51 protein-coding genes (1 of these 51 running past the window's edge) are annotated in these 57,671 nt (G+C 36.1%); 26 read left to right on the top strand and 25 right to left on the bottom strand.

Features of this window, described 5'->3' with window-relative positions; translation table 11 throughout:
- Positions 1 to 1,431: the 5' portion of a RelA/SpoT family protein gene (locus A8143_RS14255; RefSeq protein WP_066759513.1), read on the bottom strand. The gene continues 777 nt to the left of window position 1, outside the view; 1,431 of the gene's 2,208 nt are visible here — the first part of the coding sequence; the start codon lies at positions 1,429 to 1,431; its stop codon lies off the left edge, out of view.
- Between the two features lie 9 nt (positions 1,432 to 1,440).
- A complete protein-coding gene (locus A8143_RS14250) occupies positions 1,441 to 2,799 on the bottom strand; it encodes a toxin-antitoxin system YwqK family antitoxin (protein ID WP_083261404.1) in 1,359 nt (452 codons plus the stop codon).
- 100 nt (positions 2,800 to 2,899) lie between these two features.
- On the opposite strand from A8143_RS14250, the gene A8143_RS14245 reads away from it, so the two are divergent.
- Positions 2,900 to 3,472: a hypothetical protein gene (locus A8143_RS14245; protein ID WP_066759509.1), complete on the top strand. Its 573-nt coding sequence runs from the start codon at positions 2,900 to 2,902 to the stop codon at positions 3,470 to 3,472.
- Positions 3,469 to 4,383 (top strand): hypothetical protein, encoded by a 915-nt coding sequence (locus A8143_RS14240; RefSeq protein ID WP_066759507.1) that lies wholly within the window; start codon positions 3,469 to 3,471, stop codon positions 4,381 to 4,383. Before A8143_RS14245 ends, A8143_RS14240 begins: the two co-directional genes overlap by 4 nt.
- Here the strand turns inward: A8143_RS14240 and A8143_RS17145 are convergent.
- The 5 genes from A8143_RS17145 to A8143_RS14215 all read right to left on the bottom strand — a co-directional run bounded on the left by A8143_RS17145 (position 4,348) and on the right by A8143_RS14215 (position 13,281).
- The gene (locus A8143_RS17145; RefSeq protein WP_139134368.1) at positions 4,348 to 5,289 is read right to left on the bottom strand and encodes an FKBP-type peptidyl-prolyl cis-trans isomerase; all 942 of its coding nucleotides are present in this window, start codon (positions 5,287 to 5,289) and stop codon (positions 4,348 to 4,350) included. The two genes, A8143_RS14240 and A8143_RS17145, sit on opposite strands and share 36 nt — an antisense overlap.
- Before the next feature lie 3 nt (positions 5,290 to 5,292).
- Entirely contained in the window at positions 5,293 to 5,892 is a 600-nt protein-coding gene (locus A8143_RS14230) for an FKBP-type peptidyl-prolyl cis-trans isomerase (RefSeq protein WP_066759506.1), read from the bottom strand.
- 64 nt (positions 5,893 to 5,956) lie between these two features.
- The gene (locus tag A8143_RS14225) at positions 5,957 to 8,065 is read right to left on the bottom strand and encodes an OmpA family protein (RefSeq protein ID WP_066759505.1); all 2,109 of its coding nucleotides are present in this window, start codon (positions 8,063 to 8,065) and stop codon (positions 5,957 to 5,959) included.
- Positions 8,065 to 9,063, bottom strand: coding sequence for a PorP/SprF family type IX secretion system membrane protein (locus tag A8143_RS14220; protein WP_066759504.1), 999 nt, complete (start codon positions 9,061 to 9,063; stop codon positions 8,065 to 8,067). The genes A8143_RS14225 and A8143_RS14220 overlap by 1 nt, the downstream gene beginning before the upstream one ends.
- 9 nt (positions 9,064 to 9,072) lie before the next feature.
- Positions 9,073 to 13,281: a PKD domain-containing protein gene (locus A8143_RS14215; protein ID WP_066759503.1), complete on the bottom strand. Its 4,209-nt coding sequence runs from the start codon at positions 13,279 to 13,281 to the stop codon at positions 9,073 to 9,075.
- Between the two features lie 175 nt (positions 13,282 to 13,456).
- On the opposite strand from A8143_RS14215, the gene A8143_RS14210 reads away from it, so the two are divergent.
- From A8143_RS14210 to A8143_RS14175, 8 genes are all read left to right on the top strand, one after another.
- A complete protein-coding gene (locus tag A8143_RS14210) occupies positions 13,457 to 16,867 on the top strand; it encodes an outer membrane protein assembly factor BamB family protein (protein WP_066759501.1) in 3,411 nt (1,136 codons plus the stop codon).
- Between the two features lie 246 nt (positions 16,868 to 17,113).
- Positions 17,114 to 17,575, top strand: a complete 462-nt coding sequence (locus tag A8143_RS14205; protein ID WP_066759499.1) for a MarR family winged helix-turn-helix transcriptional regulator — start codon at positions 17,114 to 17,116, stop codon at positions 17,573 to 17,575.
- A 30-nt stretch (positions 17,576 to 17,605) separates the two neighbouring features.
- On the top strand, positions 17,606 to 20,008 hold the full coding sequence (locus A8143_RS14200; RefSeq protein ID WP_066759497.1) for a 3-hydroxyacyl-CoA dehydrogenase/enoyl-CoA hydratase family protein: 2,403 nt from the start codon (positions 17,606 to 17,608) through the stop codon (positions 20,006 to 20,008).
- A 76-nt stretch (positions 20,009 to 20,084) separates the two neighbouring features.
- Positions 20,085 to 21,263, top strand: coding sequence for a thiolase family protein (locus tag A8143_RS14195; protein ID WP_066759490.1), 1,179 nt, complete (start codon positions 20,085 to 20,087; stop codon positions 21,261 to 21,263).
- Between the two features lie 2 nt (positions 21,264 to 21,265).
- Positions 21,266 to 21,727, top strand: coding sequence for a GNAT family N-acetyltransferase (locus tag A8143_RS14190; protein ID WP_066759487.1), 462 nt, complete (start codon positions 21,266 to 21,268; stop codon positions 21,725 to 21,727).
- Entirely contained in the window at positions 21,727 to 23,529 is a 1,803-nt protein-coding gene (locus tag A8143_RS14185) for an acyl-CoA dehydrogenase family protein (RefSeq protein WP_066759478.1), read from the top strand. The genes A8143_RS14190 and A8143_RS14185 overlap by 1 nt, the downstream gene beginning before the upstream one ends.
- 179 nt (positions 23,530 to 23,708) lie before the next feature.
- Positions 23,709 to 24,263, top strand: a complete 555-nt coding sequence (locus tag A8143_RS14180; RefSeq protein ID WP_066759476.1) for a sigma-70 family RNA polymerase sigma factor — start codon at positions 23,709 to 23,711, stop codon at positions 24,261 to 24,263.
- A complete protein-coding gene (locus A8143_RS14175; RefSeq protein WP_066759474.1) occupies positions 24,263 to 24,499 on the top strand; it encodes a hypothetical protein in 237 nt (78 codons plus the stop codon). Before A8143_RS14180 ends, A8143_RS14175 begins: the two co-directional genes overlap by 1 nt.
- A 23-nt stretch (positions 24,500 to 24,522) precedes the next feature.
- Here A8143_RS14175 and purB read toward each other — a convergent pair whose 3' ends face one another.
- The 4 genes from purB to A8143_RS14160 all read right to left on the bottom strand — a co-directional run bounded on the left by purB (position 24,523) and on the right by A8143_RS14160 (position 27,945).
- Positions 24,523 to 25,872 carry an adenylosuccinate lyase gene (gene purB, locus A8143_RS14170; protein ID WP_066759472.1) on the bottom strand — a complete coding sequence of 450 codons (1,350 nt, stop codon included), beginning with the start codon at positions 25,870 to 25,872 and terminating at the stop codon, positions 24,523 to 24,525.
- A 189-nt stretch (positions 25,873 to 26,061) separates the two neighbouring features.
- Positions 26,062 to 26,190 carry a hypothetical protein gene (locus A8143_RS17335; RefSeq protein WP_262485624.1) on the bottom strand — a complete coding sequence of 43 codons (129 nt, stop codon included), beginning with the start codon at positions 26,188 to 26,190 and terminating at the stop codon, positions 26,062 to 26,064.
- A 122-nt stretch (positions 26,191 to 26,312) separates the two neighbouring features.
- Positions 26,313 to 27,278 carry an AAA family ATPase gene (locus tag A8143_RS14165; protein WP_066759470.1) on the bottom strand — a complete coding sequence of 322 codons (966 nt, stop codon included), beginning with the start codon at positions 27,276 to 27,278 and terminating at the stop codon, positions 26,313 to 26,315.
- Positions 27,279 to 27,354: 76 nt separating this feature from the next.
- Complete coding sequence (locus A8143_RS14160) at positions 27,355 to 27,945, bottom strand: rhomboid family intramembrane serine protease (RefSeq protein ID WP_066759468.1); 591 nt, start codon at positions 27,943 to 27,945, stop codon at positions 27,355 to 27,357.
- A 44-nt stretch (positions 27,946 to 27,989) separates the two neighbouring features.
- Here A8143_RS14160 and A8143_RS14155 point away from each other — a divergent pair, with 44 nt between their 5' ends.
- Positions 27,990 to 28,805 (top strand): porin family protein, encoded by an 816-nt coding sequence (locus tag A8143_RS14155; protein ID WP_066759466.1) that lies wholly within the window; start codon positions 27,990 to 27,992, stop codon positions 28,803 to 28,805.
- Here A8143_RS14155 and A8143_RS14150 read toward each other — a convergent pair.
- The 4 genes from A8143_RS14150 to A8143_RS14135 are packed head-to-tail and all read right to left on the bottom strand — an operon-like array spanning position 28,802 to position 31,786.
- Entirely contained in the window at positions 28,802 to 30,262 is a 1,461-nt protein-coding gene (locus tag A8143_RS14150) for an NAD(P)H-hydrate dehydratase (RefSeq protein WP_083261403.1), read from the bottom strand. The genes A8143_RS14155 and A8143_RS14150 overlap by 4 nt on opposite strands.
- Entirely contained in the window at positions 30,259 to 30,846 is a 588-nt protein-coding gene (gene coaE / locus A8143_RS14145; RefSeq protein ID WP_066759464.1) for a dephospho-CoA kinase, read from the bottom strand. Before coaE ends, A8143_RS14150 begins: the two co-directional genes overlap by 4 nt.
- Positions 30,847 to 30,849: 3 nt before the next feature.
- Positions 30,850 to 31,233 (bottom strand): DUF1987 domain-containing protein, encoded by a 384-nt coding sequence (locus A8143_RS14140; protein WP_066759462.1) that lies wholly within the window; start codon positions 31,231 to 31,233, stop codon positions 30,850 to 30,852.
- A 4-nt stretch (positions 31,234 to 31,237) separates the two neighbouring features.
- Complete coding sequence (locus tag A8143_RS14135) at positions 31,238 to 31,786, bottom strand: SiaB family protein kinase (protein WP_066759460.1); 549 nt, start codon at positions 31,784 to 31,786, stop codon at positions 31,238 to 31,240.
- Positions 31,787 to 31,992: 206 nt separating this feature from the next.
- On the opposite strand from A8143_RS14135, the gene A8143_RS14130 reads away from it, so the two are divergent.
- The 3 genes from A8143_RS14130 to A8143_RS14120 all read left to right on the top strand — a co-directional run bounded on the left by A8143_RS14130 (position 31,993) and on the right by A8143_RS14120 (position 34,249).
- The gene (locus A8143_RS14130) at positions 31,993 to 32,718 is read left to right on the top strand and encodes a class I SAM-dependent DNA methyltransferase (RefSeq protein ID WP_066759458.1); all 726 of its coding nucleotides are present in this window, start codon (positions 31,993 to 31,995) and stop codon (positions 32,716 to 32,718) included.
- A gap of 1 nt (position 32,719) precedes the next feature.
- Positions 32,720 to 33,415, top strand: coding sequence for a ZIP family metal transporter (locus A8143_RS14125; RefSeq protein ID WP_083261401.1), 696 nt, complete (start codon positions 32,720 to 32,722; stop codon positions 33,413 to 33,415).
- Between the two features lie 75 nt (positions 33,416 to 33,490).
- Positions 33,491 to 34,249, top strand: coding sequence for a hypothetical protein (locus A8143_RS14120; protein ID WP_066759457.1), 759 nt, complete (start codon positions 33,491 to 33,493; stop codon positions 34,247 to 34,249).
- Positions 34,250 to 34,269: 20 nt separating this feature from the next.
- Here A8143_RS14120 and A8143_RS14115 read toward each other — a convergent pair whose 3' ends face one another.
- The gene (locus A8143_RS14115) at positions 34,270 to 35,016 is read right to left on the bottom strand and encodes a hypothetical protein (RefSeq protein WP_066759455.1); all 747 of its coding nucleotides are present in this window, start codon (positions 35,014 to 35,016) and stop codon (positions 34,270 to 34,272) included.
- Positions 35,017 to 35,153: 137 nt separating this feature from the next.
- Between A8143_RS14115 and A8143_RS14110 the strand changes: the two genes are divergently transcribed.
- The 3 genes from A8143_RS14110 to A8143_RS14100 all read left to right on the top strand — a co-directional run bounded on the left by A8143_RS14110 (position 35,154) and on the right by A8143_RS14100 (position 40,618).
- The gene (locus A8143_RS14110) at positions 35,154 to 35,804 is read left to right on the top strand and encodes a hypothetical protein (RefSeq protein ID WP_066759453.1); all 651 of its coding nucleotides are present in this window, start codon (positions 35,154 to 35,156) and stop codon (positions 35,802 to 35,804) included.
- A 101-nt stretch (positions 35,805 to 35,905) separates the two neighbouring features.
- A complete protein-coding gene (dnaE, locus tag A8143_RS14105) occupies positions 35,906 to 40,276 on the top strand; it encodes a DNA polymerase III subunit alpha (RefSeq protein ID WP_066759451.1) in 4,371 nt (1,456 codons plus the stop codon).
- Positions 40,277 to 40,426: 150 nt separating this feature from the next.
- Positions 40,427 to 40,618 carry a cold-shock protein gene (locus tag A8143_RS14100; protein WP_066759449.1) on the top strand — a complete coding sequence of 64 codons (192 nt, stop codon included), beginning with the start codon at positions 40,427 to 40,429 and terminating at the stop codon, positions 40,616 to 40,618.
- Positions 40,619 to 40,682: 64 nt separating this feature from the next.
- Here A8143_RS14100 and fabF read toward each other — a convergent pair whose 3' ends face one another.
- The 5 genes from fabF to A8143_RS14075 all read right to left on the bottom strand — a co-directional run bounded on the left by fabF (position 40,683) and on the right by A8143_RS14075 (position 45,302).
- On the bottom strand, positions 40,683 to 41,930 hold the full coding sequence (gene fabF / locus A8143_RS14095) for a beta-ketoacyl-ACP synthase II (protein ID WP_066759447.1): 1,248 nt from the start codon (positions 41,928 to 41,930) through the stop codon (positions 40,683 to 40,685).
- On the bottom strand, positions 41,920 to 42,492 hold the full coding sequence (locus A8143_RS14090; RefSeq protein WP_066759446.1) for a TetR/AcrR family transcriptional regulator: 573 nt from the start codon (positions 42,490 to 42,492) through the stop codon (positions 41,920 to 41,922). The genes fabF and A8143_RS14090 overlap by 11 nt, the downstream gene beginning before the upstream one ends.
- A gap of 96 nt (positions 42,493 to 42,588) precedes the next feature.
- A complete protein-coding gene (locus A8143_RS14085) occupies positions 42,589 to 43,155 on the bottom strand; it encodes a carbonic anhydrase (protein WP_066759445.1) in 567 nt (188 codons plus the stop codon).
- 123 nt (positions 43,156 to 43,278) lie between these two features.
- Entirely contained in the window at positions 43,279 to 44,418 is a 1,140-nt protein-coding gene (gene chrA, locus A8143_RS14080; protein ID WP_066759444.1) for a chromate efflux transporter, read from the bottom strand.
- A gap of 65 nt (positions 44,419 to 44,483) precedes the next feature.
- Positions 44,484 to 45,302, bottom strand: a complete 819-nt coding sequence (locus A8143_RS14075) for an AraC family transcriptional regulator (RefSeq protein WP_066759441.1) — start codon at positions 45,300 to 45,302, stop codon at positions 44,484 to 44,486.
- Between the two features lie 156 nt (positions 45,303 to 45,458).
- Here A8143_RS14075 and A8143_RS14070 point away from each other — a divergent pair, with 156 nt between their 5' ends.
- A complete protein-coding gene (locus A8143_RS14070) occupies positions 45,459 to 47,033 on the top strand; it encodes a SulP family inorganic anion transporter (protein WP_066759440.1) in 1,575 nt (524 codons plus the stop codon).
- 57 nt (positions 47,034 to 47,090) lie between these two features.
- Here the strand turns inward: A8143_RS14070 and A8143_RS14065 are convergent, their stop codons facing one another.
- Positions 47,091 to 48,194, bottom strand: coding sequence for a hypothetical protein (locus A8143_RS14065; RefSeq protein WP_066759439.1), 1,104 nt, complete (start codon positions 48,192 to 48,194; stop codon positions 47,091 to 47,093).
- A gap of 254 nt (positions 48,195 to 48,448) precedes the next feature.
- On the opposite strand from A8143_RS14065, the gene A8143_RS14060 reads away from it, so the two are divergent.
- From A8143_RS14060 to arsB, 4 genes are read left to right on the top strand one after another with little or no spacing between them, the layout of a single operon-like run.
- Entirely contained in the window at positions 48,449 to 48,784 is a 336-nt protein-coding gene (locus A8143_RS14060; RefSeq protein ID WP_066759438.1) for an ArsR/SmtB family transcription factor, read from the top strand.
- A gap of 48 nt (positions 48,785 to 48,832) precedes the next feature.
- Complete coding sequence (locus A8143_RS14055; RefSeq protein WP_066759436.1) at positions 48,833 to 49,300, top strand: DUF6428 family protein; 468 nt, start codon at positions 48,833 to 48,835, stop codon at positions 49,298 to 49,300.
- A 12-nt stretch (positions 49,301 to 49,312) separates the two neighbouring features.
- The gene (locus A8143_RS14050) at positions 49,313 to 49,915 is read left to right on the top strand and encodes a low molecular weight phosphatase family protein (protein ID WP_066759434.1); all 603 of its coding nucleotides are present in this window, start codon (positions 49,313 to 49,315) and stop codon (positions 49,913 to 49,915) included.
- A 1-nt stretch (position 49,916) separates the two neighbouring features.
- Positions 49,917 to 50,975 carry an ACR3 family arsenite efflux transporter gene (gene arsB, locus A8143_RS14045; RefSeq protein WP_175437551.1) on the top strand — a complete coding sequence of 353 codons (1,059 nt, stop codon included), beginning with the start codon at positions 49,917 to 49,919 and terminating at the stop codon, positions 50,973 to 50,975.
- Positions 50,976 to 51,039: 64 nt separating this feature from the next.
- Here the strand turns inward: arsB and A8143_RS14040 are convergent, their stop codons facing one another.
- Together A8143_RS14040 and A8143_RS14035 are read right to left on the bottom strand one after the other, a co-directional pair.
- Entirely contained in the window at positions 51,040 to 51,705 is a 666-nt protein-coding gene (locus A8143_RS14040; protein WP_066759432.1) for a Rossmann-fold NAD(P)-binding domain-containing protein, read from the bottom strand.
- Between the two features lie 70 nt (positions 51,706 to 51,775).
- Positions 51,776 to 52,147 carry a winged helix-turn-helix transcriptional regulator gene (locus tag A8143_RS14035; protein WP_066759431.1) on the bottom strand — a complete coding sequence of 124 codons (372 nt, stop codon included), beginning with the start codon at positions 52,145 to 52,147 and terminating at the stop codon, positions 51,776 to 51,778.
- A 198-nt stretch (positions 52,148 to 52,345) separates the two neighbouring features.
- Here A8143_RS14035 and A8143_RS14030 point away from each other — a divergent pair, with 198 nt between their 5' ends.
- From A8143_RS14030 to A8143_RS14015, 4 genes are all read left to right on the top strand, one after another.
- The gene (locus A8143_RS14030; protein WP_066759562.1) at positions 52,346 to 53,269 is read left to right on the top strand and encodes a DsbA family protein; all 924 of its coding nucleotides are present in this window, start codon (positions 52,346 to 52,348) and stop codon (positions 53,267 to 53,269) included.
- A 101-nt stretch (positions 53,270 to 53,370) separates the two neighbouring features.
- Positions 53,371 to 53,739 (top strand): hypothetical protein, encoded by a 369-nt coding sequence (locus A8143_RS14025; RefSeq protein WP_175437550.1) that lies wholly within the window; start codon positions 53,371 to 53,373, stop codon positions 53,737 to 53,739.
- A gap of 146 nt (positions 53,740 to 53,885) precedes the next feature.
- Positions 53,886 to 54,713, top strand: coding sequence for an MbnP family protein (locus A8143_RS14020; RefSeq protein ID WP_066759426.1), 828 nt, complete (start codon positions 53,886 to 53,888; stop codon positions 54,711 to 54,713).
- 41 nt (positions 54,714 to 54,754) lie between these two features.
- Positions 54,755 to 55,750: a cytochrome-c peroxidase gene (locus A8143_RS14015; protein WP_066759424.1), complete on the top strand. Its 996-nt coding sequence runs from the start codon at positions 54,755 to 54,757 to the stop codon at positions 55,748 to 55,750.
- A gap of 48 nt (positions 55,751 to 55,798) precedes the next feature.
- Here A8143_RS14015 and A8143_RS14010 read toward each other — a convergent pair whose 3' ends face one another.
- Positions 55,799 to 57,391, bottom strand: a complete 1,593-nt coding sequence (locus A8143_RS14010; RefSeq protein ID WP_066759423.1) for a hypothetical protein — start codon at positions 57,389 to 57,391, stop codon at positions 55,799 to 55,801.
- Positions 57,392 to 57,671: the final 280 nt, after the last annotated feature.

The following is a 57,671-nucleotide window of genomic DNA, read 5'->3' as shown; positions in this document are numbered from 1 at the left end:
TAACCAGTCTTCTTTAGGTTTTTGCTTGTTTGATCGCAAAATCTCTACCTGATCACCGCTCTTTAGAACATGACTTAAGGGCATTAATTTACTGTTCACCTTAGCACCTATGCAGGATAAACCGATGTCAGTGTGAATGTCGAATGCAAAATCGAGGGTTGTAGAGTTTTTTGGCAATACGCGCAGGTCTCCTTTCGGAGTAAAAATATATATTTCGTCGCTGAATAGATTGAGTTTAAACTCATTGATGAATTCTTCGGCGTCTGAGTTTGGATTTTCTAGTAATTCTCGAATTTCCCCAATCCAACGATCAAAAGTACTCTCAGTAGATTTGTTTTCTTTATATTTCCAGTGTGCAGCATAGCCTTTTTCGGCTATTTCATCCATTCGTTTGCTTCTTATTTGAACTTCAACCCATTTTCCTGAAGGACTCATCACCGTTGTATGTAATGATTCGTATCCATTGGCTTTTGGGATAGAGATCCAGTCTCTTAAACGATCAGGGTTAGGTTGATAATAATCCGTTACGACGCTATAAATTTTCCATGCATCAGATTTTTCCTTTACAAGTGGAGTGTCAAAAATGATACGTATCGCAAAAATGTCGTATATTTCATCGAAAGTAACGTTTTTGTTTTGAATCTTTTTAAATATTGAAGGAATGCTTTTGGTGCGGGCTTTAATACTAAAACTATATCCTTCTTCTTCTAATTTTTGCTTAATTGGTAGACTAAATTGACGAATAAATCGATTTCTAACAGCAGCAGTTTTTTCTAATTTTTGTTCGAGCTGAGTATAGATTTCTGGCTCTTTGTATTTGAAAATTATTTCTTCAAATTCATTTTTAATTGCGTTAAAACCGAGACGATGCGCAAGTGGAGCGTATAAAAATTCAGTTTCAGACGCAATTTTTAATTGTTTGTCTGGACGCATGGAGTCTAAGGTTCGCATATTATGCAAACGATCAGCAATTTTTATAAATGCCACACGAAGATCATCAGAAATTGTGAGGATTAATTTTCTAAAGTTTTCGGCTTGTATGGAGATGTTTTCATCAAAGACTTCTGGGATTTTAGTTAGCCCGTTAATAATTGTTCGTGCTTTTAATCCAAACAACTCTTCAATATCATTTAAAGTCATATGGGTGTCTTCCACTGTATCATGGAGCAGTGCACAGACAATAGCGGTTGCCCCAAGTCCCATTTCTTCAGCACAAATCCTTGCAACAGCAATAGGATGAAAAATATAGGGTTCACCGCTTTTTCGACGCATATCTTTATGTGCATCAACCGCAACATCAAAAGCTTTTCGTATCATTCGTGTGTCTTCACGATTGCGAATAGATTTACTCGCGCGTAATAATCCTTTGTAAGCTTTTAATATATCCTGTCTTTCTTTTTCTAAATCGATTTCTTGTGAATGCTCTTTCATCGCCTCTTTTTAATACTGTTTTGTATCCATTATTTTGCCGGTTAGATCGTAGTCTAGCCAATTTCCAACAGCTTTTCCGTTGATAAAATTTCCTTCTTGCTGTAAGGTTCCGTTTTCATAAAAATATTTCCATTGGCCATCCTGCTTGCCACTTATCCAAGTTCCCTTTTTCTGAAGGTTACCAGATTTATAATAGTATGACCAAACTCCATGCTGCACACCATTTTTCCAATCGCCTTTGCTCGCTACTCTTCCATTGGAGTAATAATAAGTCCAAGTCCCGTTCTGTAACCCTTCACTCCATGTTCCTTCCTCAATTAACTGACCATACTCATCGTAATATTGCCATAGTCCATCTTGTTTATGATTTTTCCAAGATCCTGTTCGCGCAATGCGGCCATTTTTATGGTAAAATTTCCATTTCCCTTCTTCAATACCGTTTTTATCATACCATCCTTCTTTTAGTAACCATCCTTCCTCATGATAAAAAAACCAATGCCCTATGGAATGTCCTTTTGCTCGTTCTCCTTTTTTATTAATCTTTCCGTTAACATGATAATATTGCCATTCTCCAAAATTAAAACCACCTTTCCACTTCCCTTTTCTTTTTAAATTTCCGTTTTCATAATAATATTGCCATTCCCCAACTTGCTTACTTTCTAACCAGAACCCTTTTTCTTTTATCTTTCCTGAAGGGTAGAAGTATAACCACTCCCCATTTTGATGGCCATTCTTCCAATTGCCTTTTTTATTCAAATTTCCGATTTCATCATAATATCGCCAAACGCCATCTTGTTGCCCATGTTCCCATCTTCCTTCTTTTTTTATTTTACCATTCGCAAAATAATAAAACCACATACCATGCGGTTGATCATTTTCCCAATTTCCTGTTTCAACTAGCTTTTCATTTACATCGTAATAGTTCCATTTTCCACTTTGCTTATTTTCAGAATAATAGCCTTCAACAGATTTCTTACCCAAGCGGTGAAAATATGTCCACTTACCCGTTTTTTGTCCCGATTTGTATTCCCCAACGGCATATAATTTTCCATTGTCATGAAAGAACTGCCATAATCCTTCTTCCAACCCATCTTCATAAACTCCGGTACTTTGAATAGCACCAGAAGGGTAGTAGCATGTCCAATTCCCTGATTTTAAACCAAATTTATATTTACCGCTTTTGGCTATAGATCCATTTTCATGAAACAGTATCCATTTTCCCGCTTTTTTCCCTTCTTTTAAACGCCCCATTTCTTTTACTGTGCCGTTGCTGAAATACGCTTTGTGCTTTTGAGCAAAAAGAGGATTGTTGTATGCCGAAAACAGCATGGTAAATAGAAGTGTTCGAAGAAAAGGACTTAAAAACATTTTAATCGTACAATTTATTCCGAAAAGTATTTATTTTACGGAGAAAATTTACCGCGATAATGTATATTTTTAACAAACATAAAGTTAATAAACTATTCAATTGAAATCACTTCGAAATAAAAATATTTGGGGGGTTGCGGCCTTTGGTTTTGTATGCGTTCATTTTGGGTTGATTTTTAATTATGCAATGCCTCCTAACTATGATTCTGATGCATTAGAGAGGATATCAAAACCTTATGTTGAGCCTATTTTTACGCAGCGATGGTCTATGTTTGCGCCTTGCCCAACAATTAATGCGACTGTTGAAATGAAATTTTACTTTGAAAAAGATTCTACGGCATGGTTTAAACCGAGTGATCAATTTCTGACGAAACATCAATGGCTACGCGGAAGCCATCACGGCGAACTTGTAATAGGCGAGTCGAATTTAGTGTATTGGCTACAAATTGATTTAAAAGAAATGGGGTTAACCAAATTGAGCAAGATACCCGATAATCGTTTGGATGAATTCAAAAATGGTCAAAGCTACGCTAAGATTAGTGCATATTTAAAGGGGTACGCGCAGTATTTATTTAAGAAAAATGCAAAAGCGGCACGCATACGGTTTGAAATGCAAGATGTACAAAAAGGAGAATTTCAACAGCTTGAATTACCTGTTTTTGGGAGCATATGAATCGAATAGCTGAAATATTTATTCGACCTTTTCCTTATGCTGAAAAGGTGTCGTTTTTTAAACGAATTTTATACATATTTTTGATAATTAATAGCCTTACCTTAATTCCAATAGTAGATCAAATTTTTGCTTACCCGGGAATTCTTGGATCTAGTGGGTGGTATAGTGGAACGCCTTGGTATCTGCAAGGGAGCAGAGCTCTCGTTAATTTACTAAGTCATCCATATAACCTTGGAAGAAACTGGATTGCATACGTATTTCTATTCGGTCAATTGCTTTTCCTTATTCTTGGTTTGATTGGTCGATTACCGCGGTTATCAGCAATATTAGTTTATTTTTTTACCGTAAATTTATTTGGGCGAGGTTATCTTGTTTTTACGGGTGGAGAGACGCTGATTAACCTACTCTTATTCTATTTGATTTTTATTGATACCCGCAAAAAGTCATTTGAAAATAACGATTTACAGAATTTAGCAAATAATACATTTTACTGGATTATGTTGATTCAAATCTGCCTACTTTATTTCTTCTCTAATTTCTATAAACTGATGGATCCAGCCTGGCAAAGTGGAGAGGCGATAATGTTTGTGTCTAGGATTAATGCGTATTCAAGCAATCTGATGCATTGGCTGTTTGCTGATAATTTATTTTTATCCCAACTGGCTACTTATTCGGTTTTAGCCTATCAAGCTTTATTTCCAATACTGGTATGGAATAAGCGAATTAAGATTCCTTTTTTAGTCTATGGAGTGGTTCTACACCTCGGAATTGCCTTTGGAATGGGGATATTTACTTTCGGAATAGTAATGATAATTTCTTACCTATTATTTTTAAGTAATGATCAAATCATTCGTTTAAAAAAGTTCATCAAGTCTTTATTTTTGCGGCTTAAACTTAAGGACCCGCAATAATTCGATGTCAAACACGAGTGTAGAAAACGGTTCAATTGGACCGCTGCCTTTTTCGCCATAGGCAAGTTGATATGGGATATATAATCTAGCACTTCCACCTTCTTTCATTAATTGTAATCCTTCTTGCCATCCAGGTATTACGTTCATTAATGTGAATTGGGCCGGCTGCTGAGAGGGAACTGTCGATTCAAACACACGGCCATCAATAAATCGACCTGTGTAATGAACGATGCAAGTATCTGTTAAATTAGGTTGACGCCCGGTTCCTTCCATTATTTGTTCGAATTGCAAGCCACTTTTTGTCGTTTGGACAGTTGCTTTTTTAGCATTGTTTGAAAGAAAGCTTTCTCCCATAATCCTGTTCATTTCGCTATAATAAGCTGCAACTTCTTGTCGTGCTTTTAATAGTGAAATTTTATTTGGTTCATTATTTATACCATCGCGAATACCTTCAATGAGTTGCGGGATTTCCATTTGTTGATCAATGCCTCTCCCAACAAAAGAACCAACTAAAGTTTGAGCTTCAACCAAACCAATCGCATAACTAGCATCTTGCATCGAAACATGAGTTGCATCAACTTGTCCCTCGTCACCTAAATATAGGTTTAATATACTATCAATAGCATGTACTGATATTTTTAAATCTTCATCTCCCAAATAATCTACCAATCCTGCTTCAATATCTACCAAGCTAAATTTGCCCTTGGTTTGTTCACTGGAATATACGTTTAATATTGCGTTTCCATTGTCAAGACCAATGCAATAACTTACTTTTTCGTCGTCATTGTTAAAATGACTAAGCTCTTTAAGTGTATCTTGATTTTGTTCCTGGATATTTTGAGAGTTCTCATCATTACAGGCACTTAGCAGTCCAAAAAGTAGGATTGATAGAAAAATTCGGGTCATATTTTAGTTAATTGATATTAATTCAACGTCAAAAATTAATGCCATATATGGTTTGATTGGTCCTCCAGGATGAGGGGTAGCTCCGTAAGCCAAGTTTTCAGGAATATATAACTTCCACTTAGCGCCTGTTGGCATTAATTGAAGTGCTTCCGTCCATCCTTTAATTACTTGATTAACACCAAATGTAGCTGGCGTTCCTCTACTTATGCTGCTGTCAAAAACGGTTCCGTCAGTTAATGTGCCGTGATAATGAACAGTCACTTGTGAATCATGATTAGGTTTTTCACCATTTCCTTCTTCAATGATTTCATATTGTAAACCTGAAGGCAGCGTAGTAACACTCGGTTTTTTAGCATTTTCAGCTAAGAATTCTTCGCCAGCCTTTTTATTTCCAGCATAACGTGCAGTATTCATTTCGTTGATATATGCCGATATTTTTTGGTTTGCTTCTTCAGGACTGAATTTCAAGGTATCGTTATTGAAAATTGCCTGAATACCTTCCATAAAACTATTAAGATCGATTTCATCTAGGTTTTGGCCTTGTAAGCTTTGACCAATGCTCATTCCAACACCGTAACTTGCTTCTTTTTTTAATTCTTCCATTATATATTTTTTATGCAAAGATAAAAGAAAAAAAAGGAGCAACTCTTAGGATTTTGATTCACGTCTAGTTTTGCTCAAGGACAAAGAAAGTTGTACGTCTGTTTCGTTGATGTGCTTCTTCTTTTGCTTTTCTGTTTGGAAGACTTTCAATATATTCTGGCGACATTATCGTAGTATTGCCTTGGTCATCTGTAATTTCAGCAGGGGTTGTTTCGCCATAACCTTTCGGAACAAGTCGTTCAAGCGGAATGCCATGTTTCACTAGGTAATCGACAACACTTTTTGCCCTTCGATGAGATAACCTCATATTATAATCATCATCTCCTCTTATATCAGTGTGTGAACGAATTTCAACAATTATGTTGTGGTTGAGCTCTAAAAATTCAATAAGTTTATCCAAAACGATTTCGGATTCTGGTCGTAAATTAGCACTGTCAAAATCGTACTCAATTCCCTCAATAGTTATTTCTTTATCTGGAATGCGATCTAGGTAAAAGTCTTGTTCAAAGTTCTTAGATTCTATCTCACCTAACGTTGATATTAGGGCTTTATCCGCGAAATAATCAATTTTACTCGCCCGCAAAAAAGCTTCTAAATTTGGGATTAGGTCTTGTTCATAATATCCGTTTTCATCTGAGGTAATCTCAAAATGCGGCCATTCATAAGTAATATCTTTGAATTCAATTCGAGCATTAGGGATGGGGTTATTGGTTTTCTTGTCATAAACGTATCCACTAATTTTGAATTTTAAACCGGGTAATTTTACAGCGTAAATTTGATTACATTGCGCCCTTAAGCTGTAGATTGAATCACAAGTTGTACAAACAGCTCTATTAGAGCTAACATAACCATTTATGTAGCTGTCATCAATAATAAATGCAGTTTCATCGCTGGGAGAATTTACAGGTTGTCCTAGATTTTTCATCGGACCAAAATCGTCCGTATTTTGGTCCCATACATTGTAAAAGATATCCATTCCCCCATAACCTATATGGCCTGATGAAGCATAAAATAGTAATTTTAAGTGATCTTGAAAGTAAGGTGAAATTTCATCCTCGGAAGAATTTACGCTTGATCCAAGATTAACAGGTTCAGTTATGTCACCATTTTCCTTGACTTCAACGTACCATAGATCTAATCCTCCGTAGCCTCCGATTTGATTTGACGAAAAATAAAGGCGACGATTAGAACTTTGGAAGTAGGGGGTAAGTGATCGAAATCCTTCTTTATTTACATGAGACCCTAATTTAAATGGCTCTATCCATTTTCCCGCAATTTTTCTACTTCCAAAAATTTGTGTTTCGTTTTTATTTGCTGGATTCATTTTTGTGAAATAGATAAATTCCCCATCGTCACTCATCGTTGGCGAGGCTTCATGAAATTCATTTGAGTTTAAAGGAAAAGGGAATTTTTCTGGGGTTCCGATTTGCCCATTATTAACCGGAGCAATGAATAAGTCTAATAAAAAATTTTCGTCCTTTTTTTGTGTAGAATCAGAATTGCTTTTAACTCGAGCGCTTGAAAAAATGATATGAGAATCAGAAGTAAACTGGATTCCAAAATTTGTACTTCCCTCGGTCATTTTACCTTCGAGCTGTTCAACTATAATTCTTTGATCGGGTACTGCTTGATTACGGGCAAATTCGCAACTTGCAATTTTCGTGCGGGCTTTATCATGAAACAAGCTGAGCGAATCGGTCAATTCATTGGAAAAAGTAGTGAATTCTTGTTCGGCTGCTTGATAATCTCCTCTTTGCATAAGAGCATCAGCATAGTCAAATCGTGCATTTGGAAATTCTTCTTGCGGATATTTTATCGCAGCAGCTAACCATTTTTCAGCGTTTTCATAATCATCCGCTAGCAAATAGGCTTTCCCCAGTCGGTGTATTACTTTAATCTGTTTATCTGTGGGATTTACTGGCGGAACGATTGCACCAGTGTTATCGGTATGGGGCGCTTCATATGTTGTAGAGATCTCATAGGGGTAATAACCAGCTTCCAGTCCCTGATCAATTTTGTATAAGGTAAAGGCGTAATAATATACGGCATTAGAATACTGCCCCGTTTGCATTGCTTCGTCACCAAGCTTAACTAATTCTGGATAAGTTTGTGCATTGGTGATATTTCCAGTTAAGCAACAAAGAAAAAATAGGATATACGTAATTCTTTTCATTATAATTTAGGACAAGATGGTAAAGGGTTTGGATTAGGGCGGCTAAAAATATAGGTCAAAGAAAATTCAGTTCCGCCTCTTCCGTTTGAACTTGAAGTTAAGCTAGAAGTATTAATATCGTAGCTTAATCGACCGATAAAGTTTCCGTATTTTGCACCAAATTCAAAGATGGCAGCATCTTCATTTCGGAAAATAATAGTTCCCAATAAAAATATATCATAAGCCGGTAGGTAAAATTGACTCGCAACAGCATAGGTAAACTCACTCGCTTTGTCTTGATATTGGTAAAATATCTTCGGAGTCAGGGCAATTTTAGGGTTAAATATTATCCTTGCTCCTCCTATAATAGAAGGGCGAATTGCGAGTTTATTGGATTCGCTTAAGAATGATTCTGTTGGTCGGTTTAAATGGTAAAATGTTACGCCACCAAAAGGATTAATTCTATTGTTGGCTTTTGCAAAATAATACATCGCACCAAAATTAATGTCTAACTTAAAAATGCCATTATTCGCAAAATTTTCTCCACTTGAAATTCCTGAATTGAATTCTCCACCGTTTGTTTTTACATATTGGTTTGCGAAGAGTAGACTTGAGGCATTAATCGATTTTTGGAAGAATCCTATTTGAGTTCCTAAACTTAAAAAATGTTCTTCTTTTTTACCCAAAGCAAATTTGTATGAAGCGGAAGGTAGAAAGCTCACGACATTATATCCACCCGCACCAGCTCTAAAATTAGCAATTTGTGCGCCATAAGCTAAATTATTGTTTTTTTTATGTTTCATATCGAAACTCAATAGGCCTGTGGTAAAAGGTTTCGTAGCAACCGCCGCCCATTGTGTTCGATAATGTCCATGAATGCGATAATCACCTTTGAACATTCCTGTTAGGGCAGGGTTGACATTCAATGCTGCCGCATCATACTGTGAAAGATGAAAATCTTGTGCATTTCCATAAAATGAAATGGAGAATAATGCGATGCAAAATATTATATTTTTCATGCTAATTGACTATCGTATTAAGGATACATCACCAGATAGTGAATGCTCTTCACCATCAAATGTTTTTACTTTGACTACATAAACATAAACACCTAATGGTTGAGGTTCACCTTTAAATGTCCCATCCCAACCTTGAGATTCGATATCATTAGTTTCGAAAACAACCTCACCCCAGTTATTATAAACGGTAAAGTTTAATTCTTCAAAGTTTCCACCGAGCACCATTAAGTAATCATTGTTTAAGTCTCCGTTTGGCGAAAAGGCATTTGGAACGAGTGGGCCATGGTAGATTGGCAAAATCAATTCTGCCGTATCAATACAACCGTTTTCGTCTTCAACAATCATGACTACATTGTATTCATCTTCATCGTCATAGGTGTGCAATGGATTTTGTTCCGTTGAAAAGTTGCCATCAGCAAAATCCCATTGCCAGTCCACTAAATCTCCTCCATTTTCTACAGTTTCATCTTTGAAATTAATCGTCACAAATGGATGCGCACTTGGCGGATTTGCACTTATTGATGCAATTGGTCCTAAATTGATAAGAACTGTAATTGTGGTGTCTTTTGTACAACCGAACTCAGAAGAAGTGGTCAGACGTATGTCATAGACACCTTCGATGGCATACTGATAGGTTGGGTTTTGAACCGTGTCAGTTCCTTTTCCATCTCCAAAATCCCAATGCCAAGAGACAAGTGATGCGCTATCCACATGTGTTGAATCTGCAAAATAAGTTCCGCCGTTTAAGCACGGTGCAGGAACAGAGAAGTTGGTTTCAGGAATAAAATGTGAACGAACCTCTTTTACAATTGTATCGCTACAACCGTTCTCTGAGAAAACAATAAATTCGACTGGGTGAGTGCCAGGTTGATTAAATGTATGTGTTGGATTTTCTAAATCACTGTTCTCTCCCAATTCAAAATTCCATTCATACGCCACAATTGGGTCATCACTTTCACTTGTATTCGTGAACGCGGTTTCTTCACCAAAACAAACTTCTGTAAAATTAAAATCAGGCTCTGGACTTGGAATGATGTCAACTAAAAGACTATCGAATAGCGCGTCACATCCTCCATTATCTAAGGTCGTGAAGTAAATGGTAAAACTACCAGTTAAAGAGTCTAATGAGCCGTGGGTGTAGATTGTGGTTGCTCCAGTATCAGGATCAAAAATTCCATCACCACTTGAACTCCAAGCACCATTTCCAGTACTCGTATTTGGGTCGAGGAAGATAGGGAACCCTGAACAAATAAGTGTATCGTTCATGTATTCCATAGTTGGAGGTTCATTGATATTTATTTGTAGTGTGTCGGAATCTTCGGGACATCCTGAATAATTGTATGTGTCGATATATAATACAACACCACCTGCACTTATATCGTCCGGTCCGAATGTGTAAATTGTTGATAAACTACCTTCATCATCGAAACTACCATCACCAGCTGTTGACCAAATTACATCTGATTCAAATTCAACACTAGCATTTACAATCACATAACTAGAATCAATACATACGTCAATATCGTCTCCAGCATTTACATTAGGATCGCCGAGGTATACAAGTCTTAATGTATCAACTCCGGCTTCACAAAACCCATTTCCTTCAGTAGTAAGTACGATGTTAGTGAAACCCAGGTCTATTTCTTCAATGGTAGGGAAGTAAGTAGCTTCCAAATCAGTTACAGAAGGTAAAAATGTACCACCATCTCCACTCCATATTCCCCCTTCAGCTCCGGTTATTGAACCATCCAATTCTAAACTTGGTTCACTTATACAAACAGCTGTATCGAGGCCGGCAAACGCAATTGGTTGCGGTTGGATATAAAGAGGCTTTACCAGCGTGTCTGAACATCCAATATCAGAATGAACAACTAGTTTTACAGCTAAATCCCCGCTGCTGCCATAGCTGTGCGTTGGGTTTTGCTCGTCCGAGGTAACTAAATCACCAAAATCCCATTCCCACTCTGTTAATTCCGTTCCTGGCGCTGTTACGGATAAGTCTGTGAAATTAATTTCTGTATTTATACAAGCTGTATCAGGCATGTCAAAGGCTATATCCAAATCTGACACAACTATATCTACATTTGAAGTTGTTTCACAAGCGGTTCCTTTTTGCGCGATTAAGGTTACAGTATAGGTGCCAAATGCGTCATAAGTGAAGGTTGGATTAGCCAAAACGCTTGTGTCACTATCATCTCCTGTTCCAAAATCCCACCAGAAGCCACCGGCGTCAACAGGGCTGATATTATTGAAGTCAATAGTTAAGCCAGAACAATAATCAGCGTAGCCAATTGCTGCTACTGGTGCGTCAAAAATGGTAATTTCTTTTGAAACGGTGTCCGTACATCCAATATCGGATATAACCACTAGAGTTATTGTAAACGTACCGGGACTAGTGTAACCATAAGCGGGATCTGAATCAGTTGAGGTTGAACCATCACCAAAATCCCATTCCCAACTGAAAATATCGCCATTGATTGTTGTGGATAAATCTTCAAAATCGATGAGTATATCTGAGCAGGTCGTGTCAGGTACTTCGAAATCAGCATTTACGGTTGAAACCAATAATTCATAAATCGCCGTATCTGAGCAAAATGTGCCCGGTTCAGTAATCAACATCACGTCATATACTCCATAATCTGAATAGGTGAAACTAGGGTTTTCGAGATTACTCGTGTCAGAAGGGAATCCAGTTCCAAAATTCCAATGGAAATTTTCAGCCTCTGCTACACTTGAATTTGTGAAATCTACTTCCAATCCAATACATCCCATCATAGGAGCGATACCTGCACCGGAGATATCCTTAACATGAATAGGTTTTGAAATGACATCAGTACAGCCAACATCAGAACCAACTTCAAGACTGACCACGAAGTCACCTGGGCTTCCGTAGCTGTACGTAGGGAATTGGAGGTCCGAACTAGATCCATCCCCAAAGTCCCAAGACCAAGTTTCTAATACACCGTTAACCTGAGAATTAGAGGTGTCTTCAAAGAAAATAGGTTCTCCAAGGCATACTGTGTCTGGAATACTAAATCCTGCCTCAACACCAGATAAAATAAGGTCCATTGTGGTTGTATCGGCACAATTAGTACCTTTTTGAGCAATAAGCGTCACTTCAAAAGTTCCAGGTGCAAAAGGAGTAAAATCAAATGTCGGTTCTTCTAGATTGCTGGTGTCAGATGGAATTCCGGTTCCAAAATTCCACCAAAACCCGGTTGCGCCTTCACCGCTTTCGTTAGTGAAAGTTATTTCATAGTCGGTACACCCATCAATTTCACCGATTACGGCATTGTAAGGTGGTGGACAATTGAGCACATTAAATTGAAAATCTCGAACAATCTCTCCGATTTTCACACCATCACGATACTCTTCAACCATAACTCCTACAACATATTGTCCTACAGCTTCTGGCACACCATTTATTATACCTTCACTACTGATTGTTAGGGCTGCGCCTCCAAAAGCGTTTAGGGGATTGTCCGCAGAAAAGCCCGGATTGTAAACCACTTCGGGGAAAGTGATATTATCTGGCGGTGTTCCACCTAAATCAATTGTCGGATAATAAAGTGTAGGGTCGTAATGATCAGGGTGATCCCAACTTCTTCCCGTGTATGGAGTGTAAAAGGAATAAACCAGAGAATCTCCATCAACATCTGTCGCAGAAAAATCAAGGTTCAAATCGTATCCTTTACAAACAAAAACAGGAGGGGAATTAGAGAATACTGGACTAGAATTAGTAAGGTAAAGCGAGTTATCAGGAACGTATGCGTAAAAAGATTCTCCAGCTTGGAGTGGATCAACAATATTCAACAAGCTCCCATTTCTCGCATAAGTTTGATAAAACAGGTGGTATCCCCCCTCTACAGGAGGAAGACTAACAATGGCCCCATAAATAGCCTCTTCCACGCAAACACCGGGATTAAAAGCACAGGTGTCTACATTAGGGGCTAAAGTGTCACGCCCAAGACGGGGAAGAATGAAAAAATCATCAGCGGGAAGTGTTCCTATCGTATCCAAACCAAAGCCTGTAAAAGCCTCAACCTCTAAATCACTCGGAAAATTTTGAGTCCCTGGGTTACAGTCTTTATAGAGTTTTATTGTGAGGTAATAAGATGAGCCTCCGAGATGCTGGTAAATAAGCTCTCCGCCAACTATATGAGTTGCTTTTGCGTATAGAGAACAAAACGTAATTATAATTAGTAACAGTTTATTCATTCGCTTTTCATTTTAATTGGCTGGTGAAAACTAAATTTGTTGCAAAAGTATTAATATTCTATTCGCAAAACAAGTGTTGTAAGTTTTATCGATGAATTAGCAAGTTTAGTCGATAAGAAATCTAGTTTAATCTATAATATTATCTAATTTTGCGGATAAATTGAAATTAAAAAATATGAAATTCCAGTTTGTACTTACATTAATGACGTTAGCTTGTTTTCAGGGGTTTGGTCAAATTAATATCCAATGGGAAGCTCGTTATAATGGGGTGGGTAATTTTATTGATAAAGCATTCGATTTAACATTAGATGATCTTGGCAACACCTATGTTACTGGAGCAACTTATTCTGGTTCAAGTTATGATTGGGCAACTGTTAAGTATGATGCAGATGGTGTTGAACAGTGGGTAGCTACCTATGGCGGTTCGGGAATAGATGAGGCAAAGGCAATTGTTTTAAACAGTGAAGGGGATGTTATCGTGACAGGCTCTCGCTTTATCGGTGGAACAGATTGGGATATGGTAACCATTAAATACGACGGTGATACTGGAGCGGAACTCTGGGCTCAAATCGAAACTGGGACAGGGCGTTTTGATACAGGAAAGGATTTAGTGGTCGATGGAAGCGATAATATTATTGTGGTTGGTTCAATTACACCTGCAGTGGGTAATGTCGATTTTTTCACCATTAAATATGATACGGATGGAACTGAAATTTGGTCAAATAGTTTCGGAGGATCAGGAAGTGATAATGCAAAAATCATTCGAATAGACAGCGATGAAAACCTCTATGTTGGAGGGGATTACGAATATGATGTAGAAGACACGTTTTTTGATTATGCAGTTGTTAAATATGATTCGGACGGGGTGCTTATTTGGTCTAAAACTGAAGATTCAGGTTTTGGTAAGCTTGACACGCCTTTTGCTATGGCGCTGACAAGTTCTAATGATGTCATACTGGGAGGTTCGGGATTTACAGATATCTTAAATGAAGAAGATTATTTAACGATTAAATTTTCTGGAGCCACTGGGGATGTTTTATGGAAAAAGTTTTATGCAGGAGACGCTGAAGCTTTAGATGTCATTAATGCTGTGGCTGTTGATGGTAGCGATAATGTAATTGTAACAGGAAAAAGTAAAAGTGTCGCAACCAGTGAAGATTTTTATACCATAGCATACGACACAGATGGTACTGAATTGTGGGCGCATCGCTATACTACAATGGGACTAAAATATGATGAAGCAAAGGATGTTCGAATTTCTCCTTCTGGTGGATATGTTTATGTTACCGGTTATAGCTTTTATTCCGCGAGTAATAATGATTTTGCGACATTAAAATATGACATTACTGACGGAGCTTTAGAATGGTCAACAATTTTTAATGGTCCTGCCTCAAACAGTGACCAAGCCTTGAAAATGAGGTTAGATATTGACGATAATATTTTTATAACAGGGAATAGTCATGGAGGAGCCACAAATCTTGATTTTAGTACAATAAAATATTGCCAATTAACGACAACAGCGTCAGTTGACACAGCTATATGTGAAGGAGAATCTGTTGTACTTGAAGCTACCGGTGGAGATAATGTTACTTGGTCCGTTATGTCGGGCGATGAAGAGAGCATGTCATGTGATGTGTGTGAAACGATGACCGCGACTCCTGATGAGTCTACGGTTTACGTTGTGAGTTCTGAAAGTGTGGCGGGATGTATTGATTATGACACTGTTACTGTTACGGTTAATGCAAACCCAGTATTAGAGATATATGCCGACACCCCTTTGGAATTTTGTGTGGGTAATTCAGTGATTTTGTATACGGATGAATATGACGAATACCTTTGGTCCACGGGAAGTGATGAAATATCAACTGAGGTAACAGAAACTATGACTGTTACGCTTTCCGTTGTTGATGAGAATTTATGTGATGCTGAAACCAGTGTAGATGTTATTGTTTATGAATTGCCTATTGTATCTGCAGGATTGGATACAGGAGTTTGTCCAGATGGTTCTGTGGAGTTGATGGCAAGTGGCGCAACCGATTACTTATGGAATGAAGATATGACTTTGTCTGATTTGGATGTCAATAATCCAATAGCAAGTCCTGATGTCGATAAAACATATATCGTAACAGGTACAGATGATAGCGGTTGTGAAAATAGTGATACGGTAAATGTTGTAGTTTATGATTTGCCTGTTGTGAATGCAGGAAGTGATGAAACAATTTGTTTAGGTGATTCTGTTCATCTTATGGCGAGTGGAGCTCTTGAGTATATGTGGGATTCTGATCCTTCATTGACAGCGCTAGATATTTTTGACCCTTGGGCAATTCCTACTGGGTTTACAGAGTATTTTGTAACTGGTACAGATGAAAATGGCTGCCAAAATTTGGACTCGGTGAATGTTGCAACCCTCGCTATGCCTGATATTGATGCGGGTGTTGATACGGCAGTTTGCGACGGTAGTTCTGTGGTGTTATTTGCAACCGGAGGATTAGCCGATTTATATCAATGGGAACCTGACCCTAGTTTGTCCGAATTAGATGTGTATAATCCAACCGCTACACCAATTGTTGAAACCATGTATTATGTTGAGGGAACGGATATTAATGGTTGTAAAAATAGAGATTCTGTATTTGTTGCAATTAATGCTCTTCCTAGTGTTGATGCAGGGCCAGATGAATTTTTATGTTTGGGTGATTCAGTTCAGCTATTGGCTTCAGGTGGATTGGAATATACTTGGGATTCTGACCCTTCATTATCAGACTTAAGTATTGCAGATCCATGGGCGTTTCCCATTAGTGATAAAGTGTATACGGTAACGGCTAGTGACGGTTTTGGTTGTGAAGGTTCTGATGAGGTTGCTGTAAATATTGTAGAAGCTCCCCCAATTGATGCTGGTTTGGATACCGAAATTTGTTTTGGTGACTCCACGCAATTAAACGCGACCGGGGGTGTTATTTATATCTGGGAGTATGATCCAACTTTATCGAATTTTGTGATTGGAGACCCATGGGCCACACCTACCGAAACAACTGTTTATATTGTGGAAGGAACGGATGAATATGGTTGTGTTAATACAGATGAAGTAACGGTTACAGTGCATCCAACTCCAGCGCCTCCAATGTTGACGGTCGACAGTGTTTTTATAATCTCTTCTTATGAGACAGGTAATCAATGGTATTTGGATGAAGAGCTTCTAATTGATGAAACAAATGATACCGTAAACTATGTTGAAGTTGGTGAAAATGGAGAGTACTGGGTGTTATACACGGATGAATTTGGATGTTCGGTTACATCTGATCGCATCGAAAACCCAATTCTAATTACAGATGTTTCTATAAAGGAAGAAGGACTTTCTTTAGCTGTAAATGTTTACCCTAACCCTACACGTAGTGTTGTGCATATAGAAGTGGCAGAACAGATTGATCGGGTGAGTGTATTTTCTTTTGATGGTAAAATAATCATGGATCGGGCAAATGTTCCTGCCGGAGTGTTGGACTTTGATATGAATAGTCTAGATCCTGCAACCTACTTAATTAGACTCGTGAAAGGGAATGCTGTTGTTTTGAAACAAGTCATCAAATTATAATTAGTTAACCTTGTAAGTGTAATCGTCTCAAATTAAAATATTTGAGACGATTTTTTTTGCTATTACTTTTTTTTATTTTAACTTTATTCAAGACGCAGAAACTATGCTTGCATTGTTTTTTAGCGATTTTGCGTTCCCCCAATTTTAGAATGAATTTTTTTAACGGATTTTAAGAAAAATCTAAATAAAGTTATGCATGCATAATAAAAAAATAATTATATTTGGGGACAACCGTAAAGCTAATCAATGAATAAAGAGCAATTATTCGAATTTCACGTACGCAATAACTGGTTTAAAATATCGCGATATTACAACCAGGTTGCAGCTCAACATGGAATGTCTTTTTCATGGGGATTTATCTTGTTAAATATAGAAAAGGAGGGAACGCCAAGTACATCTTTAGGGCCAAAAATGGGGATGGAGCCAACAAGTCTGTCTCGAACACTAAAGAATATGGAGGAAAATGGGTTAATCTATCGTAAAGCAGATAAGTTTGATAAAAGAAAATCGTTGGTTTTTTTGACTCCAGATGGTATCGGAAAGCGAAAAGTTGCAAGAGATGTTGTTCTCAATTTTAATGAGAAACTCTATGCAACACTTCCCAAAACAAAAGTAAAAGCATTTTTTGAAGTCATGGAACGTTTGGATATTACATTAAACGAGCTTTTAGAGGAAAATAAGTTTGAAGAAAAACTAATGGAAAAATAAAGAAATTATTCTGAATAAAAATAAAGAAGAATGAACAGAAAAATTAATAAAGTAGCAGTATTAGGTTCAGGCGTAATGGGTTCAGCCATTGCCTGTCACATGGCAAATATAGGATGCGAGGTGCTTTTACTCGATATGGTTCCAAGAGAACTTGATGAAAAAGAACAGCAAAAGGGCCTAACCCTTCAAGATAAGGTGGTTAGAAATCGTTTGGTTAATAATTATTTATCAGCTTCGTTAAAGTCAAAACCATCTCCAATTTATCATCAGTCATTTGCAGATCGAATTTCTACCGGAAATTTTGATGATGACATGGAAAAAATAGCTGATTACGATTGGATAATTGAAGTGGTGGTTGAACGTCTTGATATCAAGCAAATAATCCTCGAAAAAGTTGATACATATCGAAAAAAGGGTACGTTGGTTTCTTCAAACACATCTGGAATTCCAATCCATTTGATGTTAGAAGGAAGATCGGAAGATTTCCAAAAACATTTTTGTGGAACACATTTCTTTAACCCTCCACGGTATTTGAGACTTCTTGAAATTATTCCTACTCCTAAAACAGATCCTAGCATAATTGAATTTTTCATGCATTATGGCGCTCGCTTTTTAGGTAAGAAAACGGTCTTGTGTAAAGATACACCAGCTTTCATTGCCAATAGAGTTGGGGTTTATTCTATTATGTCATTGTTTCATTTAGTTGAAGAACTTGATTTGTCAATTGATGAAGTAGACAAGTTGACAGGCCCTGTCCTAGGTCGTCCGAAGTCTGCCACTTTCAGAACCTGTGACGTAGTTGGTTTAGATACACTAGTTCATGTTGCGAATGGTGTTCGAGAGAATTGTCCAAATGACGAAGAAAATTCAGCCTTTAATTTGCCTGACTACATCACCAAAATGGTTGAGAATAAATGGTTAGGTTCCAAGTCTGGACAAGGGTTTTATAAAAAAGTGAAACAAGATGGCAAAAAAGAAATTTTGTCATTAAACTTGAAAACACTGGAGTATGAGTCAAAACAGAAAGTTAATTTCCCTGTTTTTGCTCAAACTAAACCAATTGAAGATTTAGCGAAAAGAACAAAAATATTATTTGCGGATAAAGGTAAAGCAGGGCAATTTTACAGAAAATCATTTGCTGGACTTTTCGCTTACGTATCGAATAGAATACCGGAAATTGCGGATGAATTATATAAGATTGATGATGCCTTGCGAGCAGGATTCGGCTGGGAACTTGGTCCATTTGAAACTTGGGACATTGTTGGAATTGAAAACTTTATTGAACTCTGTAAAGCCGAAGGTAAATCGGTAGCAGGATGGGTGCAAGAAATGTTGGATAATGGGCATCAGTCGTTCTATAAAGTTGAAAACGGTGTTCGTATGTTCTATGACATCCCAACTAAATCCTATAAAACTATTCCAGGAACAGAAGAATTAGTGATTCTTGAAAATTTAAGAGACACAAATACAGTTTGGGAGAATAACGATTGTCATTTAGTCGATTTAGGAGATGGTATTCTCAACCTCGAGTTTCATACTAAAATGAATACAATTGGAGGAGGCGTTTTACAAGGCATTAATAAGGGAATTGAATTGGCTGAAAATGAATATAAAGGTCTAGTCATATCGAATAATGGACAAAACTTTAGTGCAGGAGCAAATGTTGGACTTATTTTCATGATGGCAGTAGAGCAGGAGTATGATGAGTTAAATTTTGCCATCAAACAATTTCAAGATACAATGATGCGTATTCGTTACTCATCTTGTCCAGTAATTGTTGCTCCACATAATATGGCACTTGGTGGTGGATGTGAAATGTCTATGCATGCAGACAAAGTAGTGGCCCATTCTGAACTATATATGGGACTTGTTGAATTTGGTGTTGGCTTAATACCCGGAGGGGGAGGAACAAAAGAGTTTGCCAAACGGTTTTCAGATGAATTACAAGAAGGAGATGTCAGGATCAATCGCTTTAGAGATAAATTTTTAACGATAGGACAAGCTAAAGTGTCAACTTCAGCTTATGAAGCATTCGACCTTGGTTATTTGCGACCAGGTATTGATGAAGTGGTTGTTGATCGTGACTATCAATTGACTCGAGCAAAAGAAGCCTGTTTAGCACTTTTCAATGCAGGATATACTCAACCAGTTAAACCGAAAAACATCACAGTTCTTGGTCAAGAAGGACTTGGGATTGTATACGTAGGAGCTGATTCGATGGCGCATGGTAATTACATATCAGAACATGATCAGTTAATTTCAGAAAAGTTGGGTTATGTACTAGCTGGAGGAGATCTTTCAGATTTGACCAAAGTCGACGAGCAATACTTGTTAGACTTGGAGCGAAAAGCCTTTTTGGAATTGTGTACGAAGAAAAAAACACTTGAACGAATTCAAAGTATCGTAACGAGTGGCAAGGTGCTTCGAAATTGATTTTGTGCCGACAAAATTTCACTAATTCGAAAAATGAACGGATAAAAATTGAATAAAAGAATTAAACGAATAAAAAATGAGAACAGCATATATAGTAAAAGCCTATCGTACCGCAGTAGGTAAAGCGAATAAAGGAGGTTTTAGGTTTACTAGACCCGATGATATGGCCGCTGATGTTATTAAGCATATCTTAAATGAAGTTCCTGAATTAGATCATGAACTAATTGATGATGTTATTGTAGGAAATGCAATGCCGGAAGCAGAACAAGGATTAAATGTGGGAAGATTTATTTCTCTAATGGGATTAAACACAGAGAAAGTTCCGGGAATGACGGTTAATCGTTATTGTTCATCAGGAATAGAGACAATGGCAATCGCCAAATCTAAAATTGAAGCGGGAATTGCAGATGTTATTATTGCGGGAGGTACCGAGTCAATGTCTGCAATTGCAATGGGAGGATGGCGCGTTGTTCCAAACGCTAAGATATCAAAAGATCATGCAGATTGGTATTGGGGAATGGGGAATACGGCAGAAGAAGTGGCGAGAAAATATAAGGTTACGAGAGAAGATCAGGATCAATTTGCCTTCAATTCGCACATGAAAGCCTTGAAAGCTATTGAAGAAAAGAAATTTGAAAGTGAAATAGTTCCTATTCATGTTAACGAAGTTTATTTAGATGAAAAGGGAAAAAGAGCTGAAAGGACAAATATTATTAAAGTAGATGAAGGTCCGCGATTAGGAACAACACCTGAAGCTTTAGCAAGGTTAAGACCAGTATTCGCGGCAGACGGCTCAGTAACAGCGGGAAATGCTTCTCAAATGTCGGATGGGGCAGCATTTTGTTTAATGATGTCAGAAGAGATGGTGAAAAAATTAAATCTTGAACCAATTGCACGTCTTGTTTCTTATAAGGTGGTCGGGGTAGAACCTCGAATAATGGGAATAGGCCCTGTAAAAGCAATTCCTGGAGCAATTGAAATGGCGGGATTAAAAATGAGTGACATTGATCTTGTTGAGTTAAATGAAGCTTTTGCGTCTCAATCTCTTGCGGTGATTAAAGAAACGGGTCTTAATCCAGATATTGTTAACGTGAACGGCGGTGCAATTGCTTTAGGTCATCCATTGGGATGTACAGGCGCAAAATTATCCGTTCAAATAATTAATGAGTTAAAACGCCGAAATGGTAAGTATGGCGTGGTGACGATGTGTATTGGTACTGGTCAAGGTGCTGCAGGTGTAATCGAAATGCTCTAACGTTGAAAATAGAAGTAGATATAAGAAAAGCACAAGTGGATGAATTAAAAGCTCTTCGGTTTAAGGTGCTTTGGCCTCATCTTGAAAATGCTCAGGCTTGTGAAATAGAACCAGATGGAGATGATACAACATTTCATATGGCAGCATTCAGAAAAGGCCAAAATGTTGGAACAGCAACTTTTATTCTTCAAAAAAATGACAAATTCCCGACCAAATATCAATACCGATTGCGAGCAATGGCCACTGATCCATCAGTGAGAGGGCTGGGAGTTGGTGCACTTTTAGTGCAAAAAGGAATAGAAGAATTGAATCAGCGAAATGTAGATTTATTATGGTGTGACGCACGTTTGATAGCTACAGGGTTTTATGAAAAATTAGATTTTAAAATCAAAGGACAGGTATACACCGTTCCTAAAATTGGACCTCATAAATTAATGTATAAAGAATTAAAAAAAGGAATGTAATGGAAGATAAAAAGACAATAAAAGGTGGAGAATTTATCATTCGAGAAACAAATTTCGATGCCGTTTTTACCCCAGAAGATTATAATGAAGAGCAACGAATGATTGCACAAACTTGTTTGGATTTTATTCGCCAAGAAATTGATCCAAAAATTGAAGAGATTGATGCAATGGAGGAAGGGTTAATGCCGAGTTTAGTTGAAAAGGCCGGGGAGTTAGGCATGTTAGGTATGTCTGTACCTGCAGATTTAGGCGGAATGGGAGTTGATTTTCCAACTTCGATGCTGGCAACTGAATACCTGGGAAGAGGTAATTCTTTTTCTGTAGCTTATGGTGCCCATACAGGAATTGGTACGCTGCCAATTTTATATTACGGAACTGAAGAGCAAAAACAAAAGTTTATACCTAAGTTGGCAAGTGGTGAGTGGAAAGCTGCTTATTGTTTAACCGAACCCAGTTCAGGTTCTGATGCAAATTCAGGTAAAACAACAGCTAAATTGTCTGAAGACGGTAAAAATTATGTTATCAATGGCCAAAAAATGTGGATTACGAATGCAGGTTTTGCAGATGTTTTTACCGTATTCGCTAAAATTGGTGATGATGAGAATTTGACTGGTTTTATCGTCGAAGCTAACCGTGAAGGAATTTCCCTAAATCCAGAGGAGAAAAAAATGGGAATCAAAGGTTCTTCTACACGACAAGTGTTCTTTAACAATGTCTCAATTCCGGCAGAAAATCTCCTCGGAGAAAGAAATAAAGGGTTTAAAATTGCTTTGAATATTTTAAATATTGGGCGTATAAAATTAGCGGCTGGTGTTTTAGGGGGAGCGAAAGAGGTCGTTAATCACTCGGTTAGATATGCCAATGAAAGAGAACAATTTGGTCGACCGATTTCAAAATATGGTGCTATTCGACATAAAATTGGCGAACAGGCGATACAAACTTTTGTGTTAGAATCTGCAGTCTATCGTGCCGCGGCAAATATCGATGAAGCAATCCACAACCTTGTTGAAGGGGGAATGGATAAGCAAGATGCAACATTGAAAGGTATTGAAGAGTTTGCCGCGGAATGCGCAATGTTAAAGGTATTAGGTTCAGAAACCCTAGACTATTGCGTTGATGAAGGAGTTCAAATTCATGGAGGAATGGGATTCTCGGCTGAATCAGCAGTTGAACGTGCTTATCGTGATTCAAGAATAAATCGAATTTTTGAAGGAACCAATGAAATCAATCGTCTTTTAACAGTGGACATGATTTTGAAAAAGGCAATGAAAGGTCAATTGGACTTGATGGGGCCAGCACAAGCTGTTGCAAATGAGTTGATGAGTATTCCTGATTTTTCGGATCCTTCTTCAGAGTTGTTTGCGGAAGAAAAAGGTTATTTGAAGAATTTTAAAAAGACCTTATTGATGGTCGCAGGAACTGCCGCTCAGAAGTTAATGATGCAATTATCGAAAGAACAAGAAATTTTGATGAATATTGCTGATATTGCAAATGCTATTTATGCGTCTGAATCTGTGCTTTTAAGAGTGGAAAAAATGGTGAAATCAAGAGGAGAAGAAGCATGTGCGGAATACATTGCCATAGTTAAAACATACATTTTTGATGCGGCTGATCGAATTAACAAATCTGGGAAGGATGCATTAATGGCTTTTGTCGAAGCTGATGAATTAACCATGATGATGATGGGGCTTAAACGATTTACCAAAGTACAGCCATTCAATACAAAAAATGCACGACAATTAATAGCAACCAAATTAATAGATAAGGGAAGTTATTGTTTGTCCGATGCTGTGAATGGGTAATGATATTTCGAAATAATTTTAAAGAGGTTAATGTAATTAGCCTCTTTTTTTTTGAACAAAAACAGAATTTGATTGTTTTAAATCCAGGTTTTAATAAACTAATTACCGCAGTTTGGATTACAAGATTAGTGAATTTAAGAACATGTTAGAAAAAAGAAATATCACTAATTTTACACGGGATGAATAATGCAACCAATATAGATACATCCGAATGGGTAGATGATTATGCAGATATGCTTTGTAATTATGCCTACGCACGGGTTAACGACATGGACCTGTCGAAAGATCTTGTTCAAGATACCTTTGTTTCTGCTTTAAAAGGACTCGATAATTTTCAAGGAAAAAGTACTGTGAAAACATGGTTGTTCTCAATATTGAAACGAAAAATAATCGATCACTGGAGAAAACAAGAATCTCGTAAAACTAACCCGATGTCTTTTTTCACTACAGACGGAATTATTAAGGGTGAGTTTTTAAATAATTACCGACCAAAAGGTAAATTAGCAGAGATAGAAGTTGAAATTGAAAACAACGAATTGAGAGAAGCAATTGGCCATTGTATTAGTCTATTACCTTCAAAATACAAAGGAATTGTAGTTGATAAGTTGGTTGAAAATAAAGAAAGTGAAGAGGTTTGTAATGAACATGAAATTACAGCGTCAAACTTGTGGGTGATCATACATCGTGCTAAATTGCAACTCCGAGATTGCCTCGAGAAAAAATGGTTTGACTAGTGAATTGCGAGAAAATTACATACTATATTGAAAAAGGATATTTAACGGAGTTAAATTTATCAGAAAAAATGCAAATCCGTTTGCATCGTTTTATTTGTAAAGGATGTAGAAATTACGAGTCGGATTCAGCCACTCTGAACCAAATACTTGAGCTGCTTGATAAAGAAACCAATCAAAAACCTACCTTTACTTTAGAAGAAAAAGAGGAAATAAAAAAAGCGCTAAAAGCGCTTTAAAAATTTTGAAATCAAATTTAAAATTACTTGACCATGTTAATTCCGGTAAAGTTTCTAGGGTTGATTAATTTCAATTCTGATTTTACCTCTTCAGATACTTCTAATGAATCAATAAACTCACTAATACTTTTTGCCGAAATCACATCATTTGTGCGTGTTAAACCTTTTAAAGCTTCGTATGGTTTAGGATATCCTTCTCTTCTTAGAACAGTTTGAATTGCTTCTGCAACAACAGCCCAGTTATCTTCCAAATCTTCAGCAAGTTTTGCTTCATTCAATAAGAGTTTATTAATCCCTTTTAAAGTTGATTGAAGAGCGATTAAAGTATGTCCAATAGGAACACCAACATTTCTTAAAACAGTTGAATCTGTAAGGTCTCGTTGTAGTCGTGAAACTGGTAATTTCGCTGATAAATGCTCAAAAATGGCATTCGCCATACCAATGTTTCCTTCGGAGTTTTCAAAGTCAATAGGGTTCACTTTATGCGGCATAGCTGAAGAGCCTATTTCTCCTGCTTTTATTTTTTGCTTAAAATAATCCATTGATATATAAGTCCACATATCTCGATCCAAATCAAGAATAATGCTGTTGATTCTTTTCATTGCGTCAAAAAGAGCTGCAGCATTATCATAATGTTCAATTTGAGTTGTTGTTTGACTTCGATCAATGCGCAATGTGTTATTAACAAAATTATTGGCAAAATCAACCCAGTCAATTTTTGGATATGCTACAAAGTGAGCATTCATATTTCCAGTTGCTCCGCCAAATTTAGCTGAAAATGGAATGGCAAGAAGTTGTCTTTTTTGAACATCCAATCGCTCAACAAAAACATAGATTTCTTTACCTAAACGAGTAGGCGAAGCCGGCTGTCCATGTGTGCGAGCCAACATTGGAATTTCTTTCCATTCTTGACTTAGTTCATTTAAGGTATGGATCAGTTCGTCTAATAATGGAATGTATTCTTGATGCACAGCATCCCTTAACGACAAAGGTACAGCTGTATTGTTAATGTCCTGAGATGTTAAGCCGAAATGAATAAACTCTTCAAATTGACTTAAATCTAAATCACTTAAACGTTCTTTAATAAAATATTCGACAGCTTTAACATCGTGATTGGTAACCTTTTCAATGTCTTTGATTTTTTTTGCATCTTCAATCGAAAAATCGATGTAAATAGAACGTAAACTATCTTTTTGATCTTTTGGGAAATCAGCAAGCGCCTTGATGTCCATTTCGGTTAAAGCCAAAAAGTACTCAATTTCTACTTGTACACGGTATTTTATTAATGCGTATTCTGAAAAATAGTCCCCTAAATTTTCAACTTTGTTACGGTATCTTCCGTCAATTGGAGAAATAGCTGTTAAAGCATTCATGATTTCAATAAATTAATGAAGCGCAAAGATAGGTAAAACAAAAGTTCAGAACTAATTGTCGAATTAAAAAATTAGAATAATCTAAAATTATTGCACTGTTTTACGCGCCGTTAATTCTAACTTAATTTAGTTTATTGGATGAATAATTTCACCTTGTTTAAGCTTTATGAATTTAATTCAATTGGAAGGCTAAATGATTTTCGCAAAATGATATCCTAGTTTAAAATCTAAATAAAAATTGTTCAAAAGCGAATGGCCTATTGAGCTTCCTGAAGATCCTGGTGCAAAACCTGCTTCACCAATCCAAGATACTCCCATATTTTTATCAAGGTACTTGCTATAGTATTCATACCCCCAGCAATACCAGTTTTACGGTATGAAAGATTCGAATTTATTTCGTAATTAACAAAATCTTCAGCTTGGATATCAAGAATATTGAATTATTTCATTAATTCTTGAATTATTTTCTCCATCGTATAGCCTTCAGCCTCAGCACGGTAATTTCGAACAATTCTGTGACGTAAAATAGCGTAGGCAACAGCTTTCACATCTTCAATATCTGGAGAATATTTGCCATGAATTGCTGCGTGACATTTAGCTCCTATAATTAAATATTGGGATGCTCTTGGACCAGCTCCCCAATCTAAATATTGTTCGGTTAAAGGGTGTGTGTGGGGCGAGTTTTTACGTGTCTTAGCGACAAGCTTTACTGCATATTCATAAACAGATTCTGGAACAGGAATACGTCGAATTAGATTTTGAAAATAAACGATCTCTTCTCCAGAAAGTATAGGGCTTAAGTTCGTCTTTAAATCTGCTGTAGTGTTTTTTACAATGGCAATTTCTTCTTCATATGTGGGGTAATCCACCCAAATGTTGAACATGAAACGGTCAAGTTGCGCCTCAGGTAAAGGATAAGTACCTTCCTGCTCAATCGGGTTTTGAGTCGCTAAAACGAAGAATGGTTTGTCTAATTCGTATTTCGTTCCCGCCGCGGTAACCGTTTTCTCTTGCATTGCTTCTAATAAGGCCGCTTGAGTTTTAGGAGGGGTACGGTTTATTTCATCCGCCAAAACAATATTTGCAAAAATAGGACCTTTGATAAACTTGAAATTTCTATTCTCATCTAAAATTTCAGAACCAATGATATCCGAAGGCATTAAATCTGGCGTAAATTGAATTCGCTTAAAGGATAAACCAAGTGAATCTGATATAGTTTGAATTAATAGAGTTTTAGCTAATCCAGGTACACCGACTAATAAACTATGTCCGCGACTAAATATTGACATGATGACTTGATTTACCACATCATCTTGTCCAACAATTACTTTGTGAATTTCAGCTTTAAGTGCTTTGTATTTTATACTGAGTTGATCTATTCCGTCCTTGTCCGATAATTTCTCCATAGCTTTATTGAAAGTGATAAAAATAATAAATTCAAAACGTTAATCCGCTCGATTTTTCCATTATCTAATAAATTGTTTATTTAACCGCATTTAAAGGGTTAGATTTAGTATTTTTTTTGCTCTTTTTTTTATTCAAAAGAAATCCAAAAGCGGCACCAACAATTCCACCAACAATATGTGTTGTATGTGAAATATTGTCATCTGAAAACGTTCCCATTATTTCTTTACCTATATACACTAACACTATGAGGATAAAAGTTAAAGGGATTTCTCCGGATTTAAAGTTAACCAATGAGGTTAGTAAAATTAACATAAAAACAATTCCACTTGCTCCTAAAAGACCAACATTAAAGAAAAGTAAATGAAATAAAGAACAAATTAATGCCGTTGATAAAAGCATGAATAAGGTGTTTTTCCAACCATATTTTTCTTCTATCAAGGGTCCCAATAATAATATAAAAGCAAGATTAGACATTAAATGGTCGGTGCTAGCATGGCCTATTGCGTTTGAAAATAGTCTAAAGTACCATGTGAAATTGTCCAGATCCCAAACGGGCAAAAGCGTAAATAAACTGTTTGCTGGATGAGATTGGGGGTTGAATAAATAGACTATGGCACATAAAAAAGAAAAAGTTAATATTACGGGGGAATTGAAAGTAATTCGCATAAAAGATTAAAATTAATTAATTGTCATTCCTTATTTTTGCATGTATGAAAATCAAATATAAACGAAAAGAAACGCATTTCAAGTATTTATTATTAGGCGTATTATTTTTTAGTGGACTGTCAGTGACTGCTCAAATTTCAGGTGGAGAGGTAAAGCCTAAAAAAGAAAAAAAAGAAAAGAAAAAAGAGGTGAAAGCTAAGGAGGACGAATATCAACGAACATTGCCTCCTTTTGATTATGAAAACTTAACGGGGTCTACTTACTATATCAGCGTTTTAGGGCAATATTCATACAGAGATTTTCAAGATAATTCAGTTTATAGTTTTCATGCGAAAAAATTAGACGAAAAGTCTTGGTATGCTCCAGGTATAACATTAGGAACCGTAATGGACCTAGGAGGTAATTTTGGTCTTGAAGCTGGATTATCGTTTTTCGGCCATGGGGAACAATATTTTTATGAAGACCCAAATTCGGACTCTACTTATTTTTATTCCAATATGTATGTTCAAGCTGGAATTCCTTTAAAACTAAGATATACTTATGGTCAAGATTTTCAGGTTTTTGGTTTCGCAGGTATAATGCCATTGAATATATTAAATATACGAAATAGAACGGATTTCCGAACAGCAGAGGGAGTTGAAACGGAAGAAGTATTTCAGAAAATTAAACAAGGTTTTAACCCTTTTAATATTATGGTTAGTGGAGGACTTGGGTTGAATTATTACGTGAAATATTTTGGGTTGACGTTAAATGTAGAGTACAGGAGACATTTGGGAAATACCTACAGCGGAGATACATTCAAACGAGTGCATCATATGTATGGAATCGGCGTAAATTTAGGCTTAACTTATCGAATTTAAAGTTGATTTAGTGCAGCTGGAATTTGTTCAATAATATCTGAGGCAAGTATACCAATACTTCCACTATTTCTAACGGCGATGTCTCCAGCTAGTCCATGTGCGTATACGCCAACAAGTGTAGCTTCTTTAGGTGCATAGCCTTTTGCCAGTAAGCCGCCTATCATACCTGAAAGAACATCGCCCATTCCAGCTGAAGCCATACTGCTATTACCTGTAGAATTGATGAATAAACTTCCATCAGGACATGCAAGTTTTGAATAGGCCCCTTTTTGAAGTAGGAAAATTCGATGTTTTTTAGCGAAAGCCACCTGTTGTTCTAACCTTTTTTCAGGACTGTTAGAAGGACCAATTAGTCTTTCTAGTTCTTTTAAATGTGGTGTGAGGATAGAATTGGAGGGGATTTGGCTTAAAAGGTTTGGAGAACGAGCAATTAAATTGATCGCATCAGCATCAATGATGAGCGGAATGTTTTTTTTGAATACCGTTTGAATGATATGTTCGGCGGTTTTACTTGTGCCCAAACCAGGTCCTATTGCGATAGCGTTGGTTTTCGGATGCAATTCGTCGATTGTATCACCACAATAAATTAATTCGGGTAAATGAGTGATAAGGGGAGTAAAGCTCGATATACTGCTAATGGCTCCCACATAACCTGCACCAACTCTAAAGCCAGCTTTTGTGGCTAATATAGCTGCGCCGGCCATTTTTTCAAAGCCACCAATAACAGTTAAAAAGCCTTTATGCCCTTTATGAGCGAATTGCGATAAAGGAGGAGGGGAGTAGGGACATTGATTGATAAAGTAAGCTAGCGGATTTCTTGAAAATGAATCAAGAAGCTGAATGTCGACCGTCAAAACCTTTCCAAAATACCGCTCATATTCTGCGTAGAAGAACGGCATTTTCATGGTTTGAATAGTTACCGTGTATTTTGCTTCAATGCAGTTTGACAGAGGATTATCATGATTATTATCAGCGTATAAACCGCTTGGGATATCAATTGAGAAAATAGGCAGGTTGAGTTGATTAATAGCTGATATTAGTGCGCCTACCTTCCCCAGTACTGGTCGATTTAAACCGGTGCCAAAAATAGCATCGATGATGATTCCTTCTTTAATACTTAAATGGTCTGCGGAATCAAGATGAACCGTTGGGATATGTGATGGAAGACGGCGATAGTTCGTTTTAAAATCAGTAGACGAATTTTCGCTATCTCCAATAATATAAACCAGGGTTTTAACGCCGTGAAGTTCCAATAAGCGAGCTATTGCTAGGCCATCTCCGCCATTGTTTCCAACCCCGCAAAAAACATGGGCAGTAGAAAATGAAATGTTGCCGATAATTTTTTTACAACATCCAATAGCGGCTTTTTCCATTAAATCAATGGAGGAAATAGAACTGTTTTCAATAGTATAATGATCCCATGAACGCAAATCTTGGGCAGAATAAATCGGTATCATACCGTTAATTTATCAATAATTGCGATAATCTGCGGAGTTAATAAGGATTTATCATCGTTTAAAATAACATAGTCTGCTATTTGTTCTTTTTTTTGGTCGGACCACTGTTTGTCCATTCTTTTTTCTATTTCTTTCTCAGTTGAGTTGTCGCGATTGAGTACACGTTTAATTCTTAAATCTTTTGGAGCTTTGACTAAAATTGTGGCGTCAAAGTTTTTATAAGAACCAGTTTCAAATATTATAGCAGCTTCGTTAAAAATTAACGATTTATTTGATCGCTCGTAAAATTGATGAAAGGAATGTTGTACGGCAGGATGAATGATTTGATTTAGTTGTTCGAGTAACCCTTTGTCATTAAAAACCTGTTGCGCTATGAACGGACGATTAAGGCTATGACTCAGGTATGCTTCATGGCCAAACAATTCGATAATTTGTTTTTTTATTTCCGGATGAGTATCCGTTAGCTTTTTTGCAACACTATCCGAATAGAAGACAGGGTAGCCTAAATTTTCGATGATACTACAAACAAAGGACTTACCGGCACCAATTCCACCGGTAATTCCAATTTTTTTCTTTGTTTTCAAGACTTAAATTTCTTCGACTTCGATCATTTTGAACGGTAAGTCAATGATGGCTTGATAATCTTCGCCTGCCTCGGCCATATCTTCATCATCCTCTTCAAAATACCAGTTTACTTTTACCATCGTGTTCTTTTGATTTAGTTTTTCAAGTTGCTTGAATAAATCAAGAATACACTTTGAAGAAGAAGTGTTGAAGTACTCTAATTTCACATCAACAGTTGTTTCTGATTGTGGATTTCCAGCATAAGAATCAATCCAATCATTGAGGGGTTTGTAGAATTCAATCGAGTTTTCCGGAATTGATCTTCCTTTCAATTCTAATGTTCCTTTAGCTGAATCAAACTTTACTGTAGGCGTTTTTGCCGATCCTTCCAAATTTAAATTTTCCATATTTTTAGTCTTCTATTTTAACCGATAGGCTAAAAAAGGTTAGGTTATCATTTATTGGTGAAAAAGAGTAAACTAAATCTTTACCAGATTTTCGCGCGATATCAATCATGCCTAAACCTGCCGTGCCTTTTTCTGACATGGTCCCTTCATTTAAAACTTGTTTATAATACTCTTTTAACTCATCCTTTGTCATTCCATTTATTAAGTCGAGTTTATCCTTAACAGTTGGAACATCATTTGGGTTCATATAATTTCCAGTCGTAATCGTATAACCCGTATCCGATTTAGAAATCATAAATAAAGCATTCATCTCATTTTTACTGGCTTCTGTATCATCTTTCCGCTCATCAATATGATGATATAAATTTTGTAAACATTCCACCAATACATTAAAAACTTTTTTACGAATACGGGGACTTTCTTCAAAGCCATCCATCTTTGTTTCCATTATCTGTAAGATGGTAGTTAAAAGCTCAGAGGTCATCATCCCTTTAAAAGATAATATGACATCTCTTTCTTCTAATTGTTTATATATTTCGTATATCGTACTCACAAGTTTTTGCCTGATAGCAACAAATATATAAAATTAATGGCCTTATAATTCGGTTTGTGGTTAAAATTTGTCATCCTTTAATTTTAATTCAGAATTGTGAATTTCATCGTTTTAGGGGGGTAATTTGCAGTTTGAATTTTTCCCTTTTCATTTCTGTTTTGTAAACCAATAAAACTGTTGTATTTTTGCATAAAAATTAGGAATTCATGAGAGAATGGTTTGAATCATGGTTTGATACTTCTTATTACCATATTCTTTATCAAAATAGAGATTATTCTGAGGCAGAGTTATTTATAAAAAACCTGTTTAATTATCTTGATTTAGCTAAAGATGGTCGGGTATTAGACTTGGCATGTGGTAAAGGACGTCACTCAATATTCGTGAATTCCCTTGGATTCAATACAATGGGAGTTGATTTGTCCAGAGAAAGTATTGAGGAGGCAAAAAAAAATGAAAATTCTGGATTGAAGTTTGAAGTCCATGATATGCGAGACCCTATTGAGGGAGAATCGTTTGACTTGGTATTAAATCTTTTTACCAGCTTTGGTTATTTTGAGAGTACAGATGAAAACCAAAAAGTACTTAATGCGGTTTCAACATATTTGAACCCAAACGGTAAGCTTGTTATAGATTTTTTAAACCCTGATTTTATACGAAATAATATTGTTGAGGCTGAACAAAAGGAAATAGACGGGATAAAATTCAAGATTAGTAAGTCAATACAGGATGAAAAAATCATTAAAAATATTTCTTTTGAAGATAAAGGAAAGCAATTCGACTATCAAGAAAAGGTTCAGCTAATTGACAAAAAAGAGTTCGAACGATTATTAACCAATGCAAATTTTGAGATTGAAAATGTTTTTGGAGATTATCAACTATCGCCATTTACAAAGAATTCTGAACGCTTAATTATTGTTGCAAAGAAAAAGTAGGATGAGTATATTTATGCAAACGCTGCTTTTTATGTTGGCAGTAATGTTCGGTGGTGTTCTGGTGTTAATCATCAAGCAAAAAACGAATTTAAAGTTTTTATTGTCGTTCAGTGGAGGTTTTTTGCTAACAATAATTTTCACACATATTTTACCTGAGGCTTATAAAGAGATTGAGACTACAGGTTTTTTTATTCTGTTAGGATTTTTTTTACAATTGGTTTTAGAGTATTTTTCAAAAGGAGCCGAACATGGACATACGCATACGAATGGATCGGCCATTAAAGTTCATTTTCCTTTGGCGGTTTTTATAAGCCTTAGTATTCATGCTTTTGTGGAAGCAATTCCAATTAACCATGCCTCACATCATGCACATGGACTGTATTGGGGGGTATTTGTGCACAAAATTCCTGTTGCTGTAGCTCTAAAAATTATCCTTGATGCTTCAGGTGTTTCAAAACGAATGTCATGGACATACCTCGCTTTATTTGGCATTATGGCTCCATTAGGTTTGTTTTTTGGAGATTGGCTAGTGCATAATTTTGAGATAAGTTTCGGTTGGTTGTTGGCAACGGCTATCGGAATGTTTTTCCATGTGGCAACGACAATCATTTTTGAGTCCTCAGAAGGTCATAAAATTAATTTATATAAGCTCTTAGCAATTCTTGCGGGATTTGGAATTGGTATTTGGATTGGTTAGAAAACAACCATTTCTTAACATATTTTAAGAGTTCGTGATTTTCGATTTTTGTATTTTACCGCCAAATTTAAATTTATGAAAAAAATAGTATTAGCCGTGGCGGCTGTAGGATTGCTAATGGCAACTCCTTCGTGTAAAAAAGGTGAAAATGACCCGTTTTTAAGTTTAAAATCAAGAAAATCGAGACTGGCAGGAGAGTATACAATGGCTTCGTGGTATATGAATTCAGATACTGAATACACAAATTCTTCGGAGAAAATGACTTTAGACATTAATGATGGAAGTGGATCAAGAACGATAATTTATGATTCTGACAGTGGAGATCCGACTACTACGGTTGCTGCAGTTACCGTTAATAGCGAGGAATTTGTGGTGGAGAAAGATGGAACATGGTCTAGAAAAATGGTGATTACCTATAAATATACGCGTGATGGCGATGGTTTTTTTGTAGATGACAGAGATTATGTAGACGTTGTGACGAGTGAAGAAACTGGGACATGGAGTTTCTTAGGTGGACAGTCAGAGGATTATAAGAATAAAGAACGGGTATTATTAAGTGTGACTAAATCTGATGTAGCGGTTGAGCAAGAAATTACAATTAATTATACGGATGGAACATCGGGAACTGTAAACGAAAGCTCTACAGATAACGAGGAATTTGCAGAAGGGGTAAATTCAATTATTTACACAATTGATATGCTGAAGAGTAAAGAAATGGTGTTTAAACAAGATCTGAATGAAGGTTATGACTATGAGGAAGTAACTGACGACGTCGTGTATGAAGGGTCTATGACAAAAGTAGGAGAAACAGAAATTAAGTTCGTTCAGGAATAATTAATTTTGTTAAAAAAAGATCAAGTCGTCTCAATTTGAGGCGACTTTTTTTTTGAGTTATAATACAGATAACTCGTAATTATGGTCAATATATGAGGTAAGAACACAATTGAAATAAAATATACAATGATGAGGTCATGCTTCTGTGGATAATAAATTCCTAAATTAACAAGTAATCCAATTACAATACATGACAACCAATTTTTCTTGCCAAACTTCCAACTTTCTTTTCGGTTAACATCATCCAATTCTAAAGAAAAATCAAAAAAAGAAAATCCTATAAAAAAAGAGACATTTAAAAGACTGGCTAGTTCGTAAAATTGGTCTCCCAAAACAAATGAAAATGCCCATAAAAAGAGTGAGATTAGGCATTGCATAAAAAAGGCAAATAACAAAATTACAACCATTCTTTTTAACGACTTTAAGAAAATAATTATGGAAAAGTCAGTCGGAATGTCCGTAATCTCTTCTTTCGTTTGTTCGGCAAAATAAGAGTTGATTGGGGAGAGCGCAACAAGAATGAAAAATTCAAGAATCATAAATCCTAAAAATGAAACGAACAGTTTCGATTTAGAAATGATCCAACCAATGCCCCACCAATCTTCCATAAAACTGAGAGATCGACCAAGATTTAAACCTCCGTTAAATAACAAGAAAAATAGAGACCCAATTAATATTGAAGGAATAAAATACTTCCATAAATTTCGCTTTAAAATCAGGCGAATTGCAAAGGAAAATCCTGCTGTAAAATCTTTTATAATAGACATACAATTAAATTTGATAAAATAACCAACACTTTTCAGTTGTTTACCGTTATTAAAGGTAAGAAAGTTTACGAAGAGTACCTCAATTATTCTTTGTAAGAGGCCCTTTAAACCCGTTAATTTATAAAAATGTAGAATTGATGACGAAATGGATATTCGTTGCAATGTGGATAGTATTTGCATTGACAGCCTGTGTAGAAGAAGATGACGTGTGTAGAGTATGTGGGAATTATGAGTTGATTAACCTCTCCAAATCACATTTAGTAATTAATGAAAATGACGGAGTATCTGAGCGTAAAACATTAACGGTGGATGGTAATATTGTCGATGAATTTTCCTCCAAATGGTTGTGGAATGAGCAAAAACCCGATTCATCTTGGTGTTTGCATGATATTAAAACAAAAGGATTGAAAGCGGGTAAATTTGAGTTGAACAATGATAAAACTTGGGAGTGGAAGGTTGTCATAGCAGCAGAAAAAAGACAAAATGAATTGAGTTATACAGAAGTTGGAACTTGGAAATATTTGAATAATGATCATATAATTCTAACTCAAGACTTTTCTACGTTAAACAATAGGGAGGAGCGAGCATCAGACAGTGAAACTATTAGTCAATCATTTAAACTTGAAAAAGATGTGATGGATAATACATTGGTATTGAAATCAATTCATGAAAAAGACTCAAATACCAATTTAAAAGAAACAACTCCTTTTAGCCTTGTTCATGGAGATATTATCTTGACAGTAAAAATGGAAGAAAACCACAATGTTGCGGCTAATATTCTTCAATAAAATTAGAGGACAATTGATTCGAAATGTTGAAAACTTCATGTGGAATTGAGGGAAAATTACATTAATTTAGAGGGTTCAAATAAATAGAATTTTCTAGCCTCATGTACATCATTTTTGATACCGAAACCACGGGATTACCCAAGAATTGGAATGCACCATACACGGATACCGATAATTGGCCGCGTTGTATTCAAATTGCATGGCAACTGCATGATGAATATGGAAATTTAATAGAACACAAAGATTATCTCGTAAAGCCTGATGGATTTAACATTCCTTATGATGCCGAAAGAATTCATGGGATTTCCACAGAACTTGCCGAGCAAGATGGTGTTCCACTAAATCAGGTATTAGAAGAATTTAACGAGGCATTAAGCAAAGCCAAGTTCGTCGTTGGTCAAAATGTTGGCTTTGATAATAACGTTATGGGATGCGAATTCCATAGACAAGGTGTCAATACAGCATTAAATGATATGCCGGTATTAGACACCTGTACGGAAAAAACGGCAGAACTTTGTCAAATCCCAGGAGGTAGGGGAGGTAAATTTAAATTACCAACCTTAACAGAATTGCATGAGTTTTTATTTGGTGAGCCTTTTAATGAGGCGCACAATGCAACAGCTGATGTTGAAGCCACTACTCGGTGCTTTTTTGAATTAATTCGAACAGGGAATTATACGGGAGAGGAGCTTGAAGCAAGCGATACCTATTTACGTGATTTTATAGAAAAGAACCGTCAGCCTTTTCAACCTGTAGGCCTTAGTCATGTTAATCTTCAGGAAGCGAGTGCTAAAATAAAAGCAACGCTTGAAGAAGATGCTCCTGATTCAGCGGATATTGATATCGCAAAAAATACAAAACGATTAAAAGAAGTTCGTTTTTCACATTTGCACAACCATTCTCAATTTTCTATCCTGCAATCTACGATAACAATTGCAGATTTAGTTAAAAAAGCGGTTGAAAATGAAAGTCCCGCAGTAGCCTTAACAGATACCGGGAATATGATGGCCGCTTTTCACTTTGTAAGAGAAGTGCTCAATCACAATAAAAAAATAGCTTCAGAAGCAACAGCGGCAGCAGAAAAGGGCGAAGAATATCATGGAAAACCAATTACGCCAATTGTAGGATGTGAGTTTAATGTATGCGCAGACCACAAAGATAAATCGAACAAGGATAACGGTTCACGACTCGTTTTGATGGCAAAAAATCAAAAGGGGTACCATAACCTTGCTAAACTGTCATCCGCTGCTTTTACAGATGGGTTTTATTATGTTCCACGTATTGATCATACGTTAATTGAAACTTACAAAGAAGACCTCATTTGTTTAACGGGTAATGTTTATGGAGAAATTCCAAGTTTAATTTTAAATGTTGGTGAAAATCAGGCGGAAGAAAAATTGCTTTGGTATAAAGAACAATTTGGAGATGATCTGTACATTGAGATCAATCGGCATGGAACGGAGGAGGAGAATCGTGTTAACGATACATTAATTTCCTTCCATAAAAAACATAATATAAAAATAGTTGCAACCAACGATACCTATTATATCGAAAAATCGGATGCTGCTGCGCACGATGTATTATTATGTGTAAAAGATGGTGAACTTCGCTCAACTCCGAAGGGTAAAGGAAGAGGATTTAGATATGGTCTAGAGAATGAAGAGTATTACTTCAAGTCCGACCAAGAAATGAAAAAACTTTTCATTGATTTACCAGAGGCAATTGAAAATACCCAAGAAATTGCTGAAAAATGCGAAGCATTTGATTTGGCCCGAGATATTCTACTTCCAGCTTTTGATATTCCAGCTGAATTTAGAGATGATAAAGACCTTGATGATGGAGGCAAAAGAGGAGAGAACAATTATTTGAGGCACTTGACTTATGTCGGTGCAAAAGAACGGTATGGGGAAATTACACCTGAGATTACTGAACGATTAGATTTTGAGTTAGAAACTATTGAAAATACAGGTTATCCTGGTTATTTTTTGATTGTGCAAGATTTTATTGCCGCGGCCAGAGATATGGGAGTTTCAGTTGGTCCAGGACGTGGTTCAGCAGCAGGTTCGGTAGTCGCGTATTGCTTGAAGATTACAAATATAGATCCAATGGAGTACGATTTGCTATTTGAGCGTTTCTTGAATCCAGAAAGGGTCTCAATGCCAGATATTGACATTGATTTTGATGATGAGGGTAGACAACGAGTAATTGATTGGGTAATTGATAAGTATGGAGCAAGTCAAGTTGCCCAGATTATTACTTACGGAACCATGGCCGCGAAATCTTCAATTAGAGATGCTTCAAGGGTATTGGATTTACCGTTACATGAAGCAGATCGATTGGCAAAACTTGTTCCTGATATCAAACTGAACAAAATCTTTGGTCTTGACGATGTTGCTTTAGCAGATAAGCTAGGAAATAATCAAGATGATATTACCAGAGCGAATGAATTGAAAGATGTCTCGAAACGGAACGATATTCATGGTGAAGTGGTACGAATGGCGGTGAAGCTTGAAGGGTCGATGCGAAATACTGGAATTCATGCTTGTGGCGTAATAATAACGCCTGATGATATTACAAAGTTTGTTCCGGTAGCACTCGCCAAAGATTCGGATATGTACTGCACCCAATTCGATAACTCTGTAGCGGAAGATGCAGGCTTATTGAAAATGGATTTTTTAGGGTTAAAAACACTAACCTTGATCAAAGATGCCGTAAAAATTGTAAAAGATCGACATAATATTGATTTGGATCCTGATAATTTTCCAATCGATGATGTAAAAACCTATGAGCTTTTCCAACGTGGTGAGACGGTTGGTATTTTCCAATACGAATCGCCAGGAATGCAAAAGTATTTGCGCGAATTAAAACCTACTGTTTTTGCCGATTTAATAGCCATGAATGCGCTATACAGACCTGGGCCTTTAGAGTATATCCCTTCTTTTATTCGTCGGAAACATGGTACCGAGGAAATTGTGTATGATATAGAGGCGACAAAAGAATATCTTGAAGAAACCTATGGTATTACTGTTTATCAAGAGCAAGTAATGCTACTCTCTCAAAGTTTGGCAGGGTTTACAAAAGGTGAGGCCGATACATTGCGTAAAGCCATGGGTAAAAAGAAGTTTGATCTCTTGGCAAAAATGAAACCTCAATTCATTGAACAAGGTCACCAACGTGGGCATGATAAACAGAAATTAGAAAAAATTTGGGTCGATTGGGAAGCTTTTGCTGCTTATGCATTTAACAAATCTCACTCTACTTGCTATGCATGGATTGCTTATCAAACGGCTTATCTTAAAGCGCATTACCCTGCTGAATATATGGCTTCTGTGTTGAGTAATAACATGAATGATATCAAATCGGTTTCGTTCTTTATGGAGGAGTGTAAAAGAAGTGGTATAAAAGTTCTTGGTCCAGACGTGAATGAGTCTCAGTATAAGTTCACGGTAAATGCCGAAGGAGCTATTCGCTTTGGACTCGGTGCTGTAAAAGGAGTAGGGTCTAAGCCTGTTAGTGCTATTCTACAAGAAAGAGAAGAAAATGGTTGGTTTACTTCTGTATTTGATATGACATCAAGAGTGAGCATGCGTGCTTGTAATAAAAGAGTTTTTGAAAGTCTTGTTCTGGCTGGAGGATTTGATTCTTTTAAACAAGTTCATCGCGCTCAGTTTTTTACAGAGGATAGCAATGGGCGGTTGTTTTTAGAAAATGTCATGAAATATGGAGCCCGTGTACAGGAGAACAGGGATTCGTCTCAGGTTTCGTTGTTCGGAGGTGGAGAAAGTGAGGTTGTGGCTGAACCCCAACCCCCTAGGGCTGATGTTTGGCCAACTTTGACAAAATTAAGTAAAGAAAAGGAGGTCGTTGGTATTTATATTTCAGGTCATCCGCTTGACGACTATAAATTGGAAATTGATAGTTTTTGTAAAGGAACAGTAGCTGATATCACTAAACTTGAAGAAAATGCAAATCAAGAGTTAAGGATAGCTGGAATTATAACAGATGCTCAACATCGAACTACAAAACATGGAAAGCCATTTGGCACATTTGATATTGAAGATTACGGTGATAGCAATCGAATATTTGTTTTTGGAGAAGATTATTTTAGATTTAAACACTTGCTAGCTGTTGGTACATTTGTATTCATCACTGGGCGAATTCAACCAAGAAAATTTGGAGATGGTTTTGAATTCAAATTATCCGGTATGGATTTGTTGACCGAACTACGAGAGAAAAGAGCAAAAACAATATTATTGGAAGTAGAATCAAGTGATATTACAGATCGGGTGATTGATGAGCTTTACGAATTGGTGACAGACCATTCCGGAAACTGCCAATTAAAGTTTGTTGTTAATGATCATAAAACGGGGTCAAAAATAAAAATGCCTTCCAAAACAATGAAAGTGAACGTCGACAATGACTTTATTCATAAAATAAATGCTTTAGAAGTTTTTGAGTACGTTTTAGAATAAATATTCTCTGTAAATATTGGTGATAATCTTGTAGTTTTTAGTTGTTTCACGAAAAAAATAATCGATTATTTTTCAATAATTTAGAATTATCCTATTGTATTCCAATAATTGCGCCTATATTTGACCCAATAATAATTTTTACTATTTAATATGAATAAAGGAACAGTTAAGTTCTTCAACGAAACTAAAGGATTTGGTTTCATCACAGAAGAAGGTTCAAACAAGGAGCACTTCGTGCACATCTCAGGTTTAATCGATGAAATTCGTGAAAACGATGAGGTTGAGTTCGAACTTCAAGAAGGAAAAAAAGGATTAAACGCAGTGAACGTAAGAGTCATATAAGTGATATAATTTATTTTTTGAAGACCCGTCATGGAAATTCCGTGACGGGTTTTTTTGTATAAGATTATATCTTCTTAAAGAGAACAATGGCATTGTGACCTCCAAATCCAAAAGCATTGCTCATTGCCACATTCACATCTGCCTCGCGAGCGGAATTGGTCACAACTTGCATGTTTTTAGGAATAAAATCATCGAGATTTTCAACATTAATTGTCGGTGGAATAATATTGTTTTGTATTGATTTTATCGAAAGAATAGCTTCAACTGCACCTGCAGCACCTAATAGATGCCCAGTCATAGATTTCGTAGCACTGATTTTTAAGTTTTCAGGAACTTCTCCAAATACATTTTGAATTGCTTTTATTTCACTAACATCACCCACTGGAGTTGAAGTTGCATGACAATTTAAATAATCTACATCAATTGGATTTAACCCCGCTTCTTTAAGCGCAATTTGCATAGCTTTTGTTGCACCTTTACCTTCAGGATGAGTTGCTGTCATGTGATAAGCATCGGCAGTCATTGATGCACCGACAATCTCACAGTAAATATTAGCACCTCGGGCCACTGCATGATCATAATCTTCAACTATCAAGGCACCAGCACCTTCACCCATTACAAAACCATCTCTATTTTTATCAAAAGGCCGTGATGCAGCTTCAGGATCATCATTCCTCGTTGACATTGCTCTTAGCGCATTAAACCCGCCAATTGAAGCTTCTGAAATAGGAGATTCAGATCCGCCTGTTACAAAAGCTTTAGCTTTGCCTAGACGGATATAATTAAAAGCATCCATTAAAGCTGTATTAGCCGTTGCACAAGCACTAACCGTATTGTAGTTTATTCCCATGATTCCATATTTTAATGAAATCATACCCGAAGCCATATTGGTTATAATTTTAGGGATGAAGAATGGATTGAACCTCGGGTTTTTTTCATTTTGATGATATGTTTCTAGTTCTTCTTCAAAAGTCGTCATTCCTCCTTGGCCCGATCCCCATATGACACCAACATCAAATGGAGACATTTTATCTAAGTCAATACCACTGTCCTTTATAGCTTCTGACGCAGCATAAATCGCGTACTGTGTAAAAAGGTCCGTTTTTCTTATTTCGCCGTGATCTAACCATAATTTTGGATCAAAATCAACGATTTCACAGGCAAATTTTGTTTTAAATTTTGAGGTGTCAAACTTGGAGATGTTTTTCGCACCACTCACACCATTTACGGCATTCTGCCAAAATTCATTTACCGTTTTCCCGATCGGTGTGATTGCACCAAGACCGGTTATTACCACTCTTTTATTTGCCATATGAATAGTTTTTGTCAATACGCTTAATTAAAGTTTCGCACATCTTTTCCAAATTGTCGGCCTTTGCCACTCGCTCTAAAATTAATGAAGCAAGCAATCCCGAAGTAATCATATTTGACATCTCAACCGAACTTTCATCAAAATTAAACTCGCCAGTTTTTTTACCTTCGTCAAAGCGTGTAATCAACCAGGTCGTAATCTCATCATGAGCGATTTGTAATTCTGCCCTCATTTCATCGGGTAGCGAATTATAATCGGATCCTAAAGAACCCATAAAACATATGCAGTCGTTTTTTTCATTTTTACGATACATTTCAATGAAGGCTTTCACCTGCTCTATTAAAGGTAAGTCTTCCCAGGTCTTTGTATTTTGATTGAATTTTTCTCGGGTTTCTTCTATTACCGCTTTTCCTAAATCTGCTTTTGTAGAAAAATGATAATGAATTGCAGCGTTTTTGATGTTCAGCTTATTGGCAATATCTGCATAACTAAAGGCGTTATAACCGATAGATCGAATCAGTTGATCCGCTATGACGACAATTTTTTTCCGTGTGGAAATCATATAACAAATATACTTACTTATTAGTAAGTAAGTCAAGTTTTGGACAAAAAAAATGGCCTCACTATTGTGAAGCCACCTATCAGAAAATCTTCAGAGCTATAGGAAATCCACAGCTCCTGAGTCTAAATTATAGTACGCAGGTAAAATTTTAACCGCTCCTTTATCTACAGCGTTTTTAATGATACTTGAGCGATTAACGAGCTCTTCGGTATTCATTTTTGCGTTTAATTTTACTACATCATTAACTTCAGCTCCTTGTTCAGAGGCAGCTACTGAAGGAGTAATGTGAGAAAGAAGATGGTTGAGGTTGTAGCCATTGTCGCCACCATTTACGGCAGCAGTCACAGCACCACAGCTTTCATGTCCTAATACAACTATCACCTGCGTTCCCAAATGTGCTACTGCATATTCAATACTGGCAATTGATGATGTGTTAGCGACATTTCCTGCAACACGAATTACGAAAATTTCGCCTAATCCTGTGTCAAATGCAAGTTCAGGAACAACACGACTATCGGCGCAACTTAAAATGATAGCATAAGGACTTTGTCCAGCAGTTAGCTCATCTCGACGAGCACTATTTTGTAATTTGCCATCTAATTTATCAGCAACGAATCGTTTATTTCCTTCTTTTAATCGGTCTAATACGTTTTCAATTGTCATTTTGTAAATTTTTGTTCTAAAGATAAAAACTTGGTCGAATTTTAGCCTTTTAAATTCGGTTTATTCTCTGATTTTAATTTTTTTTAGGATTCTACTTTTAATGGATGCTCGAGCAGCATTTGTCTATATTAAATACAATAAATAGCCTATTAAAGATCCTCCAAGAATAATGAATATTGGACTTATTTTCTTAAAGGTAAAAACAGTAATGAAAGCCGCTAAGGCTAAAACAATGGACCGCCAGTCGACCAATGTCTCGTTGCCCATTTCTACGATTACCCCCAGCATAACAGCAACAGCCGCTATGTTTACTGCATCCAAAAATCGACTCATAAATTTTGAATTACGCATTTTAGGAACAAGCGGGTTTAAGATTAAGACAAATATAAATGAAGGCAGGAAAATCCCTGCAGTAGCGGCTAAAGCTCCGCTAAAGCCGTTTAATTGATAGCCAATGAAAGTGGCCGTAGATAAAACCGGGCCGGGGGTGAATTGCCCCATTGCAATCGCATCTAACAATTCTTGTTGACTTAAATAGCCAAGATCAACAAGTTCTGCATCCAAATACGCAAAAAGTACATAACCACTTCCATAAAGTACCGCACCAACTTTTAAGAAAATCCAAAATATTTTCATCGAAGTTAATGTAAAGGCAACCGTTGTAGCAGTAGCGCCTTGAATTCCAATTAAAGGGAGGAATTGTCTCATAGTTTTTGAATTAATTTTATCTAAACCATAAAGAATAATTGCGCCAATTAATCCAGCTCCCAGCAATAAATAAACCTCATTTATTCCTAGAAAACTCAAAATGAGTACAATCCCCCCTAATATCCCTAAATGAACCGACTTAAGTGCCTTTTTCCCTAATTTGAAAATGGCCATAGCTATGATTGCCAATACAACAGGTTTAATTCCATAAATGAAAGGAGCAACATTCGGTAGTTCACCATAAGTAACATAAAAATAGGCCAGTAAACCTGTTAAAAACACGGCAGGTATTATAAAGGATAATCCAGCAATAAATAACCCCCAAAAACCAGCGCGTTCGTGTCCACAATGCATCGTCATTTCCGTGGAATTGGGTCCAGGAATTAGATTGGTAGCCCCAATTAAATCTAAAAAGTGTTGCTTAGACATCCATTTGCGCTTTTCAACTATTTCCGCTTCCATCATCGCAATATGCGCAGCAGGTCCTCCAAAGGCAAATAATCCTAATTTAAAAAATACGCTGGCCACTTCTTTCAGCTTTTCTCCTTGTGTCATTTTTTTTATTTGCAAAATTAGACAGTTAAAGTTTACTTTAATGGTATTTTTGAAATAGGTGAGGGCTAATCTTGGTATAAACGATATTGATTTGGTGTTTTATGTTTATACCTTTTGAAAAATTTAATAAAGTGCGAGTCATCATTAAACCCCAAATGGTGTGCAATTTCCGCGATGGTAAGCTCCGAATAGTACAAAAGGCGTACAGCTTCATTTAAAACGTGCTCAGCGACCAGTTCAACTGCTGTTTTACCGGACTCCTTTTTGCAGATTAAGGTTAAGTTTTGAGGACTTGTGTTTAATTGTGACGCCAGATCATTGACTTTGCAGTAATAGGGCTGTTGTTCCTCTAGCAATTCTACAAAAGATATATAATAAGGGTTACTCCCCGATTTATCTGATTTTAATTCTTTACGGTTGGAAAGCAGCACAGCTAAAAAAGCTTTTAATAATCCGTCTTTATAATCGTCATTATAAGTTGGGTTATCATATTCTTCAATTAACAACTTTCCGATTTCTTTAAGTGGTGAAATGGTTTTAAGAACAAGCCCCTGACTGGTTGTGAGTGAATCGAGCAAAATTTTTAACCGGTGGTCCGAACGTTTTTTAATGTATTCATTTTTAATAATAAAAACCAATCCATTGATTCCTTCATCCAACTCCCAATTGTGTATTTGTCCACGTCTTAGAATAAAAGCCATGGGTTGATTAACCGGGTAATTTTTAGCGTCAATAATATGTGAGCCACTAGCTTCAAAAAGTATTACTATTTCAAGGTAGTTCTTATGTTTATGCGGCAGGGTTTTTCTTTTACTTTCATCAAAATACGCTACTTTAAAACTGTGCTTAGGGTTAGAATTGTCCTTGATTTGAATGTCTTTCATTTCTATATATTAGTCTCGATAATTCTGCCTAAAATTAAAAAAACGAATTGGATCTGCAGAGTGAGCAATTTTAAATGGTTATATTTGCGCCCTTTAAAAAGGATTATTCAAATCAATTATTCATTCAACTCATTCTGAGTAAGTTTATAATTATACATGAAGAAATATTTTAATTTATTCGACCTGAGCCAAAAGGTGGATTATAAAACGGAAGTACTTTCAGGTTTAACAGTGGCCTTAGCCCTTGTTCCCGAAGCTGTCGCCTTTGCATTACTCGCTGGTTTATCACCTCTCACAGGTTTATATGCCGCCTTTGTTATGGGGTTAATTACAGCCATATTAGGAGGAAGACCAGGAATGATTTCAGGGGCAACCGGGGCAGTAGCGGTAGTTTTTACAGGATTAATTACGGCATTGAAAGTTAAAAACCCAGATATTACGATTGAAGAAATAACGCAGTATATTTTTATTACGGTAATTATTGCAGGAATTTTGCAATTAGTCGCGGGGTTTTTGCGCTTAGGAAAACTCATGCGTTTGGTTCCGCATCCGGTTATTTTTGGATTTGTGAATGGATTAGCAATCATCATTTTTTCTGCACAACTCGCACAATTTACTGTGGATAGTACTGATCCTGATGCTCCTTGGATGGAAGGAACTCAGCTATACACGTTTCTTGGGTTGGTTTTATTGTCCATGGCAATAATTTGGGGATTACCGAAGTTAACAAAAAAGATACCTTCTGGTTTAGTGGCAATTTTGGTAATATTTGGATTAGTTTATGGTTTAGATATTGACACCACAACTGTTGGAGATATTGCTTCTGTAAGTGGAGGCTTTCCAGTACCAGCAATTCCTGACGTACCTTACACCTGGGATACTTTAGTTCTTGTATTCCCCTATGCAGCCATTGTTGCAGGTGTTGGTTTAATTGAAAGTTTATTGACCTTGAATATTATTGATGAAATTACAGAAACCCGTGGTAGAGGAAATAAAGAGGCCGTCGCTCAAGGTACGGCAAATGTATTGTCTGGGTTCCTTTTAGGTATGGGAGGATGTGCGATGATTGGCCAGTCCTTAATTAATATTTCATCGGGATCACGAGCTAGATTGTCAGGAATAGTTGCAGCGATTATGCTCCTCGTTTTTGTAATGTTTGGTGCAGGGTTAATTGAAAAGTTACCGATGGCCGCGTTGACAGGTCTAATGATTATGGTTTCTATTGGAACATTTGAATGGGCGAGTTTAAAAACGTTTAATAAAATGCCGAAATCCGATATTATTGTGATGTTAACTGTAACACTTGTTACTGTGTTCCTTCATAATTTAGCATTGGCGGTTTTAATTGGGGTAATAATAGCAGCCCTAGTTTTTGCATGGGATAACGCAAAAAGAATTCGTGCACGAAAACATGTTGATCAGGATGGGGTGAAGCATTATGAAATTTATGGTCCGTTATTTTTTGGATCAGTGGAAGTGTTTAACCAAAAATTTGATGTTATAAATGACCCAGATGTAGTTGTGGTAGATTTTAAAGAGAGTAGAGTAGTGGATATGTCCGCAATTGAAGCCTTAAATAAATTAACTGAACGCTATAAAAAAGTGGGTAAAATAATACATTTGAAGCATCTCAGTACGGACTGTAGAAAATTGTTGAAAGATGCGGATAAGTTGATTGAGGTGAATGTTTTAGAGGATCCTACTTACAAGGTAATTACTGATTCAATTTAAGAATTAAAAACCCCTTTTTGAAACTTCAAAAAGGGGTTTTCTTTTTTGAGTTATTAACTATTTGTAGGTGAATGCGTCGTTTGGATTGACATAATAAATGCGTTGATCATTGTATAACATGTATGTGTTCCCATAAGTATTGTTTTCTAGGTAATCTTGCGCTATATAAAAGCCCTCTCGCTTATAGTTTCCTTTTGGTGTTTTCATTACAACAATGGCCTTAACGATTCTTTTCATCGGAATCCCAGTAATAGGATATCGTTTAATTTCCCAATCGGTAGAAACGATATAGGCATACTCAACCTCTTCTTTCCATTGATAGGCATCTGCAGTTTTTTTAATTAGCGACAAAGCTTCAGCTTTTAATTTACTATTGGTCATTCCTTCTTTTGGAAGAGGCTTGGCTTCCGCAATGTCCTGACCTAACTTCGTCTCCCGCAAACGATCAAATTTTTCAAATACAACCTGCGAAGTATATTCAGGATTGGCCTGGTATTCTTTGAATTTTGAAGTGTCTTTTGCAGCTATATAGAATGCTTCAGGCTCATAATCATTCATCCACTGATGTCCTACTTCGTCATTCTTATGATAGACATAGGCCCCAAAAAGTATAACTCCTGGCTCTAGGACTAAACATTTTGCATTAAAAATTTCCTGTGGACCGCCTTGAATTCCGAATTGAAAATTCATATTTCCTTTATCAGCCGATTTTTGATATTCTTTTAAAATTACAGCATAGTTCGAGTCTTCGCTCGAAAAATGAACTTGCATGTCATAAGTGTCCGGCGAATAGTTAATTGAGAAACCACTATACATTTTTGTAGTGTCAGAGCTGAAATGACTGGATGGAGTCTTTGAAAATACAGTGTTTAAATAATAAAATCCACTTAAACCTACGCGATCTTCAAAATCCTTTTTATATAATCCTTTTATGATTGCTTGATTATTATCAACCTTTAAAATTCGATCTTCAAAACTATAAACTTCTTTGGCGTATTCTTCTGGAGTAATAATTTTTGGTTTTTTTGATGTCGAACTACCGTCAGTTTTTAAAACCGTTGAACTTTTTTCTTTTAGCTGATTTTTTAAATTTCCTAGCTGACCAAAACTTGTTGCGGAAACGACTATAACAGCAAAAATTGTGAATGTTTTTTTATACATAGTTGTTGATTAGAATATTTTTCGGCGCTAAAATACAAACGCTATTGGTGTGAATTTGTGAAAATTTTAGTAACCATTTGATTAAGTTTATTAATGGATTTTGCCCAAACAAAAGCCCGAAGCAACAGTATTTATATGTGTTTTATAACTGGTTGAAAACTTGCTTTTTAGTTATGCAGGCATAAGTTCTGCTAAAAAAAATAAAATCAAATATGTCTTTTTTGAATTATATATCGTAATATTGCAATATAATTATGGGTTTAACTAAAACAAATTTATTTACCGAAGAGCAAAATGCTTTTGCACAGATGGGGAAAGTGTTTTCGCATCCAGCACGTGTTGCGATTCTACAACATTTATTAAATGCTAATGCATGTATAAATTCTGATTTAGTACAAGAATTAGGTCTCGCGCAAGCTACAATTAGTCAACACTTGAAAGAATTGAAAGCAATTGGAATCATAAAAGGAACTATAGAAGGTGTTTCGATGAGCTACTGTATAGATGAAGAAAAATGGCTAGCGTTTAAGGCGAGCTTTGAAAACTTTTTCGATCAACACCCTTGTTGTGGAGCAGATAATTGCTGTTAAAAAAATTTGAATACACCCATCGTAATATTGCAATAATTAAATGATAAAATGAATTTAGACAGATTTAAACAAGAATTAATCAAAAGAGAGAAAATCGCTTTTGAGTTGCCAAATGGAGAATTGGTTCCTGCACATTTTCACGTAACAGAAGTAGGTAATGTTACGAAGCACTTTATTGATTGCGGAGGAACAATGCGATTAGAACAAAGAGTAAATTTTCAGCTGTGGGAAGCAAATGATTATGACCACCGCTTGCATCCTGAGAAGTTGTTATCAATCATTGAGTTGTCAGAAAAACGCTTAGGATTAACAAATCAGGAAATTGAAGTAGAATATCAAGGAGCTACAATTGGTAAGTACGGAATTGAGTTAAAGGGAGATCATTTTTTATTGAAATCGCTGACAACAGACTGCTTAGCAAAAGATAAATGTGGAATTCCTACAGATGAAAATCAGGTAAATAACGCCACTTCAACATCGAATAATACGTGTACACCAGGATCTGGATGCTGCTAAAAAAGAAAAAACATGTTTGAAAAAATTAAAACAATCATAAAGTTGATTGATTTGGAGACGATTGATGCTAATCGTAAGAAAGAACTGGATCTTTTGGTTAGCTTCATTCAAAATAAAAAGAACGCAGAATCCCCGATTCTCTTAAATTATATATGCACACATAATTCGCGAAGAAGTCAATTTGCTCAAATATGGAGCACCGTAGCTGCCGACTATTATAACGTTTCAGCTCAATCGTTTAGCGGTGGAGTGGAAATAACTGCTTTTAATACGCGTGCCTTTAGTTCTCTTCAACGATTTGGCTTTGATATTGATGTTGATAAAGGAAACAATCCTAAAGTACGTGTCAAGTGGAATGAACAAAAAGAACCTATTGTGATGTATTCAAAGTTGTACGATGACACAATTAACCCAAATAGCACTTTTGCGGCAATAATGACTTGTTCGCATGCAGATGAGAATTGTCCTTTTGTGGCAGGATGTGAGCAAAGAATTCCAATTCGTTACGATGATCCCAAACTATTTGATGATTCTCCGTTAGAAGAAACTTTCTACGATTATCGCTCTTTCGAAATTGCGACAGAAATGTTTTATGTCTTTTCAAAAATCAAATAAGATGAGTGAAGATCTAAAAATTGGATTTTTTGAAAAATACCTTACCCTATGGGTAATATTGTGTATTGCTGCAGGAATTGGCGTTGGGTATTTAGCTGGTGATGATATTCGCATATTAAGTGATTGGAATATAGGCGCCGTAAATGTTCCCGTTTCAATTTTGGTTTGGTTAATGATTTATCCAATGATGGTTCAAATTGATTTTTCATCGCTTAAATATGTTTCACGAAATTGGAAAGGCCTAGGTCTTACTGTTATTGTAAACTGGTTGATTAAACCATTTACTATGGCGTTATTTGCTTATGTTTTTTTTAAGATGTTGTATGGCGCATGGATGAGTCCAGAAGATGCTGAACAGTATTTGGCGGGTGCAATATTATTGGGTGCAGCTCCTTGTACAGCTATGGTTTTTGTATGGTCGTATCTCACAAAAGGAGACGCAAATTATACCTTGGTACAGGTTTCTGTAAACGATTTAATTCTATTAATCGCCTTTGTACCGATTGTTGGATTACTTTTTTCATGGTTCGATATTAGTTTTTTAAATGGAAATGGAGAAGTAATCGGAATTCCTTATAAAACTTTAATTACTTCCGTTATTGTCTTTGTTGTAATTCCATTAGTGACTGGCTATTTAACGAATCGAATGTTAATTAAACAGAAAGGAAAAGTTTGGTTTGAGAATAAATTTCTAAAGCAACTAAAACCAATCTCAATACTTGCATTATTACTAACCTTAGTGTTGATTTTTGCTTTTCAAGGACAAAAGATTATTGAAAACCCTTTGGCCATTCTTTTAATCGCAATTCCATTAACGCTACAAACGTATTTTATCTTTTTTGTGAGTTGGTTTGCTGGACGTTTTCTAAAATTAAATCACGCAGTTTGTGCACCGTCAGCTATGATTGGAGCAAGTAATTTTTTCGAACTAGCCGTTGCGGTTGCCATTTCTATTTTTGGATTGAATTCTGGAGCTTCACTAGCCACGGTTGTTGGTGTTTTAATTGAAGTACCCGTGATGTTGTCATTAGTTGCTATTGCCAATCGTTGGCGTTATTAGTGCAAAGAGGAGGCGCATTTTTTTGATTATTTTTTAAAAGCGTTTGCTTCAGCGCCTCCTCTTTTTATGTTTTACTTGCAATTCGATTAATCGCTTCACCATCAATATGCTTTATAGTTTCTGGAGCAAAGGTTAGATTGATCATAGCTTTACCCAAATTACTCGATGTGGTAACTGATTTTAACTTGCGGAGTAAGAAATAAAATGGTCGCATAATATCATATAAAAGTTGATACCACTTCGTTTTTGATTTAACTCCTTTTTCAGGCAAAATTGCTCCAGGTCGAAATGCATATGCATCTTTAAACCCCATGTTAAGAATCAGGTTTTCTGTTTTTCCTTTAATTCTAGCCCACATTATTTTTCCTTTTTCACTGCTGTCAGTTCCTTGCCCCGAAACATAAGTGAAAATAATGTTAGGATTTAAATCAAACAGCGTTTTAGCCAATGATGCAGTAACATCATAAGTTAATTTTTCATACTTCTTTTCATTCATCCCAGATGACGAAACACCCATGCAATGATAACAGGCATCATATCCTACTAACTCATGTTTGATGGTCTCAAATTGAAGAAAATCAGGGAGAATAACTTCCTTCACTTTATGGTCTTTAATTCCAATACTATTGCGATTTACCAGAAGAATTTCTTCAGTCCTTTTGTCAGCGACACATTCAATTAATACGCCTTTGCCTACCATCCCGGTTGACCCCGTTATTATTACCTTCATGTTCTATTTAATTAACTATACCTTTGGTCGTTTAGCAAGAAGTTTTATTTCAAAATTGCCAAACTTTTGATTAATCATTCGTGTTTTTATTTAAAATAGAAGCGCGATATGCAATGCCCCAATTTGCTAACTCATCAATTAATGGGGATAAGGTTCTTCCATTTTCTGTAATTGCATATTCAACAGTGATGGGTTTTGTGTCCAAGACTTTCCTGCTAATAAGTTGATTTACCTCTAAATCTTGTAATTCTTTTGATAACATTTTTGTACCTATGCCATTCACTTCACGCAATAAATCCATGAAGCCTAATTTATTACCTTCAATTAAAGTTCCTAAAATGTGGAATTTCCATTTACCAGATAATACACTCATGGCATCGCTTATTGCTTGCATTCTCAATTGGCAGATTGGGGTTTCATTGATCTGGGCTTTTTTTCTCATCGGTCTATTTATTATTTATTGTAGTTTCCAAAAGGGAACTACTTTCTAAAAGGAAATGAATAGCAAAAATACAATTAGTTTGCATTAATTTTGCGGTAATAATTAATTCAATCAATGATCAAGAATTTAAATTATCTGATACTGCTGCTAGCTTTTTTTAACCTATCGGCTTGTCAGGGACAAACGACATCGAAAGAAATGAAAGAGAATAAAACCAATCCATTATTATGTGATCCTGAAACTGGGATGTGCGAAGTTCCGGGTAAGGAAAATCAGAACAAATCACTCCAAAATAACACAGACAAAACAACTGAAAAAATTAAGATAATTTATTTTACAGATCCAATTTGTTCGTCGTGTTGGGGCATTGAACCGCAATTGCGTAAATTGAAATTAGAATACGGAGAAAGTATTACCATTGAATATCGCATGGGAGGATTGCTGCCTGATTGGTCATATAATAGCGGTGGAATTAGTCAACCTTCAGATGTTGCTCATCATTGGGATGAAGTTAGTTTGCATTATCAAATGCCCATTGATGGAGATGTTTGGTTAGAAGATCCTTTAGATTCGTCTTACCCACCATCAATTGCTTTTAAAGCTGCCCAAGAGCAAGACTACAATAAAGCACAATTGTTTATGAGAGCCATCAGGGAAATGGTTTTCCTGAAAAAGGTGAATATTGCCAAATGGGAAAATATAGAAAAAGCAGCAATAAAAGTTGGCTTAGACCCTGTTCAACTAAAAAATGACGTAGAAGGAATTGGTAAATTAAAGTTTGGTCAAGACTTGGAGCTTGCTCGAAAATATAATGTTAGAGGATTTCCAACCATGATTTTTGAAGGTGTAAATGGTGCAAATGAACGCGTGTACGGTTCACAACCTTATGCTTTGTACGAAGTGGCTTTATTGAAATTAAATCCAGCAATCAAAAAACAAGAATATGGGAAAACGTGGAATGAACTGTTTGAGGTTTATACTTCATATACATTGAGAGAATTTGCTGAGATATCTGGAGTACCTACTTCGCAAAGTGAATCATTATTGAATGATCTCGTCGAAAATGGTAAACTGGATCGTTTTGACACGAAAAATGGAAGCATCTGGACAATTATTCAATAAACCCTAATTATTTGCCAATGTAAAAGGGATATTTTAGACGTTTCGAATTGTATTATTGCTAATTTTGTACCGTGATTTCATGGCGAAACATATTAGCCCTATTGTTTGTCAACTTGTTTTTATTGAGTGCTCTGTGGCAGTTTTCTATAGTTTCTTATTATTTTTTAAATCAAGAAGAAATTACAGCCAAACATTGTGTAAATAAAGATAAACCAGAACTAAACTGTAAAGGAAAATGTCATATAACGAAGCTTTTAACGGGGCAAGAAAAAAAAGTTGGCAAAGCAGCGCAAACGAAATCATCAACATGGCTACTCGTATTTCAAGCAAAACAGAATATACAAAAATTCAAGTTGTTAAGTTTATTTAAAAACAATCTACAAACTTATCATACGCCTGGCATACCATACAAAGGTTATGGTAAATCTATTTTCACTCCTCCAGAAGAACAATTATTTCAACAGGCATAAGTCTAATGACATATGAATAGTTGGAAGTTTAAGATTCAACTTCAGCAAAGTAATTGAAATTAATAATTATTTATCGTGTGTAAAGTGCTCAATTTAAAATCATGTTTTGAGTTCTGATTACACGTTCATTAAAAAAATTAAAAGGAATGAAAATTAAAAATATAACACTAATTGTTCTACTAGGAGGTTTGAGTTTAACTTCTTGTAAAAAAGAAGGTTGTACGGATGAGGCCGCAACAAATTACAGTGAAAAGGCAAAAAAAGATGACGGTTCTTGTGTCTATGAGCATAACCATGATGAAACCGGAACATTAAATATTGAGGTAGATTATAAATGGGGTATGGCAGGAGCTGATTTTAATATGGAAACTACGTTGGAACATCCCATGACAGGGGATGAACTTGAATTTTCAACGTTCAAATATTATATTTCGAATTTCAAATTAAAAAATGAAAATGGCGAATGGTGGTCACACCCAGAAAGTTACTTTTTAGTCGATTTAAGTGAAGGACTTGATAATCCTTTAAAAATTGAAGGTGTCCCAGTAGGGAACTACACAGAAATGACGTACATGTTGGGTGTAGACAGCACGAGAAATGTATCAGGAGCGCAAGACGGTGCATTATCTGTTTCACACGGTATGTTTTGGAGTTGGAGTAATGGTTATATCATGTTAAAAGCAGAAGGTACTTCTCCTGATTCTGGGTCAGGATCTTTTGCATTTCACCTTGGAGGTTTTCAGGGAGAATATAATATTGTGACGGAAAAGAATGTATTATTCAGTTCTGAAGATTTAGTGATTGAAGAGGACAAAACAAGTGCTGTACACTTAATTGCGAACCCTGCACGTTTATGGCATGGGTCTCCGAGTGTGAGTGAAACAGCAATGATTCATATGCCTGGAGAAGCAGCACAAACTATGGCTGTAAATTTCTACGAAAATATCGCATTTGACCGTGTTGAGAATAATTAAAAAGAATTACTCCCAGTCTATAAGCTGGGAGTTTTTTTAACATGAAGTATTTTTTGAGCATATTATTTTTAACAGGATTAATGATGTCTTGTAAAAAGGAGGCTGTTGAAGTGTCGTTAATTAAACAACCTGGTCATTTTCCCAAACCTCATTATAATTTCGCAAATTTCGAATTAAATCAAGCTGGAATTGATTTGGGGAAAGCACTGTTTTACGATCCAATTTTATCTTTTGATAATTCAATTTCATGCGCTTCATGTCACCATCAAAGCGCCGGGTTTTCGGATCCCGGAAAATCCTTTAGTCTTGGTGTTGATGATAGCTTGTCCGATAGAAATTCAATAGGTTTAGTTAACCTAATTTGGAGCCCAACATTTTTTTGGGATGGGGGCGTAAATCACCTCGAATTGACAGGATTTGCTCCTATAAATAATGTGAAAGAAATGAAAGAAGATATGAATCATATTGTAGATGAATTATATCAAGACAACGATTATCGTGCTTTGTTTTTACGCGCATTTAATGAAGATACTATTACTGCACAACGTGTATTATGGTCTTTGGCAGCATATATGGCAACTTTAATTTCTTCCGAATCATATTACGACCGTGTATATAAGGGAGAAGCAAGTTTTAATGTAGAACAGGACAAGGGCTATAAATTATTTCAACGAGACTGCGTAAGCTGTCATACTGAGCCATTAACTTCCAATTACAATTTCGAAAACAATGGACTAGACGAAGAGTTTGAAGATTTAGGGCGAGCGCAAATTACATTAAACGCATCGGATAGAGGGAAGTTTAAAGTACCAACCTTAAGAAATATCACCTTAACAGCACCATATATGCACGATGGGCGCTTCAACACACTCAATGAAGTAATTGATCATTATAGCGATGGAATAAAAATGAGTGCAACCTTAAGTAATAAGTTACCAGAAGGTTTTCACTATACCCCTAGTGAGAAGAAAGCGTTGATTAAGTTTTTAGAAACTTTAGTAGATCCTTTTTTTGTTCAAAATCCTGATTTTAACTAAAAAAAGATTAGCAGCAACCCGTACTTAAAAAAAGTTTTATAAAAAAGTTTAATCATAAAACCCTTCGGTTTTCATCTCGGTTTTATCGAATATCCACTCGTATAACATGTCATGATTCTCCCCGGAAAGAACATAATAACGACCATCAAATTTGACAAAATCAGAAGGATACCCCTTCTCAGTTAGTTCCCCTTTTTGATTGGTCAAAAAACCAGTGTACAAAATGAAGCGTTTACCATCATGAGCAAAATGTGTGTCGTCGCCAATTGTACTTTTATAATGAAAAATATAATTGCCTCCTATGGTTAATGGATTCGTGTGTGGAACGAGATCAAATCGATAACCTTTCATTTTCATTGGTTGAATAGGTCGTTGAAAATTGTTATTAGGCGAATTTATACATAGTTTGTATCGAGGTGAATCTCTGTATTTATAATTAATAAAATAGTAGATTTTCTCTTGCTGATGATAGCCTGCTGAACCTACGAAACCGTCTAGTTTATTATCCATAGAGTAGCCTGTAAGTTTGTAATGTATAAATTGACCTTCATGAAAATAAAAAATTCCATACCTATTGTTTTTATTGGATGATTCTGTATTCACATTTTCAACGACATTCGTTAACAAGCCGGTATAGAACAATTCGTTATTAATAACACGTAAATGATGACTTGCTTCTTTTAAATAACCGTCAGCAGAATAAATTAAATTTTCGTAAACGGCGTTATTGGCTTTTTTTGGATAAGATTTAAAATTAGCGTGAGTTAATATTTTATCTGTGTGATTTTTAAGGTCGTAAACATGCAATTCTTTTGCTAAAAGATGTTCCTCTTGGCTTTGACTGTTTAGCCGTTTTGATTCTTGGACAATTGAGAATAGTTGATTTTTGTGAACGACAGAATACACAAAAGTTCTCTCCTTGTAATACTTGGTTTTGCCATTTGAAAAAATTGAATAATACTTCGGTGCTTTATAAAGATAAGTTAATGCTCCTTCATCATAATGGTAGTAGCCTGAATTACCATTCACCGTAGCTTCAAATATTAAATGATTCGAATTGTAAATTAATGGATTGCCAAAATAACTTACACCGTTTTCCATTGATTTCATTATTTTTTCATATTCTGCAGGATTTGTTGTTTCAGGATTGCCCAATTTAGCCATGTTTACTAGGTTTTCCTTGATACTTGAGATCAAAAAAGGCGTGTGTTTACCATTCTTATAACGGTGTAATTCCGTTTGCATCGCCTCAGGATGCTTTGAACCTGCTGTGTTCTTAGGGCCATATCCTATTAATACCTCACCTTTGTACAAAGTACAAAACCCATAATACTCTAATTCTTGAGCAACAGGTTTTGTTCCTGTATTTTGGGTGGCGATTTCTGTATAGCCTTCGGGAAATGTTTCGAGTGGTGCCTGTATTACTTTGGTATTGGTTCCATCGAATTCAAGTAAAGTATATTTAGGAACATCGTTTATCAGTTTCATGAAGTTAAAATATACTTTAGTACCATCTGCCGTTTTAACCGGATTCCCCAAGTAACTGCCATACTTTTCTTTCAAAACATATTTGGGTATCATTTTTCCTTGTACAGAAAAACTGATGATGATAAAACTGAAAATTAAAGTAATTTCTTTCATTTTAACGTGCGTTAATACTACTGAATTGATTCAAAAGTAGTGGTCGTTTTACAATGTGCTTTTTAGGTAGAAGACTCCTTTTTACAGAGCACCTTCTGCATATGAAGCCAAAATTACCTTATTAAAAAAAGAATTTTTTTCCTAATTAATGAACGACAGAAATAGTTTAAGGAACTGTACAGAGCTTAGTTTATTTGATTAACTGTTTTTGTAAGAATCTTTCTTTAGTATTGAGAATATTGAAATAACTCATTAAGTATTGTGCCATTTTACTTTGGGT

It is taken from the genome of Crocinitomix algicola (assembly GCF_001661595.2).
In the GTDB taxonomy this organism is placed as follows: Bacteria; Bacteroidota; Bacteroidia; order Flavobacteriales_D; family Crocinitomicaceae; genus Crocinitomix; species Crocinitomix algicola.
This window is presented reverse-complemented; position numbering and strand designations above follow the sequence as displayed.

Bases quoted from the DNA above. Each gene is read 5' to 3' on its own strand.
- A8143_RS14180 (WP_066759476.1), top strand. From the start codon at position 23,709: ATGAATAATGCAACCAATATAGATACATCCGAATGGGTAGATGATTAT.
- A8143_RS14220 (WP_066759504.1), bottom strand. From the start codon at position 9,063: ATGAAAAATATAATATTTTGCATCGCATTATTCTCCATTTCATTTTAT.
- A8143_RS14100 (WP_066759449.1), top strand. From the start codon at position 40,427: ATGAATAAAGGAACAGTTAAGTTCTTCAACGAAACTAAAGGATTTGGT.
- A8143_RS14055 (WP_066759436.1), top strand. From the start codon at position 48,833: ATGAATTTAGACAGATTTAAACAAGAATTAATCAAAAGAGAGAAAATC.
- A8143_RS14110 (WP_066759453.1), top strand. From the start codon at position 35,154: ATGACGAAATGGATATTCGTTGCAATGTGGATAGTATTTGCATTGACA.
- A8143_RS14060 (WP_066759438.1), top strand. From the start codon at position 48,449: ATGGGTTTAACTAAAACAAATTTATTTACCGAAGAGCAAAATGCTTTT.
- A8143_RS14140 (WP_066759462.1), bottom strand. From the start codon at position 31,233: ATGGAAAATTTAAATTTGGAAGGATCGGCAAAAACGCCTACAGTAAAG.
- A8143_RS14020 (WP_066759426.1), top strand. From the start codon at position 53,886: ATGAAAATTAAAAATATAACACTAATTGTTCTACTAGGAGGTTTGAGT.
- arsB (WP_175437551.1), top strand. From the start codon at position 49,917: ATGAGTGAAGATCTAAAAATTGGATTTTTTGAAAAATACCTTACCCTA.
- A8143_RS14185 (WP_066759478.1), top strand. From the start codon at position 21,727: ATGGAAGATAAAAAGACAATAAAAGGTGGAGAATTTATCATTCGAGAA.
- A8143_RS14015 (WP_066759424.1), top strand. From the start codon at position 54,755: ATGAAGTATTTTTTGAGCATATTATTTTTAACAGGATTAATGATGTCT.
- A8143_RS14030 (WP_066759562.1), top strand. From the start codon at position 52,346: ATGAAAGAGAATAAAACCAATCCATTATTATGTGATCCTGAAACTGGG.
- purB (WP_066759472.1), bottom strand. From the start codon at position 25,872: ATGAATGCTTTAACAGCTATTTCTCCAATTGACGGAAGATACCGTAAC.
- A8143_RS14155 (WP_066759466.1), top strand. From the start codon at position 27,990: ATGAAAATCAAATATAAACGAAAAGAAACGCATTTCAAGTATTTATTA.
- A8143_RS14225 (WP_066759505.1), bottom strand. From the start codon at position 8,065: ATGAAAAGAATTACGTATATCCTATTTTTTCTTTGTTGCTTAACTGGA.
- A8143_RS14050 (WP_066759434.1), top strand. From the start codon at position 49,313: ATGTTTGAAAAAATTAAAACAATCATAAAGTTGATTGATTTGGAGACG.
- A8143_RS14040 (WP_066759432.1), bottom strand. From the start codon at position 51,705: ATGAAGGTAATAATAACGGGGTCAACCGGGATGGTAGGCAAAGGCGTA.
- A8143_RS14230 (WP_066759506.1), bottom strand. From the start codon at position 5,892: ATGGAAGAATTAAAAAAAGAAGCAAGTTACGGTGTTGGAATGAGCATT.
- chrA (WP_066759444.1), bottom strand. From the start codon at position 44,418: ATGACACAAGGAGAAAAGCTGAAAGAAGTGGCCAGCGTATTTTTTAAA.
- A8143_RS14215 (WP_066759503.1), bottom strand. From the start codon at position 13,281: ATGAATAAACTGTTACTAATTATAATTACGTTTTGTTCTCTATACGCA.
- A8143_RS14070 (WP_066759440.1), top strand. From the start codon at position 45,459: ATGAAGAAATATTTTAATTTATTCGACCTGAGCCAAAAGGTGGATTAT.
- A8143_RS14195 (WP_066759490.1), top strand. From the start codon at position 20,085: ATGAGAACAGCATATATAGTAAAAGCCTATCGTACCGCAGTAGGTAAA.
- dnaE (WP_066759451.1), top strand. From the start codon at position 35,906: ATGTACATCATTTTTGATACCGAAACCACGGGATTACCCAAGAATTGG.
- A8143_RS14165 (WP_066759470.1), bottom strand. From the start codon at position 27,278: ATGGAGAAATTATCGGACAAGGACGGAATAGATCAACTCAGTATAAAA.
- A8143_RS14115 (WP_066759455.1), bottom strand. From the start codon at position 35,016: ATGTCTATTATAAAAGATTTTACAGCAGGATTTTCCTTTGCAATTCGC.
- A8143_RS14120 (WP_066759457.1), top strand. From the start codon at position 33,491: ATGAAAAAAATAGTATTAGCCGTGGCGGCTGTAGGATTGCTAATGGCA.
- A8143_RS14250 (WP_083261404.1), bottom strand. From the start codon at position 2,799: ATGTTTTTAAGTCCTTTTCTTCGAACACTTCTATTTACCATGCTGTTT.
- A8143_RS17145 (WP_139134368.1), bottom strand. From the start codon at position 5,289: ATGACCCGAATTTTTCTATCAATCCTACTTTTTGGACTGCTAAGTGCC.
- A8143_RS14035 (WP_066759431.1), bottom strand. From the start codon at position 52,147: ATGAGAAAAAAAGCCCAGATCAATGAAACCCCAATCTGCCAATTGAGA.
- A8143_RS14075 (WP_066759441.1), bottom strand. From the start codon at position 45,302: ATGAAAGACATTCAAATCAAGGACAATTCTAACCCTAAGCACAGTTTT.
- A8143_RS14205 (WP_066759499.1), top strand. From the start codon at position 17,114: ATGAATAAAGAGCAATTATTCGAATTTCACGTACGCAATAACTGGTTT.
- A8143_RS14065 (WP_066759439.1), bottom strand. From the start codon at position 48,194: ATGTATAAAAAAACATTCACAATTTTTGCTGTTATAGTCGTTTCCGCA.
- A8143_RS14160 (WP_066759468.1), bottom strand. From the start codon at position 27,945: ATGCGAATTACTTTCAATTCCCCCGTAATATTAACTTTTTCTTTTTTA.
- A8143_RS14200 (WP_066759497.1), top strand. From the start codon at position 17,606: ATGAACAGAAAAATTAATAAAGTAGCAGTATTAGGTTCAGGCGTAATG.
- A8143_RS14130 (WP_066759458.1), top strand. From the start codon at position 31,993: ATGAGAGAATGGTTTGAATCATGGTTTGATACTTCTTATTACCATATT.
- A8143_RS14150 (WP_083261403.1), bottom strand. From the start codon at position 30,262: ATGATACCGATTTATTCTGCCCAAGATTTGCGTTCATGGGATCATTAT.
- A8143_RS14010 (WP_066759423.1), bottom strand. From the start codon at position 57,391: ATGAAAGAAATTACTTTAATTTTCAGTTTTATCATCATCAGTTTTTCT.
- A8143_RS14090 (WP_066759446.1), bottom strand. From the start codon at position 42,492: ATGATTTCCACACGGAAAAAAATTGTCGTCATAGCGGATCAACTGATT.
- A8143_RS14085 (WP_066759445.1), bottom strand. From the start codon at position 43,155: ATGACAATTGAAAACGTATTAGACCGATTAAAAGAAGGAAATAAACGA.
- A8143_RS14210 (WP_066759501.1), top strand. From the start codon at position 13,457: ATGAAATTCCAGTTTGTACTTACATTAATGACGTTAGCTTGTTTTCAG.
- A8143_RS14125 (WP_083261401.1), top strand. From the start codon at position 32,720: ATGAGTATATTTATGCAAACGCTGCTTTTTATGTTGGCAGTAATGTTC.
- fabF (WP_066759447.1), bottom strand. From the start codon at position 41,930: ATGGCAAATAAAAGAGTGGTAATAACCGGTCTTGGTGCAATCACACCG.
- A8143_RS14240 (WP_066759507.1), top strand. From the start codon at position 3,469: ATGAATCGAATAGCTGAAATATTTATTCGACCTTTTCCTTATGCTGAA.
- A8143_RS17335 (WP_262485624.1), bottom strand. From the start codon at position 26,190: ATGGGAGTATCTTGGATTGGTGAAGCAGGTTTTGCACCAGGATCTTCA.